The organism is Bacillus cereus group sp. Bce019 (genome assembly GCF_051781745.1).
Lineage (GTDB): Bacteria > Bacillota > Bacilli > Bacillales > Bacillaceae_G > Bacillus_A > Bacillus_A cereus.
Genome location: NZ_JBPWJX010000017.1, coordinates 1 through 57,671, shown reverse-complemented (window position 1 = coordinate 57,671; position 57,671 = coordinate 1). Strand labels below are relative to the sequence as shown.

Below are 57,671 nucleotides of genomic sequence, written 5' to 3'. Positions count from 1 at the left end.
GTACAAAAATCGTTTTTACTTTTATATTATTACGTGTCTTTAGATAAGGTAGGTGATAACGGTTAGCTGATTTTCCAAATCCAATAAAGCCCATTGTTAATGTCATGTTCTTCAACTTCCTTGCTCATAAATTTTCGTTTCTACATTTATTATATATTTTTTCTTTAAAAGTATATAGTTTTAATTTTAAAATTATATACTAAAAAGTCGAGATAGAAATCATTTTCTGATTCCCATCTCGACTTTACGTTATAGACTTATATCCTATCATCATTTTATTTATACTCAATGACTTGAGAGCTACTTGGTTACATGCTCTTATTCATACATATACGAACGTGTCATCGGAATTGTATCATTAATCCCTTTTGTAAATACAAATTGATGTAAATCAATATTACCTGTAAAGAACGAAGCTGCACATGCATTTAAATATAAACGCCACATGCGGATAAATCGCTCATCTTTCGTTTTACGAACTTCCTCTAGTACGTTTTCAAAATTTCGAGCCCAATGTTGTAATGTTTTTCCGTAATGTCTACGTAAGCTTTCTACATCCACAATAAAAAATTGTTCGTTTGTCATGTTCGTGATTAATTCGTTCACAGCAGGAACATACCCACCAGGGAATATATATTTTTCAATCCAACCATTCGTAGCACCACCATTAGCCGGAGAAGTAATGCAATGCAGCAGAGAAATCCCGCCATCATTTAATAATTTGTTAACTGTTTCAAAGTATTGCGTAATGTTGTCTTTTCCTACATGTTCGATCATACCTACACTAACAATTTTATCAAATTTATGATTCTTAATATCGCGGTAATCAAGTAAAGATACTTCAACTAAATCCGTAAGTCCCTCTTGTTTAATTCGCTCAGAAGTCTTAGCATATTGTTCCTCACTTAACGTTACTCCCATCGCTTTCACACCGTACTGTTTAGCGGCAGCTGTAATGAGTTCACCCCACCCACAACCGATGTCTAATAGCGTATCACCTTTTTGAAGGTTCAACTTTTTCAAAATATGCTTCACTTTATTATGCTGCGCTGTCGTTAAAGAATCTTGCTCATTTTGGAAATATGCACAAGAATATGTCATTGTTTCATCAAGCCATAATTTATAGAAATCGTTCCCAATATCATAATGATGAGCAATATCATCTTTATTTTTTTGTTTTGAGAAATTCCATTTACTTTTGAAATATTGCAACTTACTATCACCTAAAAAGCTATCCTGCCTTTTATAAATAGATTGAATTGCTTTTTCAAGGTTACCCTCTATTTCAAAATCCCCATTCATATATGCTTCACCGAATGCAATAGAAGGATCCTTAGCGATTTCTTTTTTTGAAAGTGGCTTATGGAATGTTATGTGAAATTGAGGTTCCCCTTCGCCATATTGGATTGTTTCTCCATTCCAAAGTGTAATTTGAACTGGATCTGAAAACAGATTTTTGAGTATTTTTTTATAAAAAAGTTCTTCAACCATAAAAACATCTCCTACTAAAAAATTGAACAAAAAACTATACTAGTTAATAAGTCTTTTTGAACATAGCTTAAAATCGTTATTGTACTGACTTCTTGCTACGAGTGTCATTATAAAACGGTTATATTATGAAGCATAGTACGTACTTTAAAGTGATGTAGGCACTTTTAAGTACCCATGACTGAAACAGGTCCTCAAAAATTTTACTTTTCATCATAACAACTTTCTAAAGTTTTAAAACGAAAAACACCACCTCGTCATTAGGTGGTGTTTTCAATATTACATATAGAGATTTCACTTAACTTCTGTGTTTTTTCTATCTATGCATCGTTCTCCCCATGCGGTTAATTGATTTAATACATTCTGTAAAGACCACCCATAATCGGTTAGGGAGTATTCTACTCGAGGGGGAATTTCTTTATAAATTTCACGTGTAATCACACCATCTTCTTCCAGCTCGCGTAGTTGCTGCGTTAACATTCTCACAGAAATTTCAGGAATCAAACGTTGCAACTCACTCGTTCGCTTCGCCCCTTTCGTTAAGTGACATAAAATAACGACTTTCCACTTTCCCCCGATAATTTCTAAAGTTGCTTCTATCGGTATATTGTATTGTTTCACACGATCTCCCTCCTTTTTTCTAAATTTCTTCTCTATTGTTGCGTAAAAACAAATAATTTTCTATACGGCACATTTTAGTTCCTACAGCACAAAAAAGTACCTATATTACAAAAAAGTAATTATGCTGCGTAAAAATCTCCCTCTATACAAAAAGAAAAAACGAACGTATTCTCGTTCGTTTTTTCTTTCTTTATTCAGCTGCTGTTATAAGCATAGATGTGTTCCCATTCTTTTCAAGATGATTTTCTCCCCAGTTACAAAGAGTATCGAGTATAGAATCTAAAGAATGACCGTAATCAGTTAAAGAGTACTCTACTTTTGGTGGCACTTGGTTATACACTTTTCTCTCGATTACACCATCTTCTTCTAATTCACGTAATTGTTGCGTTAACATCTTTTGTGTAATACCAGACATTAATTGTTTTAATTCGCACGTTCTCTTTTTGTCTTTCTTTAAATGACAAAGGATAACTACTTTCCACTTTCCACCGATAACCTCTAAAGTTGCCTCTACAGGAATATTGTATGTTTTCATATAAAAATCTCCTTTAATAATTTTATAAGACAAATCAGCTAAAATATTTAAATATTACTTTTAAGTATCTATAGCACCTTAAAGTACGTACTTTTTACCCTGTTAAACATGTTTCATAATAGCATACGTAAACAGCAGATGAGTAGTACGGCACCAAAAAGTACCTGTATTACTTTTTAGTATCTATATCACTTTAAAGTACGTACTTTTCATTATGTAAAATACATTTCATAATAGCATTTGTAAGAGTTGAGTGAGTCATGCAGTGTTAGAAATTACCTGTTAGTACCTTTACTTTAAAGTGAGTATTTTTCTCATACATTTTGTCAGACGATAAAATGACATGTTTTCATTTTCACATCCATTCACAATGAATAAATATTTTTCAAATACATTTTAGGAGGATATCTATAATGAGTAAATTACTAAAAGAAAAAATCGGGTTTGGTACAGCACCACTAGGAAATATGTACCGTAATATCCCAGAGGAAGAAGCAATCGCTACAGTGGATGCTGCTTGGGAGAATGGCGTTCGTTACTTTGATACAGCTCCACTTTATGGATCTGGCTTAGCGGAGATTCGTCTTGGTGAAGCACTATCAAAAAGAAATCGTGATGATTACTTTTTAAGTACGAAAGTAGGTCGAACTATTTCGGATGAATTAGAAGATCCATCTGCACGTGATTTAGGTGAAAAAGGCGGGCTTTTCGAATTTGGTCGCAAAAATAAAATGATCAATGACTATAGCGCAGATGCAACACTTCGTTCTATCGAGCAAAGTTTGAAACGTTTAAAAACAGATCGTCTAGACTTTGTTTTCATTCATGATTTAGCACAAGACTTTTATGGTGATGCGTGGATTTCACAATTTGAAATTGCTCGAACAGGAGCATTCCGTGCGCTAACACGTTTACGTGAAGAAGGAGTCATTAAAGGCTGGGGGCTTGGAGTAAACAAAGTAGAATCAATTGAACTTATGCTTGATTTAGAAGAAGCGAAACCAAATATATCCTTATTAGCTGGTCGCTATTCATTATTAGACCACGAACGTGCATTGCAACGAGTAATGCCTGCAGCTGTAAAGCATAATATGGATATTGTTGTTGGTGGCCCATATAGCTCAGGTATTCTTGCTGGAGGCGCTCACTTCGAATATCAAAAAGCATCGCCAGAAATTATTGCAAAGGTTGAGAAAATCAAAGCTCTTGCAGATCGTTACGAAATCAGCATCAAAGCTGCTGCATTACAATTTTCACTAGCAAATCCAGCAGTTGCTGCCGTTGTTCCTGGTGCAAGTAAACCGGAACGAATTGTAGAAGACCAAAACGCCTTAAATACAGTAATTCCAGCAGCATTCTGGGAAGAAATGCGCGAACAAAAACTAGTAGCACCTAATGCACCACTACCAATCAACGTAAAATAATAATGAAACTTTAATCAGTGAGAGCATCCCCCACTGATTATTTACCCGTAAATACCGGGATGAAAAGGAGCGTAATGAATATGGCACATACTACTACATCTATGGAAATTTTCGGTTCACCTGAACAAGTATGGCAATTAATCGGAGGTTTCAACTCCCTTCCAGACTGGTTACCTTATATACCTAGCAGTAAATTAACTGAAGGCGGTCGTGTACGTCATCTAGCTAATCCGGATGGGGATACAATTATAGAACGATTAGAAGTATTCAATGATAAAGAGCGCTACTACACGTATTCAATCATGAATGCACCATTCCCAGTCACTAATTATCTATCTACAATCCAGGTGAAAGAAGGTACTGAAAGTAACACATCGTTAGTAGAGTGGTCTGGTACATTCACTCCTGTTGAGGTTAGTGATGAAGAGGCAATTAATCTGTTTCATGGTATTTACAGCGATGGACTGAAAGCATTACAGCAAGCATTTCTAGATTAATTCATGTAATTGATTGAGACGAAAAAGTAAATTAACAGTCAAATATTCGATTTTTTTAGTTAAATTCATTATGAAAGATAAACAAATACAAATTTCATGCCTGCTTGTTATTGACAAGAAATAAAAAATACTACCTCCAAATGGAAGGTAGTATTTTTTTATTAATCAGGAAAAACAATTAATCCCTCTTCTTTTTCCTCCTGTTTTAAATCTTCTTCTGGGAAGGTTACAGTTGAATTTTTATCACCTGTTCTTTTTGTTTCTTCACCTGGAAATACGAAAGTTGAATTTTCTTTTCCTTCATTTTTTTCTACGTTATCTGGAAATACCATAGGATCATTGGTAGTCAAATCACTATGAAATCCAAGGTTAGACAAAATCGCTTTTAAATCTGGTAAAACCCCTATTTTATCAGATGATGGGTTATTAGACTTTGTGCCTGTATTAGGATTACTTAAAATTGCTCTCAATTCTTTTGGTGTATATGCCTTACCTAAATGTTCTTTAGCAATCCCTTGAATCGATACAGCAGCCCCAGCAATTATAGGCGAAGCGCTAGAAGTACCACGGAAATTAGAAGTATAACGATTAATTATGTTCTGATTTGTAACTTTTTGTCCTTTACTATTTTGATTTTGATATGTATCTAATGTATCAACATACTCTCCCCAACCATATACATCAATTCTACTACCATAGTTAGAGAAAGCTAAACGTTTATGAGGAACTCTTGCAGTAGATGCTCCAACTATAATAGCTCCTGAATCTTTAAAGTCTGGACTATTTCGATTTAAAATCTGCTTACCATTACGGTCTTTAAATTCATCTAAATCAATCCCACCATTACCAGCTGCTTCTACAATAATAATGCCTTTATCTGTACCTTTGCGAATTGCGTTAAATATACTCGGGTATACTTCTACTGGTAAAGGGTCATCTCCATATCCATCATATTTAAAGGATTCTTCTATTAATAAAACATCTCCAGCCTGTAAAGAATCTACGGCACTTAAAATAGCATCTCTTACATCGATTCTCCCATTATCTCGGATCACTGAAATTACTTTTGTCTTTGCTTTTGGTGCAATCCCAATGTTCCCAATCCCATTGTCAGCTGCCGAAACAACACCTAGAACTGAAGTACCGTGAGAAAGATCATTACTCATTTTTCCAGACATAAATTCAATATTTTGACCGACTAAATCTTCATGATTTAATAACCAGCCTTCTTCCAAATCTACAAAAGTTGCTCCCTGGCCATTTCCTCCTTTAATTCCCCAAGCATAAGGAGCATTAATTCCTAAAGGTGCCTCTTCAAGATATCCCTGTCTTGAAAATCTAGGTTCATCATAAGGATTGACTGATAATACAGGCAATCTCGAGCCAGTTGTTGTGTTTATACTCTTATTAGAACGAACTTGTATTTTACTAGAATCGTCATTAGCAGCATATACTGTATTTGTTACAAATGTCGTACCTACCCCAGCAAAAGTTGTAATTGCAAGTGATGATATTAACATACCTTTAAATTTTTTCATTTTTCCACCTCTAGTTTTCTATTAGAAATAACATATTTAATAATGTGTATGAACTGAAAAGCATTTTATCTTATTATAAAAATTAATAGATTTTATAGCTTTTTGATTTACATAAAACTCCCTTCATTCTTGTAATTCAATGTGGACATTTCAAAATAACAAACTTACTGTAACTATTATAGTTACACCATTATTAATTTTCAACTACGAAATATAAATTTTTAAAAATAAATTTATATTACTTTAAAACAGCACTAGCCTTTTACCCACATAAAGTGAAACTTTAATCAGTTTTTTTTGTTCATCCCCCACTGATTATTAGCCCTCACCAATCGGGCATTTACGGGCAGTTAATGCGGGATAAAAATGCAAAATATCTGTCCAAATTACAGCAATCAATAAGTTTATGGACTACGAAAGAAATACGAAAAAGCAAAGCGATATCGCTTTGCTTTTTTTATAAAATCCCTTTTAACTTTTCACCAATTAACTTCGCTACATACTCATAACCTTCTGGCCCAAAGTGTAATCCATCTTTTTCATCATTTTCTACAAACCTTTTATAATTCAGTTCTTGAATCATTTCAGCATACAAATTTAGAAAATAGCTTCCTGTTTCTTTTGCCACTTTCTCCACCACGTCTGCATACTGACTAAGCACTCTATTTGTTCTATTATGCTGTCTTTCTTCATCAACTGGTGCAGGACTAATCAGTAGTACTTTATCTGATGAAACTTGGTTCACAATCTTCTCTAAGTTTTCTTTATATGCTTGTAATGACACTTGAGAAAAAGAAACTGCATCATTCGTACCAAGAAAAACTGTTACGAAATCTGGTTTATATAATATTACATCTTCTTCAATCCTATTTAACGCATCGAATGTATTATCACCTGGAACACCTGCATTCACTACTATCCAATTCGGAAACATCTCTTGCAAACGTGGTGTTAATCTCGGCATTCCATCAAAAAATGTTTCATCAGCTGTAATACTATCTCCAAAACATACTAACGTTTTCATTAAGCTACTCTCCTTTTACGTATGAAACAACTTTCCTTCTATTGCTTTTATATATCTGTCAGCAGAACGTTCAACTGCCTCATTTGCATTTTCTTTTACTACTCGATGAAAAGCGTTGTATAAACGATTAAACTGTAACGGCTTCACTCGATTCACCATTTCTTCCACTTTTCTCGCTGGTAGTGGAATTAAGTTTGGATAGCTGTACATGAAGCTTACCCACCGCTCATCTGCTACAACTTGAATAATATCACCTGTTAACAAAATCCCTTTTCCATCATTACCTTCTTCCCAATGCAATACAGAACCACCACTAAAATGTCCTCCAAGACGATGTACAGCAATCCCATCCGCTAATTGTAAAGACTCACCAGACCAATAAATAATACGACTACTTGGGCGCATCACCCATTCTTTATCATCTTCGTGTATATAAATTGGTACATCAAATATCTCTGCCCATTCTACTTGCGTTGAATAATAATGAGGATGAGACAATGCAATCGCATCTAATCCACCAAGGTCTTTTATTTTCGCAATTGTCGTTTCATCTAAATATGTAATGCAGTCCCATAGCAATCGATATGACTCTGTTTTCACTACAAATGCCGTTTGACCGATCGCAAATCCTGGTTTTGTCGTAATACTATAAAGTCCATTTTCCTCTTTAATTATTTCATTTTTATATGTATCACCTGTTTGTAAGTTTTCTAGCGTCGTCCAAGACTGCCCTTTCGGATTCACATACTGCCTTTCTTCATCACAAATATGACAACTCACCGGTTCTTCTACACTCGCTGCATACTGCACGCCACACGTTGTACAAACGAAATTTTTCATCATAATTTCCCCTATCCCTATATTTTTATTAAGCTGATTTTTGTTGATAATGATCTGCTTTTTTATTTTCAATTAATAAACTTATAAAAGTAAGTAAATAGACAACTGTGACCGATAATGGAATTACAGTAAATCCTTTTTCGCTTCTGCAACATTCATCTCACTATCTCCCCAAAAATATTTGTACTATAAAGTCACCTCAACCTCCCCATCCAATAACGCCAAGCTGCTAAATAATCTTCTAAATCTTTCGGGTGGTGCCGTAAACATGTATCTATACGCAAATATAATCCTATGACTATTTCTTCATATAAATCACGGTCATTTTTATGAAATACACATTGTTTCATCGCATAACCAATCGTTTCTTTTGTTAAATCTTCCGGGGTTGAACAGAACGCATAAATTAAATCATATATAGGATCTCCTAACACTGGTAAAGGATCAATTACACCATGCAGCTCATTCTCTTTAAATATAAAATTATGAAATCCAAGATCACCATGTAATAAAAACGGCTGATTTATTCCAGCGTCCCTATTTGCTAACTTAAGAACCGTTCTATACTCTTCTTCACTTATGTAACATCTTACATTTTCATGAGCTTCTATCACATTTGTTGTTAAAAATTCATTCCAAGATTGGACCGGATTTTCTTTCCATCCCCAGCCATCAACCTCTGTAGCTACTTCATACTTATTAATAACTTTCTTTACAAGTTTACAAAGAACACTCCGTTTATGGCCTAGTTTGGAAGAAGTTGTGCCCTCAAGGAATGAGTAAACAATATAGCGATTTAAAGGTTCCTTATATAAAAGCTTTGGAAATAATTCGTCCTTTTTATAAAACTGAAGAAAATAAGCTTCTTCACGTATGACATCCGATTCATTCAACTTTATAACGTATTGTTCATCTAACAAATATATAGTACTTGTCGTTCCCCCGTTTAATGCTTTTACGCTATTTGGATAATGTGAAATAACTTTTTCCTTAACTAGTTGTGCAGTGATTATTGAAATGTCCATTCTCTCAGCCTTCAACTCCGAATATTTCCTTAATTGAAAAGACAACTTTACTATTATTTGACAAACGCAAGGAAAATCCTCCCAACAATCCTAATATAACAAACAACAATTTTATTTTATTACAACGGCTTTCTTCAATATTTCATCATATAGTTCATTCCATTTATGGTAATGTGATGTGATTTTATCACTCCAAATGCTCTTCATATACTCTAATAATTTCTATTGCAGGGTCTCTGTCTTGTAATTTATGAGCTAAACTTTCTACACCAAAAACTTCTGTAAATGTGTGGCTACCTACTATTAAGTTAATGCCTTTAAATTTCGCATGTTGCACTGTATATAATGTTTTTTCACCTGTTATGTACGTGTCACACCCTTTTTCTAATGCACGTTCAATCAAATTTGTATTGTTTCCTGCACCGGTTAAAATCGCAATCCGTTTTACTGGTTTATCGTGATTTCTCCAACTCTTCACTTTCTCTTCCATTTTTCCTTCAAGTTTTCCAACTAATTTTGAAAAAGGAATCGTTTCTTTATATTCTCCTATTCCCGGTAGTTCTTCTTCCTCATACGTGGAATATTCAAGTATTGCATCTATCCCAATTTCGTTAAATAACGACGTACAGGTGCCAAACTTTACAAAATCTAACGGCAAATGAATCCAAAAATGATTCATTTCATATTGCTTCAATTTCTCAATACAAGCCTCTTCCATACCAAATAAAAAACTCCACGGCGCATGATGTGTAACTATCATATCGACTCCATTTTTATACGCTTCTTCAATCGTCTCTAATGTCAAATTTGTTGTGTAACCGATTTTGTGAAATTCATCTTTACTTATATGAGTAAAACCATATTCATCATCACCGTATTTATGAAGATGCTCTCCAAATAGTGATGTTATATGTTCATTAAACTGCTTTATATTCATTTTATTTCTCCTTTCATTTACTTTTATATTTCAAAAATAAGGAAATACTAAATAAAAACGTTACATACATATAGGAGGACATTATGAAACCTGAATTTTTAAAAGCTGTACATGATGCCATTGGAAATGTCGAACATATCCATATAGAAGAAAGCGGTGCTGACAGCTTACTTATCCATCATGATGATGCACAGCAATTACAACAAGTCGCTAAAACGCTAGAAAATAACAATTTTCGCTCTACTTTAAGAACAACTGGAGATGCTTCGTATATTGAAGTGTTGAACAGATAAAGAAAGTCCGGATGTACTCCGGGCTTTCTTTTTTATCCCGCTATTCACCGGGCAGTAAGACCCTCACCTCAAAATTCAGCGAAAGCAAAGAAGTTAGGTGGGGGCCTTGCTGATTAAAGTTTCACTTTATATTGAAACTTCAAACTCTTTCACATACACCGCTGTTCCAGCAATATCTATTTGTAACTTTTCGTTTTCTATCCCTTTCGTTACATAAACAGTTACACGACCATCTTTATTTATTTCCTGTCCTTGTTCAACGATTAAATCCAATTCATGTTCAAAATCTTTCTCTAAATACTCCGCATAATACGCTCCCATTACACCTGAAGCTGTTCCTGTCACTGGATCTTCAATCGTCCCAGCGTAAGCTGATGAAAAATGACGGCCGTGCATTTGTGCTAGTTCATCATAAGTTTCTAGACAAATTGGGTGAATAGAAGCATTAGGTATTTCTTTTAATACTGATGGAAATGCAGCATTATTAGGTTTCATTCTCTCGCATGCATTAAGATTTTTAATCGGTACAATTACAGTCCAATTACCAGTACTTCCATATACAATCGGTAAACTTACATCTAAATCATTTACTTCTAAACCGATACTATGAGCTAATTCTTCTTTTGAACCTGTAAATTCTTTAAACTGAGGTGCTGCCTGTCTCATTTTAATAAAGGTTTCTCCACTTTCATTTACACCTATTTGTATCGGTAAAATCCCAGCCTTCGTTTCAATCGTAAGGTTACTTTTCTCTTCTAATAAACCTTTTTCGCGCAAGGCATATATCGTCCCTACTGTCCCATGACCACATAAATCCATTTCAAAACTAGGTGTAAAATAGCGCATTCTTATATCTCCTACTTCTGAGGAAAGAACAAAAGTTGTTTCGTTATATCCAACTTTTTTAGCAATAATTTGCATTTCCTCTTCCGTTAATCCATCTGCTTCTAATGCAATACCTGCTGGATTTCCCTTATTTGGTTTATTCGTAAATGCGTCGTAATGAAATACGTTTATAGTCTTCATTTTCTTTTCTCCTTATTTGTCCATTTCTTTATTTTTATAATAAATAAGAAAATCGATCTAACCAACTTTCATAATCAGCTTTTTGAAATGGACGGATAATGAGTCTATCCTTCTCTACTTCTAATAACGATAGCTTCATTTAATTTCATCCCTCGAAACATTAATTGAATTTTCTTTATTATCTTACACAAAATACAAAATCTAGTAAATCATTATGTTTTTGATACATAAAAACCCAGTCATGCTTTATACATAACTGGGTTATCCATCGTTTCATAATTTTCTATTTCACAAGAACTGCATCTCTTAATTCCCTCTTCAACACTTTTCCTAAAGCGTTTTTCGGTAACTCATCTATGAATACTACTTCTGGTATTTTATAACTTGCTAATTTCTCTTTGCAATACTGAAGAATACTTTCTTCTGTTAATGTTGTTTCGCCATCCTTCACAATGTAAGCTCTTGGAACCTCTCCCCAAAAGTCATCTGGAACTCCAACTACTGCAACTTCTAAAACACCATGTATTTCATGAATAACATCTTCTACTTGATCTGGATATACATTGTCACCACCGCGTATAATAACGTCTTTATATCTTCCCATAATATGCAGGAATCCATCGTCATCTATCATGCCAGCATCACCCATGTTAAACCAGTTATCTTTTACTACCTTCTTTGTCGCCTTTTCATTATTCCAATATCCTTTAAACATGTATGGACTTTTCACATGAATCTCTCCAACTTCATTTGTTGTTAGTTCATGTCCTGTTTCTGGATGAACAATTTTCACCTCTACATTTTTCAAGGCTTTTCCTACAGAAGACATCTTTTCTTTTCCCATCATTGGATGCCATGAAGTTACAACCCAACCTTCTGTACTACCATAGCCTTGCACCATATATATGCCTTTTTCCATATATTTTTGAATGAGTGTTTCTGGCACTTTTGTACCACCGCTTTGTGCTACTTTAAAGGTTGAAATGTTACGTTCTTTTTTATTTAATTCATCAAGCATGTAGCTATAAACGGCTGGGAAAGCAAGCATTGTAGTAATTTTCTCTTCTTCAATCTTATCCCAAATAAGAGTAGGATTCGAATCAGCTAAGAAAATCATCGTAACGCCATGATAAATACAATTTAAAATAGAAAGCACGCCACTCATATGAAACAATGGATGCACAGATAAAAAGCGTTCACCTGCTGGGATTTCTCTTTGTCCCGCAATTTCAGCAAAATAGTGATGTAAGTTTTTATGTCCAATTACACATGCTTTCGCCTGTCCAGTCGTTCCTGAAGTAAATAAGTAAATGGCGTCGTCTTCTTCATGAACTTCTACGTTCGGTTCTGTCGTTGGCTGTTTTTGCAACTCTAACTCAAATGAACCAAAACCTTCTTTTGTCGTTTGAATTACATAAGGAATTTCTTTAACAGCATCAACATTTAATAACACTTCACTAAATTCTTCATCAATAACTAACACTTTTAATTTCGCTTCTTTTACAATCGTTTCTAATTCATATACAGTAAGCTGATGATTTAGCGGAATAAATACCGCTCCAATTTTTAAACTTGCCATCATAACGCTTGGAAATGGGTGATTATTTTTGCATAGTATTCCTATACGATCTCCTCTTTGCACACCATTATGTAACAAATAATGTGCAAGCTGATTTACTCGTTCATTATATTGCTGAAACGAATATCTTTTCTTCCCCCCTACAAGCGCTTCCAAATTTGGTGATTGCATTGCTCTTTTTTGTAATAATTTTTGCATCGTTCTCAAGTAAAACTCCCCTTTATATATGTTAGGTTTTTTATTTTACCAGATTAACTATTAATTTACTAAAGATTACACTTAGTGAATATAAGAAGAATATAAAATAACCATTTACTTCACAAGTAAATGGCTATTTTTCATTATATATTAGAATACTTCTTGTTCATTACATATTGCACATACTCAGGTGCACTTTTATTAATCTCTTCATCACTTAATTTATATTCGGCACCATATAAATAAAATGACGGTATAAATTCCATACCTGTATATAGGCATGTAGCTTGAAATGGTTTCGTCAACTCATCCATCGTAATTCCACTATTGTTATAATCTTTTTCTAATCCACCTATAGAAATAGCTACACCAAATTCTTTCCCTTTCACTTTATCTCCTTTTGATCCGTACGCGAATCCATATGTTAATACATCGTCAAACCATTTTTTCAATAATGGTGGTGAACTGTACCAGTAAAGCGGAAATTGGAATATATATCTGTCATGTTCTACTAATAACTTTTGCTCTTCTTCAATATTAAACTCCCAATTCGGTGCCACCTTATATAATTCATGCACCATAATTTCATCCCCATGTTTCTCAAGTTCTTCTATCCATCTTTTATTAATTTTTGATTTTTCAATATGAGGGTGTGCTACAATTACAAGTGTTCTCATCATTTTCCATCCCCTTTATAAATGAATCAATCCTTTACGTATTAGTATGAATGCATTACATATAATTGAAAAGTACGTACTTTCAGGTGCTATAGGAACCTTGAGGTACCTTTGGAGGTGTTATATGAATCAAAATGATAACTGCCCAATTGCAACGACACTCGATGTAATCGGCGGAAAATGGAAAGTTTATATTTTATGTGTTTTAATGGATGGAAAAATGCGAACAAATGAAATTAAACGAGAAATTCCAAACCTTACACAAAAAGTACTTACACAACAACTTCGGCAACTTGAAGCAGATGGGATTATCCATCGTACTGTATATCAAGAAGTACCACCAAAGGTTGAGTACACACTAAGTGAGCACGGAAAATCTTTAATGGAAATTATGAATGAACTATTTGAATGGGGAAAAGGTCATCAGCTCAAAAGATTAAATGACTAACAGAACATTGCCGTCTTTTTTAAATTTTCTACATTCATATTAGTAGTTTAATATTTCTACTGAAATTTTATAATAGAGATACTCCAATAGCTCGTAATTTAGAATCCCAAATCTTTCAGAAGTAAAAATTAATAACTTTCATCTATAAATACTCTTTATAACAAAAGTATCCTGTACTGTTCACCTAATTTTTAATTCAGACACTTTTTTATTGATTGAACCGCACTCAAGTTTTTAGACAGATAATTAACAATTTGAGGTGCGGTTTTATTATACCTAGGAAAATACAGGCTATCTCATAGTCATAGTAAAACCCCCTCCCTATATTTTACACTACACATTGATCACCGCTAATCTTTTAAAATATCCTCCCTATGAATGTAGGGAATAAGTGGTTTGATATGTGCTCTATTTTAAGGACTCACTTCATATAAAGGAACTTCTTTAATAATAATTATTTTAGTTCCACTCTTTTTCTTAACTGTCACCCTAGTAACTGGTCGATAGAGTTTCTTTTTGGGGAGCTTACTGCCTAGTTTTATAAATCGGATAACAGCTTTCATCGCTTTTTAAAAATCACGACAGTAGACAAAATACTTTGCAAAAAGTGCCTGTACAAGGCGATTTTTTACATAGACTTACCAAATAGCATTTTTATTAAAAAACTTCTCACATTTAAATTGGACAAGCATATTTTATTCTATGGGGACTCCCTACCCATAGAAAACTACCTTTCTAATCTAAGAGCACGCATATATGTGTGCTCTTAGATTGTTTAAAATGAAATAAAGAGTTTATTAATTCACTATTGGAAAAGCACCCATAATAATATCTTTATATTTATCTAATTTTTTTAATTTTTATAAAACTATATTATTTTGGAGTTGGTTAATACGTTACAAAAAACTGACCGTGTAATCATTATGGTCCCTCCATTTTCACAAGTGTTTGTTACATTTTACTCATCATCAGGGGAACTTCTTTCATCAAAAGTCTTATCTAATACCTCTTCATACCCTGTATCAATGTATGCACTTAATGAAATTGAAAGCGAATTATTTGAAGTCAAGTTAAAACCACTACTACTTTAGTAAAACTACGAATAGTGGAAAGGCCTTTACAACTCCCACAAGAAACTACAGCAGTAGTATTTTTAGCACCAATAGTACAAGTCTTTAATGCAAATGCTATTACATATCAATTATGAAAGCTATCCAATAGCTACTGCTGCATACACGCTATATCGCATTAACTACACCCTTACTATGAAAACTCTTCTCAGGAACTTCACTTTAGTTTCCAAGGAAACTAAAGTGAAGTATAATTATATACGTACAATAGATATCATTTATAAATCTATTTACATTTTGTCGCATTAGCTCTTAATCACTTAAATAAATGGAGGGCATAGCATGGAAAACTATTATGATGTAGCAGTAATTGGTGGAGGTCCAGTTGGCCTTATGACAGCATGTGAACTAGCTATTCAAGGTATAAACGTTGTCGTTTTGGAGAGAAGAGTGGATCGCATACGAAATTCTAGAGCACTAACGCTACACCCCCGCTCACTAGAATTGATGGCTATGAGAGGCATTGAAGATCGATTTTTATCTAGAGGAAAGAAATTAGATACAAGTCATTTTGCTGCCTTAGATACAAGATTAAACTTTAGAAATTTAGATACCGACTTTCCATATACACTTTTTATTCCCCAATCTATTACAGAAGAAATATTAGAAGAACGTGCATTAGAATTAGGTGTAGACATTAAACGTGGGCATACTCTGAAAGACTTAAAACAGTATGAAACATTCATACAACTAGAAATAGAACAAAGAGAAACAATATATAAAATAGAAGTTTCATATGTAGTAGGAGCTGATGGCGCAAGAAGCATGGTTCGTGAATTATCAAATATACCGTTTAATGGAACAAACACAACAACTACTGCTATATTAGGTGATGTTATATTAGAAGATATACCAGATACTCCATTTTTATCTACTTCTAATATAAATGGGACATTAATGATGGTGCCTATTGAACCTAATTTATTTCGTTTTGCCATTGTTGATCCTAAGAATCAGGCAATACCCGTTCATGTTGCTGTTACAGAAAAGGAATTCATAGATAGTATTTATAGTATTACAGGTGAACATATTCAAATTAAGAGCACAATATGGCTTTCTCGCTTTGGGAACGCAACCAAACTAGCAAATACTTATCAACATAAGCGTGTATTCTTAGCAGGGGATGCAGCACATATTCATTTCCCTGCTGGAGGACAAGGTTTGAATGTAGGTTTACAAGATGCTTTTAATATAGGTTGGAAATTAGGGCTCGCAATAAAACAGACAAAATATGAAAGCCTATTGGAAAGTTATCATATTGAACGACATGCTGTGGGAAAACAATTTTTCAAAGAAGTACAAGCGCAAGAACAATTAATGATAAACTTTTCAAAAGCAGGAATGGAATTAAGAGAGTTATTTTCGTACTTACTTACATACCCCGAGATAAATAAAGATTTAGCTGAAAGAGTAAGTGGTTTAGGGGTTATGTATTCGTCAATAAACAACCCAGAAAGTCATCCATTAATAGGAAAAAGATGTACAAATCTCACTATTTTCTCTCAAAACAAGAAAAGTTGTAAACTCTTTGAATTAATGACAGATGGTAAATTTATTTTATTAATACACCCTTCTTATATAGATAAGATAAATAAAATGAATATTGATTCACACATAAAGGTAGTTGTAGGAGAAATACAAGATTCCAAGTTAAAAAATATAGATACCGTTTTGATTCGACCAGATGGTCACATAGCCGCCATTGAATATACCAAGATAGATAAATGCGAATAGTCCGGAAAAATAATTATTAATTGTATTAGTGATACAAGATAAATTCATTTTTATAAAACGAGAAGAATCCTATTTATTTAGGATTCTTTTTGTTTTGCACATCTCACTATTTATAAAAACATGTCTACAAAGGAAGAAACACTAAATTTACAATTAACTATAAAATTCTGTTCCGAAGGACTACCAAAAAAACACCTATATACTCTCATGTTCAAAAATATTTGTCTCTATTTCATATAAAGTAATATAAGCATCCATAAAGATAAAGCACCAAGGATAGCAAGCATTATACGAGTAGATAGTACCCTTACTTCAAAATTGGTTTTCTTGGATGGTTCAGGATATGCAATTACATAAATCCCTTTTAATAGTGCGAGCCATGCAATAAGTGTAATGAGTCCCTGCCAATTAAGTGTCCAAACATTATATAGGATAACAGTACCTAACCCTAGGAAAATTGATAGAAAGCCATACATAATTCCAAATCCCCTGTCTTCTACCACTAATTTTTCTTCTCTAATTTTAATTTATTAACAATGTAAGATACCAATGTATTCAATGGAGTAATAATAGTCTTAGATGTTTTATACTCAACTTGCTTAGATGCATCAACCATAGATAATTGAGCAACAGAGATAAATTTCTTTTCATCTTTAATAATTTGATTTAAGAACTTTGTAACTTCTTGGTTGTATTCTTTTTTTAGTCCTTTCATTATCAATTCAAAAACACTATTTATGACAATGACCTCTAAATCTAAAGATTTTTGAAGGCTATTAGCATGATGTTTAAGACGTTCTACTGTGCCTTCAACAGTTGCAGGATTTGTAAAAACAATTGTCTGAGGTTGCTGTATATTGCATATGTAATCAAAGAAAGGTACATCAATTTTAATAATTGGCACTGATATTGAGTCTTGGTCTTCATGTAAAATCGCAATATAATTTGTACAAGTAATAAGGATAGCATCAACATTACATTGAGCAATCCATTCTATTTGCTCTTTAGCTTTAAATTGAGCATCTGATTCTTGAAATTTTTCATTGGATGTAATCTGATACATTAATGCCGGGTCAACAAAATGGATTAATTCAATGTTAAATGAGGTAAGTGCCTTTTCTATATATTCTATATTTGAATAATGGGCATGTAAGCATCCTAACCTTTTTCTCAAATTCATTCCACCTTTATTATATTTTCGCTTATTCTATCAGTATGCGAATCCACGTATCTACTGAAATTGAGACCTTTCCTTACATTCTATAAAATGCACCTTTAACTGAACAATTTATTTTCACTAAATAGTTCCTTAATTGATTTTTTAATAAATAAGGTAACAAGTAATTTTGCAAAATCTAGGATGCAGAGGATTTAAGTTATATTTTTTTGCATATTGAGCATGTTAATCTTTCCACTTAGGAATTAAGCCTGTGTGGACTTACTTTGACTCCAGACCTATTGCTAGTTTGTCAAACGTTTAAGGTAATCAAAATTTATAAAGATAGTGTATAAATTGAAACCAAAACATTCTTCCTTTCATTACAGATATTAAAAAAATATGGTATAAAAATTCCGTTTTATACCATATATTCTAACAACTATTTTATTTATTAAGGAACTTTACTTCAGATCTTCACTTGTGTAAAAACCTTAAAAATTCTCTCCATAGAATTGCTTTCCTATCCTCTTCTTAATTTTGACGTCTAGAAGTCATCATTTAAACTAAACATGCTAATATTGATTTTGTGCGATTGTCAGTTACTTCATAATAAATTTCTAATCCTTTTCGAGTACCTGTAACCATTTTAGCAGCTTTTAGTTTAGATAAATGTTGACTAATTGTACTTTGAGGCATTTCCAAATCACCATACATTGTTGTTACATTAGTAGGACCTTTTGCAAGCATTATTTTTACTAATGATAAACGAACAGGATGGGCCAATACCTTTAACACCTCAGCGATTTCATGAAACATTTCTTTTTGTTCTTTCATCTTATTTCTCCCCTTTTATATACATATTTATGTTATCCATATATATAATTCGAAGGTATATGCGTTTTTGTGTCCGTCATTTTAAAAAAATAAAAAAAACTTTAATCCGAAACTAAAAGATTAGCTTAACATAATGTCTCACTATTAATGATGAATAGGAATCTCGTTATAGAAGCAGCAGTTTTTATGCTACAACTCTACATTCAACTAACTAAAATCAATGAAAAAAAGAGCAGATAGTCTGCTCTTTTATGATGCCTCCTTATGTTCCGTGGAATGTTTAACACTCCCCAGTCTCTTTAGTTTATTCCACCCTACCGCTACTCCTCGAAGCGATGAGAATATAGATTTAATGACAACATAAGTCATAAATTGACGGTAAATAAAACGTTGTAAAATTAACCATGCCAATGGTTTTGGGTTCTCTTCCTCTAATTTAAATGCGAACAGAGAAGCGAGAAGATCCATTAAAAAGAATACAAAATAAAATCCTAAAACTTTTAGTGGATCACTACTAAATAACCCCATAATCATTAATATATCTGCAAAAGGAGCAATGAATTGCAGAACATATTGGAATAACCACATGTTAGGCAGTGCAATAAACCCTAATGTTTTATGTTTTGAATTACACAACGCTTTTCGATGTTTCCAAAGACATTGAAGTGTACCATATGACCAACGATATCGCTGTTTAATGAGACTTTTCACATCTTCAGGTGACTCCGTAAAAGCATATGCTTTTTCTTCATATACAATTCTATGTCCTTGACGTAAAAATGTAATAGTAAGATCTGTATCTTCTGCTAATGTATCTTCGCTTAAATATCCAGATTCAACTACATTCTTCTTGCGCCACGCCCCAATAGCTCCTGGAACTACTGTAATACAATTTAACTCATCAAAAGCTCTACGTTCTAAATTAAACCCTGTAATATACTCAACATGTTGCCAAATAGTTAACAAATTCCGTCTATTCCCCACTTTGACATTACCTGAAACTGCAGCTACATTTTGATCTTCAAAGTGTCTAACCATCAGAGAAATGGCGTCTTGCGCAATAATAGTATCCGCATCTAAAGTGACAATGATTTCTCCTCGCGATTGTTGAAACCCTAGGTTCATTGCCGATGATTTCCCACCGTTTTCTTTCTGAATGAAACGAACTTTAGGGTGTTTATAAAATGTTTCTTGCATTACTTTTGACGTACCATCTGTCGATCCGTCATCCACAACAATGACTTCAAATTCTCTATAATTACTATCCAAAATTGAGTGAATCGTCTTAGCTATCACCTTTTCTTCATTATATGCTGCTATGACAACACTAACAAAAGGTTGATAGGACGAATTAATATAGCGAGATAACGTTTTTCTTTTCTGCTTCCATGCAAAATAAATTAAGAATAAAAATCGAAAAATCCCTAATCCAATAGCAATATAAAAAATAGTAGTTAATATATGCTTAAAATATCCAGTTCCTGAAAAGACAGCTTTATTGTAAAGTAAATATTGCTTCCCCTCAGAAGAAACAGGAGGCATAATTTCATCTCGTTCTTTATTCATTAAATCTGAAATTGTTACAAAACTATATCCATGTTTTTTTAAATCTTTAATAATGATCGGAAGCGCCTCTACTGTATGGGTACGATTCCCTCCCGCATCATGGAGAAGAATAATATTTCCCTCTCCCTTATAAATCGGATTAAGAGCACGTCTTACTAATTCATTTGTTGATGGTGTTGCCCAGTCTTCGGGGTCAACTTTTTCTGCTACCATTGTATAGTTCATATTTTGTGCACGTAAAATAGGCAATATTTCATTTGATGAATCCGGGTTAGCATCCGCTTCATATGGCGGTCTAAATAAAACCGTAGAATGTCCAGTTACTTCCTGAATTAAACGTTGCGTCGTATTAAGTTCTACTTTCGTTCGTAGTAAAGACGTATCAGCTATGTTAGGATGCTTGAAAGTATGATTGCCAATTTCATGCCCTTCATCATATATTCTTTTTACAATACTAGTATTTAGTTGTGCGTTTTCACCAAGTACAAAAAAAGCAGCTTTTATTTGATTCTCTTTTAATATATCTAAAATTTTTGGCGTATATTTCGGGTCTGGTCCATCATCAAATGTTAATACTACTTGTTTCCCATTTGGTTTTCCATATCGTTGCACTTCATATGCAGATGGTAAGGATTGATATACTTCATCTGTAATATAACCATCTTTGCCTACTTTAAAATCTCTCAATCCATTTTTTCTTTCATTCTCAATCTGTAAAATTTCACCTTGTCCAGAATAATTTACTTCATCTAAACTATTGATTTTATGTAATACATTAGGATTTTTTTGTACCTCAATAGGATTTTTTAAAACTTTCCATATTGTAGGGTCTTCTGCTCCTAGTCTCCATAATGCAAATCCCTTTGCATTATTGTCCATTGCGATTTTCACTTGATTATAGAGAGTAACGCCATCTAAGAACCAAGCAGTATGTTCTTTCTCTCCTGTTTTATATCTAAAATAAGGATTTCCACTACTCTTATCCCATTGAATTTTCATATTTGAACCTTGAGCCATTGCCATAACTTCTGAAAAAGTTAATGATTTCGCTGGTTCTTTACTATTCACTTCCCAATCATATCCATAGTTACCGAAAGCAACTATAAGCTTATTAGACGGAATATTCAGTTCTTTTAATGTATGTTGGAACCACTTATTTGAAGCAATTGGTCCTGGTTCCCCGGCTCCATAGTGCTCATCGTACATCATTACAATTATTCGATCTATTATTTTTGCTAACGCACTATAATCAAAAGCCTTATCATTAGCTGGAACATCTTGTGTAACGAGCAAATCATGTTGATGAAATTCCGTAGTAAGTTCTTTCATAAAATTTGTTAAGTTTTCTCTATCACTTTCAGGTACGGCCTCAAAGTCAATATTAATTCCTGAAAAATGATTCTTTTTAACTTGGCTTACTAAATCATTAATAAACTTTGTCTTTACATCATTTGAGGAATTCAGTAACTTATGAATTAGCCCACTATCAGGACCAGAAGCTTCCTCAGTATAGTTAGTAAGCAAAGGCATAATCTTCACTTGATTTTTTTCTGCCAACTTTACTATCTCAGGTTTGATCTCACTTCTAATCGTTAAATCTGCTTTTAAATGATACCACTCTGGTACTAACGTAGTTAAGGAATCGATATTTTCTTTTAAAGAAGCGGTACTATTTTCATCCCAGTTTACATAAAAACCATACACTTCTTTAGGTTGTTTACTATCCTTCGGCGGATTCACCAAATTTTTATTATCCTTCGTTTCGGTATTTGGGTTAAATTCTTCCTTCTTTAACTGCTGATCACTAAGTTTTTGATTAATTGGTACAAGTTTAGTATCTTGTTGTACAGCGGTATTCATATTTGGAATTTCTGGCGTTGAAAAAATACTTTGAAAGAAAAAATAAAATACAACACCTACACTAACTATTGAGATACATAGAAACGAAATAAAGGCTATGTTTCTCCTTCCTTTCGGATCATAAAAAACAGGTTTTTCTTTATCTTTCTCTTGTTGAATGTTTTTCTCCATTATATTTTTCACATACTCCTTCTTAATAGAACTATAAAATAATAAAGTGCAACTTTAATCTGCCCTCACCAATTGGGCATTTACAAGCAGCCCGACTCCCACCTAACTTCTTTGCTCCAGCCAAATTTTGAGATGGGAGTTTTACTGCCCACAATAGCGAGAGAAATCCTTTTAGCTTTGAAATGAATCTCTCACTTCCATATTCTATTGATTCTTCTTTTCATTCCCTTGCTGGTGGCCTCTATTTTCTTGTTGAGACCCCCTACCGTTGTTCCCTTGCTCGTTTCCGTCATTTTCTTTCTGGGATCCTCTTCCATTGTTCCCTTGCTGATTCCCATTATTTCCTTGTTGAGGATTTCTTCCATTGTTCCCTTGCCCATTTCCATTATTTCCTTGTTGAGATCCTCTTCCATTGTTCTCTTGCTCGTTTCCGTTATTTCCCTGTTGTGATCCTCTTCCGTTGTTCCCTTGCTGATTCCCATTATTTCCTTGTTGAGATCCTCTTCCGTTGTTCCCTTGCCCATTTCCATTATTCCCTTGTTGTGATCCTCTTCCGTTGTTCCCTTGCCCATTTCCATTATTCCCTTGTTGAGATTCTCTTCCATTATTCCCTTGCTGATTCCCATTATTTCCTTGTTGAGATTTTCTACTGTTATTCTCCTGTTGATTCCCTCTATTTTCTTGCTGAGATCCTCTTCCATTGTTTTCTTTTATTTGCTTCGATGGCTGTTCCTCTGTTTTCTTTTGTTCTTTCTGCTCTTGCTTTTCATATTTTTTTTCTTTTACAGGAGACAAATCCAGTGGTGCATCAGGAGATAACTCCGGTTGTGATTGCACCTCTTCTTCGTTTTCTACCGGATTAGACGGGGTGGCAGGAGGCGTAAGTGATTTGTTCTTCTCATTCTCTTGCTTTATATAGACACCTGTGCCAATTCCAGCTTTTCTAGCATTCTCTCGTACTTGCATTGTGCTACTTTGATATTCAACTGTAATATGTTTTAGCTCATATTCTTTCTTTAATTCTTTCATTGCCTTTTCCAAAAGTGGTTCTAGTGCCTTGTCCTTTGCAACTGCTGTTAGCATAACTTGCTTATCTTTCGTTAAATACTTATCCTCTTGACTTTGCTTTATAATAGTACGTATTACTTCTTGCAATTGTTTATTTTCCCATTGCTTCAATTCTTTTAAAATACGCCTTCCATCATCATTACAAGCCTGCAAATCTATAACACGAAAATCCTTTGTTACGCTCACCTCTAAACTTGGATTTATATCAACTGAGACGTAAGCAAATACTTTTTCTTCTGGTTGGTTGTAGAAAAACAACACTGCAAATAGAAAACAAGCAACAAGTATTGATGCAGGCTTTAAAAAGGAAGGGATCGAAAAATACGATGCTTTTTGTTCTTGCTCATCAAATGAGATTTCCTCCCCAATTATGCAAGAATCCCCCTTTCTTTTACACGTAATAAACTCTCCATTTGGTGTTAAAACAACTACGCTATGCTTTTTTATATCCATCACAATTCCTTTATTCATCATGCTTCCCTCCCCTTATATAATCAAGAATATATGTATAGTTGTTTGCAAAGATAATACACATTGCAATGATATATTTTCTATGACGCTCCAATGTTTTGCGACTTACCCTAACACGCGGTTCAATATGTTTAAGCGGTAACTTTTTCTTTCGGAACAGCTCTTCCATCATTTCCTCTTCTTTTATAATAATTTTCACAATTTCAATTAAGTGCTCACGCGTATCACGATGCTTAGGAGATTCTTTAGCAAGCTCTGAGAATGTGATTTTAAACTCAGCTAGCACACTTTGAAAATGAAGAATTTCCTCCTTACGGTTACTATTTTCCATCTCTTTCATATACTCCGTAAGCGACACTTGCATTTCTAACATTTCCTCTTGCTCATCTTCTTTTAAAAAGACAAAGTTATGTTTAGACTCCTTACGTATATAGTCAATTACATCTCTTTTTATAAGAAGATCAGCAAACGCTAAAAAGGATTTTCCTTTTGTATATGAATACTGTTCAATTGCTTCGTTAAACGCAAACAATCCAATGCTATATTCATCATCCTGTTCTGTAATATATCGGCGGCAGACAGATGAAATTGATTTTCTAATAAAAGGCTGATACTGTACGATAAATGCTTCTTTATCTTCTTCGTTGTTTTGTATGTTACATACGATATCTTCTATTTTCGGTTTTCTTAAGATCTTCATTACTAAACTCAACACTTGTAATCTCCCAGCCTCCTTCAAATAGCAAAATGGCCACTACACAAGTGACCATTTAACCAGATTTTCTTGGTACTTTTCTTCGGTCTTGTTTTCTTGCTGTCAGTTATATTTTTCGATTCTAACTTTTTCCAACATTTTCTTAATAATTTTCCTTTTCTCTCGGCACTGAAGTTAAGTTTTTATTTTTATCTACTTTCTTATTTTCTACCGTTCGTTTTGTTTATTCTTTTTCTATTTTATCTGCAATCCTTGAATAACTCTCCTCTATACCATTGGTAATTTCATCCTTTTATTTTGGATGCCCACTTAATCTAGTAATTTTATTAATATTTTTATATTCTTTCATAGCCATTTTTCTTCTATTTATTTTCTTCACTATACATATTCGGAGGAGTACAAAGTTTTATGGGGGTCAAAAAATATTTTTATAAAAAAATACATATTTATTTCAAAAATAAAAACCATCAAATTGATGGTTTTCTTATAATATCTATTAAATTAAGTTGGATTCTCATTATATCTAAAAAAGTACTAGCTATCCTCTGCCGCTTTTCTCCATTTTTATCTTTCTTGGTTATCATAATATGTCTTATCTGCGTATTTTCTATCATTTCCTTTTAGATAAGCTAATATTACTTTTGGATTTTTAAGTAAAGTCCAGTCTCCATATGTATCAAATCTTCTGCATGAAGTTATCATTCCATTTTTAATAGTACCGAATTTCTTATTTTTTTTCTTTCCCCATTCTTTTAACCGTTTAGCGAAATCTGCATCTTCTGCCATAAGCATGTTTTCATTAAATCCGTTGATTGCCATAAAGTCTTTTCTATAGCACCAAAAAATCCCTACAGATATAGCTCCGTACTTAAAAAGTAAGGGGATTATTATTAGCATTGCGGAGAGAAATATTCCTAAAGATATTCTTTCAAACTTCCCATTTACTCCACCACCAATGTATTTACCTGAAGTTAAATATTTATCTACATTAGACAACATAGACTCTGTCATTATCGTATCAGCGTCTATAGTGACGATTATTTCTCCACTAGCTATTTTTGCCCCTGCATTCCGGATTTTAGATAAGTTTTTATCATTATTTTTCAATGTAACACAATTATAAGATTTTGCTATTTCCTCTGTTTTATCTGTGCAACGATTTAAAACAACTATAACTTCCGTTTGCTCTTTATATGCCTCTGATGCCTTTGCAATTGAATCTAAACATTTTCTAATGTACTTTTCTTCATTGTGTGCAGGAATTATAATAGAAAACTTCATATCTTTTTTCAAATTGACTCCTGAAGATTCATTTGTCTCAGTCATAATATTCCCCCCTTATTTTATAAGGTTAATATCTACTATACATAAATTATATTAATATTTATTAGGTTATATTATAGAAACTGAAGGTAAAGAGGCTTTTACTGTCGACGTTCAAAAGCAAGACGTACAGCAAGCCCCGTTAAAACACTTGCCATCATAAGAAATAAAACAAAGAAAGGCAGCGAGGTATAGGTCCATTTTTATCTTCATGACTGGAATTATACTCCTTACCAAACTTCTAAATGAAATGTATAGCTGAGTAGTTACCTTATTTTTTCAAAAAACATTCCGATTATTTCTTTTTCACTTCTTCTACAAATTCCCATGTCTCTCCGTTATCTTTTGATTGATAAAGTGCACTACTATCGCCATTGTAGTCTCCATCTGCCCCTTGTCCAACTAACATATTAAAAACCCCATCTTTCTCATATGGCATACTAGGAGAATCAAACGGACTTATTGTGGACTGTGTATGTTCTAATTTTACTTCATGCGGCGGATATTCTACCTTTTTGAAAGATACTCCCCCATCATCTGTGCGATATAACTCTCCTTCATTACCAGAAGGTCTAATTGCTCCTAAAAACCCAAGTTTATCATTTATAAAAGTGATTCCTGATACACTACCAATCCCCCCATTAAATGGGTCTGGATTGATAACCTCCCATGTTTCCCCTTCATCACTAGTCTTGCTTAATGAATAAAAGGCGCTCCCCAATGCTTTATCTGTCATATTTAGTTTATAACCAACTTCTTTCGATAGGAAAAACTGTTCTTTTGCATTCTTTAAATCTTGTTGTTTCTTCTCTTTAAGCCTATCTTCTTTTGGAGGCGTCTTTGATTTACTCCAACTTGCGTCACTTATTAAATTATATCTAGCAGGGACTAGCTCTTGCTCTTTTCCAGGGACAAATATAGATACTGTATATCCAATGATATCAGAAGCTGCTTCTTTAAGACTCTGCCCCTTACCATCCTCGGTAATATTAATAATTCCCTCTGTATTGGATCCCCAATTTCTTTTCCCATAATAAATCAACCCATACTTACTTTCATTCCATTTTTTTACTGTTTTCTTAACTGGAATCGCCTTAACCGTTTTAATTAAAGGTTCTACTAATTTATCATCATTATAATCAGGCTTTGCGTATCCGTCTCGTATTATAGTAATATCTTCTGATTTCTTCTTATTATAAGAGATTAAATAAGTTTCTTCTTTCCCATCAATATTTTTCCCATAAACAAATGTATCAAACGCTGTGATTGTTCCATCTGAATGAAATGTAAGATCAAAATCAGTTGCCATATACAATTTCTTTGGCAAAGGATATTTTTTATTTATATCTTCAAAAATACCTTCTACTCCAGATTTATATATATTATTATGTTTAAGTTTAACTGACCTTTCATGTTTTAACTTTTCTATAAACCATGCCAATTTACCATTGTAATTTATTGCACTTTTATAAATCTGCATCCCATAAAATGATGTAATTGCAACAATAATGATAATAGAAATAAATCTCCATGCTATTGAATTAGTTAATTTTTTAGATTTATATTCTCTATTTTTTATCAACCGCATTGTAGTAAATGTAGTTATGGATATAAAAAGTACTATACATAATAACATAATGTAAATATTATAATTCATTCTTCCGTACTTACAGTATAAGGCCAACTCATAACAAAAAATCCCGTATACAATTATTAGTATTGGATTTGTTACTAATGACAGAAATATCCTTTTTGTATTTTCTCTAAATATAGAAACCACTCCTAATTACATGAATTACTGATATTAAGTATACTTTATTGTAAAGTAACAAAAAAGCTATTTAATCTTGCCGCAAAAAATACAATAGACATCTTTCTATTAAAGCCGTTTACAAATCTAGTTGTTTCATAGACAATGAATTTTTGAATGAATACTAAAGCTGCTTCATTTATATGAATTACAAATCCAAGCATGATGCTTAATAAAAAAATAAATCCTGCCATACGCCCCTACGTAATGGAACGAGAAATAAAATAAATCAAAATAGGACCAGGTGAACAAACCATACTAAGTGAAACAAGCGCAAAAGCTAGCAAAGTACTCAAGCTGACCATATACCTTCCTTCTTTATCTTACATAAAATTTCCTATTGTACATTTTATCCTGATTGGGGAGAGAAAAAATTAATATAAACCGATGCAGCTAAGTAATATTATCGGATCGAATGTAGTGTAATCACATATTTCTCATTCTCTTAAGTAAGGACTAAAAATAACCTATCCATAGAGCTACTAAAGCCACTACGAATAAAGCAAAGCAACATGTAATATTTCGAATCCACTTTTGTATATCATCAAAATACTTTTCTATAAATGCAGTGTAAATAGAAAGCATAAGAAGTAGCGCAATGAAAGTAAAAGATCCCAATTTATCGTTAAATTTTTCATTAGTAAATGTACTTACATGAAGGAATAGAAAAACAAACGTTACTATGAATAGCTCAAATAGCCTTTTTTTATTCACCCCACCACCACCTTACAGTAATTCCCTTTTATTTCATTTTATCAGAACATACTGTGGAGCAGCATATGAATATTATATTCATGTTAAAAAGGCCAACAATCCAAGATTGTTAGCCTCTACTTCTCATATTCGTACCTTTTATCACTTTACTTCCTAACAACTGGAATCCATATTTCACCAAACACTAAGCCGTTTCTTTTCCCCATCTCAACCGTCGTATTTGGTCCACCAACATAAGCAAACTCATTTGCATCTGGTAAAGCTTGACCGAAGGCGATGCCAGTCAACTTATTACTTAGCTCTTCAGCCGTTTTGTCCTCCCCTTTCACTACTAAGTATTCTCCCCTCGGAAACTGGATTACTCTAGATTCTTCTTCTATTTGTGCTTCTGTCATGACACCCGCATAATACATCATTTTGTTATTCACAGCTTCGCTCACAGAAAAAATGTATTCATTTGTCGCTAAAGCTTTTAAAGTGTCCAGCCTTCCATCTTCTTTAACAGCCGACCAAAAGTCTTCCTTTTCTTTATTTATTCCAGCAAAGTCTGTGTATTCACTCTTAATTTCAGTTCCAATACCTAACACAATAAAGCTATCTTTTTCTTCTATAGTATAATTTTTCATATGCAAAACCTGCCTCTTTTTTTATTAATCAAACGATTTATCTTTTCATCTGATACGTTTATAATATCTTTAAACCATGTCAAAAAGTGATACTGTTTAGGAGACCAAAATGAAAAAAGTTGAACGGATTAATACAATTATGCGATATATCAACAACCGCTCCCACTTTACAATTTCTGAAATCATACAAGAATTTAACATATCACGATCGACAGCTATTAGAGACATTAGAGAAATTGAAGCTATGGGAATGCCACTTGTCGCTGAAGTTGGGAGGACCGGGGGATATTTTGTTATGCACAACTCTATCCTGCCCGTTGTTCGCTTTACTGATAATGAAGTGAAAGCTCTTTTTATTGCCTTTATGGCTACGAGGAATCAACAACTTCCCTACCTAAAGAGTCGTCAATCTTTAGCTGAAAAACTACTAGGACTCATCTCAGAAACCCAGCAAGATGACCTCGTTCTTTTAAATCAACTCTTGCTGTTTGAAGGGACCAACCCTCATAATCCTGATTTACTTGAGCTTTCTGATCTCCCTCACCCTATGTTAGAAAAACTCATTCAAATACTTCTTTTGGATAGACATTTATTGATTTCCATTAAAGAAGAGAAAGAAATCAAGTCTTATTCCATTTATCTATTACACCTGTATCAAGAAAAAAGTCAATGGATCATTGAAGGGTTTGACTTAAAAGAAGAAAAGAAGAGGATGTTTCCTGTCGATCATCTCATCCATATCGAACCATACACGACGAAAAAAAAGCTAAATAAGAAAAAGATTTTAGAAAAACTAAGTAAGAAGGATGAAGTGATTAACCTTGTACTTGAACTTGGTCCAAAAGCAATTGCTCAGTTCAAAAAATACCACCCTTTCAAAATTTCAATATCTTATACAAACCCTTACCAATCTACAGCCATTTTAAAAACATTTATCGATGTTCACAATTTTGATGAAGTGACAGAGATGACAAATTGGCTACTTTTCTTAGGGGATGATATTACAATTAGAGAAATGCCTGAAGAATTATTAGCAGGTTTACAAGAACGATTATGTTTATACTCCCCATAAGCATTGATTGGTTACACCTTAAAATATTGAGTTTAATTCGTTACGAGTTGTCCATATTTTCTATCATGAGTGCGTAACAAATAATAAAAGCACGGAAAATCTTCCCGTGCTTTTTCAAATATATTATTTCGAAAGATTTAATTCACTTATCCTAACTGACGTTTAAATGCTTTACTGGCGAAGAAGTAAGAGATGACCATTATACCTACGCACCAAGCGAGCGCAATCCAAATATCGTTTCCAACAGTTCCTTCATATAAAAGAGCACGAATCGCATTCACGATTGAAGTTACAGGCTGATTCTCTGCAAACACACGAACAATTTTTGGCATCGTTTCGGTAGGTACGAAAGCTGAACTAATAAATGGAAGAAAAACTAGTGGGTACGAGTAAGCAGTCGCCCCTTCCATAGACTTCGCTTTCAACCCTGGAATGATAGCTAGCCATGTTAGCGCCAACGTAAACATTCCTAGTATCCCAGCTACTGCAAGCCAATCTAGAATATTCGCACTAGAACGGAAGCCCATTAAGAGCGCAACAAGAATAACAACTAAGATTGTAAGTACATTCGCAACAAGAGAGGTTAAAACGTGAGCCCACAATATCGATGAGCGCTTAATAGGCATCGTAATGAAACGTGCCATCAGCCCACTCTTTACATCCGTAAAGAGTCGCACAGAAGTGTAAGCTACACCGGATGCGATAGCCATTAGCAAAATTCCCGGCAATAGATAATTAACGTAGTTTTCCGTTCCTGTTTGTATTGCACCGCCAAACACGTAGACAAATAATAGCATCATCATAATCGGCGTAATCGCTACTGTAATAATTGTATCCGGGCTGCGCATAATGTTACGCATTAAACGACCTAATAATACACCTGTTTTACTTTTCATTTACATCTCCTCCTTTTTGCCAATGATCGCAAGGAATATTTCTTCCAATGTCGGTTGCTTCTCGATATACTCCACTTTTGCCGGTGGGAACATCTCTTTTAGTTCAGTAAGAGTACCTGTCGTAATAATTTTTCCGGCATGCAAAATAGCGATACGGTCTGCTAGTTGTTCGGCTTCTTCCAAGTACTGGGTCGTAAGCAAGATCGTTGTGCCGCTACCGGCAAGTTCCTTGACTGTATCCCATACTTCGATTCGCGCTTCAGGATCAAGTCCAGTCGTTGGTTCGTCAAGAAAAATAACTGCTGGCGCCCCGATCAAACTCATCGCGATATCAAGTCGGCGCTTCATCCCACCCGAATACTGATCTGCCCTCTGATTAGCCGCATCAGTCAGGCTAAATCTTTCAAGCAAATTGTCAGCGACTTGAACGGGATTGGAAACACCACGTAACTTAGCGATCATTATCAAGTTTTCTTTCCCCGTCAACATGCCGTCTAAAGCTGCAAACTGTCCTGTCAAACTGATACTTTGACGAACTTGATCTGGTTGGCGCTGTACATCAAATCCGCAAATGCTTACCTCACCGCCATCTTGCTTCATTAGCGTCGAAAGGATGTTGACCGTTGTTGTCTTTCCCGCTCCATTTGAGCCTAGCAGTGCGAAAATTTCGCCACGCTGTACATCAAAATCCACTCCCTTTAACACTTCTTTGTCTTTAAAAAATTTTTTTAATCCTTTTACAGAAATCGATGCATTGCTCATGCTTTTTCCCCCTTACAAAAATAAATTACCTATACCCTCTATTTAGTAGCACCGATATTCTGTACCACTTAGTACCGAGTTAAAAATATAACTGAATAGCGATGGCGGTAGTTCACATTTATGACCAGCTAATCAGTTAGTATTACGTATTGCATTTATTTTTTTCTCAATTTCTTCATAATACTTTCATTCAAATCTTCACGATATTTGGAGACATACGTTTTAGCGTTTGCCACTAGTTCGTCAGCAAAAGATGCCACATCTTCCCCAGTAATATCTAGCACTTGTCTACCTTCCGCTGCACCGGCTTCAAACAAATCGATTAATTCGTACTGAATGTGCAGCATATCCATCCCGTTTCCGGTCGAAAAATTCCACATATAGTTTTGAATTTTCTTAAACACAAACTGATAGTCCTCTGGCAGTGCTGCAACACGTGCCATCATCATTCTGTACTCTTTTTTATCACCAATTAATTTTTTGAATATTTCCAACATGTTATTTTCCTCCTTTTTTATAAAGCAGAACAAGAAACTCTCCAAATATGAGCCGAAACATTTTATATTATGAGGCTAGTTTGACTTCAAGACGTTAATTTTTGACGATACAAAATCCCATTTTCTCCAAAATAATTCAAGCTCCTGACGGCCAGCTTCATTTAATGAATAAAACTTACGAGGTGGCCCCATATCTGATGGTTTCTTTTCAATATTCACAAGCTTTTTCTTCTCTAATCGTACGAGGATGGTATAGACCGTTCCTTCCACGACTTCGGTAAACCCAAGATCATTCAGGTGGCGAGTAATCTCATAACCATACGTTTCACGGCGGCTAATGATTTCCAGCACACACCCTTCCAGTGAACCTTTCAACATTTCAGTTAAATTTTCCATGTTCTGATCCTCCTTTACCCCCTATTCTGTCTGACTTATATTCAGTATTACAGAGTACTAAGGCGAATTTTTCACTGAACAGTTTTTGTGAACCCGAACTATTCAGTATCACTTATTACATCTACATTGTATGACTAAGTAGTCGTGGATGTCAACTTTATTTTCAAAAAAATTAAAAGTCCGCTTTCCCCTAACCGGATACAGTCTACTTTTTTGTTGTAAGGACCATCACACTAGCAAAACAGAGCTAATTCAAAGTGTAATTTAAATCAGCTCTGTTTTATTGTTTTTATACCGATATATCTTGTTTTTTCACAATACAAATTGTTTCTCACTACCATTCCCATTGCATATAAAGCATAAAGGCAAGTGCGATCAGAGAAAATTTCCAGAGATTATCCGTACATGATACGAGCCTCTAAAATACAATTCTGCTAGAAATTTTTTCTCTATACTCTTTTTTATTTTATTTCTGATAGTTGATTAACAACACTATCTAAAAATTTTTCTACCTTTTCTTTTGATGTATCCGGCGCATGATAACCAATCGTAAATGTAAGTCTTCCATTATAAGAGCTTGCTCCCATTGAAAAGAATGGTGCATACATAATAGGTGATGCCATATACCCGTCCTCAGCTTGAATTTGACCAAACTGAATAGGTTCCTCAGCGATCACTCCCAAATTTGTCAGTAATGGCAACGCCATCCCCATCTGTACAGCCTGTTCATATTGCTGATTATACATTTCCTTCACTGTAGATAGCTTCATTTCTGCCAGTAGCTCCATTCCTGCTGCTGAAGAAAGACCTGGATTTTGAGACTTTATTTTATCCATTGATTGTTTAACTCGAATAAGAGTCTGCTTAAATGTTTCATCGTCTTCCATTTTAATCACTGGCATTTCCATACCGGATAAGTTGCAAATAGCACCAGTTGTATTATTAGGCAGATATCGACGTAAATCAATTGTCAAGCCAATCATTTTTTCTGCAGTGCGAGGTTCTGCACACACAGTGAAATGTGATAAAGCTCGGAAGTATGCAGTCATGATTACATCATTCAAGGTAGCCTGTTGTGCTTTTGTCCATTGGGTTAAACGTAGAGTTTGCTCATAGCTCAATCGCCGCACGGACATTTGGGGAAATCTATTTTTGTTAGGTTGAGATGGAAAAGACCATAACGATGCCTGTTGTTCCTGGTTAGGACGATACGCACTTTTTATGTCCGATATTCCAGCGTATTTGAATACATGTGATTGATCTCGACAACTCTCATTTCCCTCATCAAATTCCTTTATAATTTGCTTCTTAGACCGTCCCAATGAAAGGTGCGTATATATTGTTCCAAGCAATTTAATATATTCCTTGACTCCTATACCATCTGAACATAGATGAGATAATTTCACAACTAAAATATCTGTTGTAGTGCCCCGTAATAATTTCGTTTGAACCATTGGCCCCTGTATACGATCACCAGGTTCCTTAATAAAATCTATTACCATTATTTCAAGTTCTTGATTATTTCCTTCTGCAAAAAAGCAAATAGATGAGTTAGTGTCAGATGAATGTTCCTCCCAGTAAGGAATATCATTTTCTACAAACCGGCTGTTCAAAACTGGTTGCAATTGCAACGTTATCCTTACTGATTCTTCAAGTATTTCCTTGGATATACCTACAGGAAAATAAAGAACTGCATTAATTTGTTGATCTGCAGAATAAAGACCTAATACATAATTCATTCGATCTTGTGGTGTTACTGAATACTTTCTTTTCTCCATAATTCCGTCCCCCTTTAGGACTTTTTGTATAACCCTATTTTCCATATGCTTATAATTTTTCTAGTCATTTTTCTTCAAGAGCTAATAACACTTATTTTTCGAATTTTTAACAAAATCATCTTCTCCGTATTGGTTTCATTCTTTTTGCAGGTGATATATCCATTATTTCATTGTTATTAGCATTGCCTAACCTCCCAATATAACTAAACAAAAATAAATTAAGTTTACATATACATAAACATTTTATTTTAATGTCTACAAATTATCAATAAGACAAATAAATCATTTTTATGTCTGTCAATAAAAAACAATATATTCAAGGACCACTTCATAATAAAAGATTGATAGGCATGTATATGTACCCATATCACTATCAAAATAAGAATGAGAATTTTTCCAAAAAAAATAAGCTGAAAATATTGATTTTACAGTAAAAAAAGCCCCTCCATTTTGAAAATGAGTAGGGCTATTTCCAATTTGAATTTTATAAAAGAATGATTATCATAAATAATATTTTACTTTTTAGTCTACCTTATTATTTTTAATCCATTTCCCTAATAAATGAATGGATTTTATTCATATAATTTGAGGTGGTATCGTTGGTTTTTAAAAATAGAAAGCTTATTTTCAAATCAAATGAAAAAGAGGTGAAATTATAGATATTCATGTAGAAATTTCGTTTTGGGGATACTTAAAATCTTAAGGTGATGGGCATGTGGTGTTACACTTTAAAAGCTTTATAAAATTATAAAATTTATAGATATAGCAGATTTTCTTTATTAATAATCATTTGTATGTACGTTTACTCACACACATACAAATGATTTATAAAGCCACAATTAAGTGAAAACATCTTTTCCGTTACGATAACATCATAGCCATGTCTTCTGCTGCATTTGTAATTAGTTTTAAACCAAATGTTTCTTGTAATACATCAAGCACGCCAGGTGAAATAAATTCAGGAGCCTTTGGACCGATGCGAATATCTTGAATCCCAAGACTAAATAGCCCGAGTAAAATGGCAACCGCTTTTTGTTCAAACCATGATAGCACAATACTTACTGGCAATTCATTCACTTCACATTGGAAAGCATCAGCTAATGCAGCCGCTATTTTCACTGTAGAAATGGAATTATTACACTGTCCTAAATCAATGTAACGCGGAATTTCCGTACCAGGTACAACACCGTAATCCACATCATTAAAGCGGAATTTGCCGCAAGAAGTCGTTAAAATAACCGTTTCTGGCGGAAGTGACGTTGCTAATTCACGATAATATTCTCCGCCTTTTCCTGGAGCATCACAACCTGCGATAACAAAGAAACGCTTAATCTTTCCTTCTTTTACTGCATCAATAATTTCTGGAGCTAATGATAATACTGTATTATGATGAAACCCTGTCACTAACTGTTCTTCCGACTCCATATGTACTTCTGGAAGTTCTAGTGCTTTTTGAATCAATGGTGTAAAATCGTCATTTTCAATTTTTTGTACACCTTCTAAACCTGCAATGTCATATGAAAAGAATCGATCAGAGTACGATCCTTTAATTGGCATAACACAGTTCGTTGTAGCTAATATGGCACCAGTAAATTTTTCAAAAAGGCGTCTTTGATCATACCATGCCTTGCCGATGTTTCCTTTTAAATGTTTATATTTTTTCAGCTGCGGATATCCGTGTGCTGGTAGCATTTCAGAATGTGTATAAATATTAATGTCTTTTCCTTCTGTTTGCTTTAATAGTTCTTCTAGTGCAAATAAATTATGACCCGTAACTACAATTGCTTTACCTTCTACACGATTTTGTGTAATTTGTACAGGCTCTGGCACACCAAAATGATTCGTATGTGCCTCATCTAATAATTCCATCACCCGTAAAGCAGATTTCCCCACTTTCATAGCCATATCAATATGCTCTTGTTCGTTAAAGTTAGAATTTGTTAATGTCATATATAAAGCTTCTTGTGTTGTTGCATCTACAAATGCATCCGTATACCCTAGCTGAGCAGCATGTGTGCGATAAGCTGCAATTCCTTTTAGCCCAAACACAATCGTATCTTGTAAACTCGCAATCGTTTCATTCTTACCACAAACACCCATTACTTTACATCCGCCTATTGGCGTTTGTTCACATTGATAACAAAACATATCATCCCACCCTCTCCCAATCATTCATTACACCTTAAGCATAATACCCATTGAAAAAAAGTGATGTGATATCAATCACAATAATATATAAAGATTTGTGACAGTTCATATTGTCGACATAATATTTTTATTGACACTAAAAAATATGCATTAGTGTGCACACATCTTTCGATACTTTTAAATAGCTAATTAATTGGGAGAAATATATACAACGAAAAAAATTTTTGAATCCCATGTACAAATAGTTGCAATTCATCACATATGAAAATAGACATACAAATACGCTCTACTTTCTATCATTCAATAGAAAGTAGAGCGTATTTGTCATTTTAAGAAACTATCATTTTTTATTAAAGCCTTCATTGTAAACCTCTTTATTTACAATACATTTACACTATCTTAACATTACTTACATTATTTATATGATATATTTATATAGAAGCTACTTAAGAAATTTCATATACATTTTATCTTTATGATCTCTAATCTAATCAATAAAAAGATCATGTTATATTTTTATAACAGGGGTGAATTACGATGACTGAAACTTTAAAAACACTTATAATGCTTGATGCTACTTACGTTGTTATTGCAATTATGACAGTACTAGTATTTGTATACTTGGAATTAAAATCTCAGTAATATATGCTGACGTAATCGACAGATTCAGCATTTAAATATAGTTAGAAGAAAGAAAGGAGAAAATTATTTCTCCTTTCTTTTGTATTTCTACAATTTCTTATTTTAATAAATCCAATGTATGTAAAAGTAATCCCTTGTCTCCTACTTCTCCATGACCAGGTACTACCGAATTTATATTTCCATATCGCTTCAGCACATTCTCAATCGATGTAGACCATTCATTTACATACGCATCCGCAACATTTCCTAAATCTTTAGCTTCCGCAGATTTTACTAAACAGCCTCCAGCTAAAATTTGATATTGTGGCAACCAAACAACAATATTATCTTCTGTATGTCCTTTCCCTGGATAGAACGTTTCTACTTTTGTATTGCCAAACTTCAAACTCGTAATTATTTGTAAATCTCCAAGCGGCTCTTCATATCCACTGTTCTTTGCTAGTTCTGCGGTTAATGCTGTACTATGCGCTTTAATTCCTCTTTCTTTCAACGTTTTTATTCCGCCAATTCGATCAGCGTGCGCATGTGTAATAATGACATCCGTTATGCGCTTCTGAAATTTCTTTTCTACCATTTCTATTAGTTCCTTCGTTAATTTGTTATCCCAAGAAGAATCAACAAGCACTAGTCCTTTAGCAGTATTAAGAACTAGACCGTTCGAAGGAACTGCTTCTCCATTAAAATAACCTAACTCCGTATGAACCCATACATTCTTGTTTAACTGAGATATTGAAATGGTTCCCGTCTCATTTTTTATTACTGTTTTCTCTACCTTTTGTGATGCTTGTACAGAAGAAATTGTGCTAACAAATTGAATTGTTCCTAGTAAACCTACACATAATCCTACTTTTAACAACGTATTCTTTTTCATGTTATCAACCCTTTCTTTCAAGCTAAATAGTTATTACCTATATTAGACAATTTATCTCAAATGTTTGTTCCATCTTCATTTGCATACTTTTATGTAATTAACAAAAAAGCGTACAAAATTTTGTACGCTTTAAAACTTAATCTTTCATTCCATAATTCTCAAACTCTTCCTCATTCCCATAAAATACATTCAAATCAATATACTTTTCTTTTCCATTATAACCGCTTAATCTCCCGCGGTTCGTGTATTGCCAAAACGTCCATTTTCTCTCATCAGATAAACTCGGTTTTGTAAGAACACTACGAATCCATATATTACATTTTGGATACGCATCCTTTATATATAAATCATACGCCTCTTGCGTTGCATACAATATTACTTTCTTATCGTAATGTTTTTCTAGCATTTCAATCATGACCGCCAACTCTTTCGTAACATCTTCACGCTTAGGCGGATTATCTTTTTTGTTAGCGTAAAACTCAACATCAATCACGGGTGGCAGTGCTTGTTTATATTTTGGAACAGTTCGTATAAATTGCTCTGCTTGTGTTTCACCCTTACTATCGAAACTAAAAAAATGATACGCTCCGATGCGCATATCTGTCTTATTCGCATTCCTCCAATTTTTCGAAAAGTACTCATCCACAAACGAACTTCCTTCAGTCGCCTTTATAAACGCAAACTTCATATTTTGCTTTTCCAACTCTCTCCAATCTATATCCCCTTGATACGATGCGACATCTACACCTTTTATTTCATACTTATCAGCACTTATTTGATTCGGAATGAATATGCCTTGAAAAACTAAGTAAACGACAACACTTATTACACTAATTAAAGTAAAGATTCCTCCTATAAAAAGCTTCTTTTTCATTCATATCACCCATCTTTACAAATTAAAATTCTACTTACCATTCACGCTTTTTATTAATTTTCATTTTTTCTTTAAACGCCTTCTCTAAATCAATATTTAATTTATTTGCTAAATCACATACATTCCAAATTACATCAAACATTTCTAAACCGATTTCTCTTTTCGCATCTTGTATTGTATCACGCTTTAATATGACTTCCGCTAATTCACCTAATTCCGCCATCGTATATATCGTACGCTCTTCAATTGTTGTATCTTGAAATCCTTTTTCTTTACTGAAATTTGATACATACCTATGAAACTCCACAATATTCATACTTAATCTCCCCTCATTACCAATACTCCATTTTTCTATTACACTTAAAACCAAATTTATATTTTGTTAAATTATAACATTCGGACTATAATTTATTTATAGCCCATTAACGGAGGTGTTTGCAATGACTCTCTTCGCTTCACCAACATTATTTATAGTAGCAATCATTTCATTTGCACTAGCTTATTTCATCGGAGTAAAGCAGTACACTTGGCTCTTATCAGGATTCAACGAACGCCGCGTGCCTGATAAAGTGAAACTATCAAAAATAGTAGGTCTTTATAATTTAATTGCTGGTGTCATTGCGACAATCGGTAGTGTCTTCACTACGCCTAATGTCACAATCGTTATTCCTATCATTATAATTGGACACTTTATTATCGCCGCTTATGTAAATACACGCATGGTGCAGTGAAAAAAGATCACCCAAATGGATGATCTTTTTTATAATTTATTAACATATTGCTTCGCTTCTAGTAAGGAAAAACCAAAAGCTTCTCTTACTCTCTTAACTGCTGTAACTTTTTTGCCTTCTTCTACAAGCTGGCGTAGTTCTTTATTAATTTCAGGTTCTCTTTCTACAATTCCCATTTCTTTCGTAATTAATTGTAATCTATCTTCAATTCTCTTTAAATGCGCATCATTTTTCTTTTCAATTGTAGTTAATTTTTCAGCGATATAAATGAAACCAAAGGCTACTATCAGTATAACCATCCAGAATTCCATGAATGTCCCCCCCTTACTAACTTTCATTTGCTTTAATTCCACTAACTTATGTAAATTTTACCACAATACACATTTAATGTATAATATCACTATATCAAACTGTTAATAAAACCTATTATTTTAGGGGGACACTTTATGAAAAGATTTTTAAATACGTTACTTCAATTTGTAGTTCTTTCAATCGTGCTACATTTGTTATTTGATATAGTTGGTTGGCTTGTTTTCAATGCACCAATTAAAAACAAACAAATCATCATTTCTTTAATAACAATCTCATGGGTTATGTACATGTACCGAGACAAATTTTTTCAAAAGTTCACTTCAAACTAACTAAAAAAGAAAAATACTATTCTGTCTTTAAAGAAAGGAGTCACCATGAACTTAAAAAGTAGCAATATATACGAGAAAATGAACCAATATTCCGTTGCAGGTTTAAGCCTCGCTGTTATATGTAATGGCAAACTAGATGAAGCGACTGCCTTTGGAACACTTGAAGCTGGAACAACTAGAGCTGTTACTACAAATTCTCTCTTTAATTCTTGTTCTATCAGCAAATTCATCACTACAATGCTCGTACTAATGTTATCAGATCAAGAAATCTTGCATTTAGACGAAGACGTAAATGATAAACTCACATCTTGGAACATTCCTACTAATCTATTTACTTCACAAAAAAGCATCACTTTGAGAAACTTATTAAGCCATCAATCTGGACTCATTGATCCACCTAATAGTTTTGAACATTATACACCTGCAAAAGGCTTACCTAATATGTCTGAGCTCCTTTCCGGTAAAACACTATATTGCCCCGTACCTATAGAGGTAACTTATAAACCAGAAAGTGAATTTCACTACTCAGACGCAAACTTTTGTATAATCGAACTACTACTAGAAGATATTACAGGAAGATCATTTAGTCAGTTATTAGAAGAACACATCTTCCAGCCATTACAAATGAAAAATAGTACACTTTTTTCTCCAAAAGACATAGATAAAACCGATGTTTTCGCTTACGGACATAATAAAGATAGAACTGTAACAAATGAGAAGTATCCATTTTATCCATTCGCAGCTGCTTCAGGTATTTGGACAACACCAACTGACTTATCAGCTTTAGTTATTGAAATCATTCATTCCTTACAAGGAAAGGGCAAACTAAAACTTTCTCAAAAATTAGTAATAGACATGATTTCTCCTCAAGGTTGCTCAAAATGGACTGGATTAGGTGTTTTTCTAGATGATTCTAATGAAGAATTACAGATTTATTCACTCGGATGGGGCGTTGGATTTCAATGTATGATGGTTTGTTATCCATACTGCGGGAATGGTGCTGTTATTATGACCAATTCCGATTTAGGTGTTCATCAAATGGAAGGGATCATTGGTGAGGTTGTAAAAACGTTATCCTTATAATGAAAATAAAGAAGCTGTTCCTTCCAGCTTCTTTATCTATATAACATTTTTCGCAACAATTTTTATATGTTCTGGTGCGATAATCTCCGTTATACTTTCTTGGAAATCTTCCCGCAACATTTCTTCCAAATGTTCTAACTGCACTTCAACATGAGTGCATTCTAAATTATGTATATTTAACAGTGCATAATGATCTTTTTTCTTAATTACTAAATATTGATTTTCCTCTGTCACAAGTACAGAACCTAATCGGACTCCTAGTAAGCGTTGATCATCAAACTTCATAATTACTTCTCCTTCCCTCATATAAACAAAATTACAATGAAAATAATTACATTTATGGAAAAACACACTTATTTAGACTATATCATAATTTACTAAAATAGAAATATCTTTTTCTGTTTTAATAAAAATCCCTATTTTTTCATATATTTCGATACAAAAAACTTTCTCAACATGAAATTTGAATTTTCAGTTTTTAATTCTATGAAAGTCTATTATAATAAAGTTAATAAATGTTTGACCTCTCCTAATTCATGTACATATGGATGATCAGTAGTTATTGCTACTGATCTATTTTTTTGATTTCAGAAAGTACATACGCTGCATCCTTTCCTACACCACAAATAAGTGCGGAACCCCTTTGAGATTGCCATGGTAAACCGATATAATACAATCCTTTTACTGGACTGATTCCCTTTATATGATTAGGAAATCCTTTCTCATTCACTGCCTGTTCAATTTCAATCCAATTATAATTTTGAACAAAACCAGTTGACCATATAATGCTTTCTGCACTATAAGTATCACCATTCTGAAACATAATGTTATTTCCTGATGCACTTACTACTTTTTCTTGCAGTTTGATTGCTCCATTACGAATAAGTTTCTTACCTTCAAAACCGAAAATAGGGTCCTTTCTCTTCTGAAACCATCTTCCCCTTTTTGTATTTATTTCAGCGTACAATAAACCCACTTTTTCTAGCAGATTAAAAATACTTTTTCCCAAAAGTTGTAACGGTAAAAACGTTAAAGGATGACTAATAGACACCGTAACTTCATGAGTCTTTGCCAGTTCTACTGCAATTTGCATTCCTGAATTCCCACCACCTACTACTAGTACTTTTCCCTTAGGAATTTGTGATGGTGATTTATATTGTGATGAATGTATTTGAAAAATATGTGATGATAGATTTGCTGAAACTGAGGGAATAAACGGTTGCTGAAAAGCACCTGATGCGATAATAACTTTTTTCGTTTGTAAAATTTCTGTAGGAGTATGTAATTCAAATATTTCTTTTTCTTTCTTTATTTTTAGAACTTCCGTTTGTAATTGTACCGGTAATTGAAAATGTCTTGCATATTCTTCTAAATAAGTTGCAATTTCATCTTTATATGGAAATTCATTTTTTTCACCTATTAACGCCATACCCGGCAAGCTACTGTAAGACCTTGGGGTAAAAAGCTGCAAAGAATCATATCGATTTCTCCATGAATCACCAACTCGTTTTCCTGCCTCAAGTAATAAAAAATTATACCCTTCTTGCTTCAAGTAATATCCCATTGTTAATCCAGCTTGACCCGCCCCAATAATAATTAGATCTTTCATTCTAATCCCTCCTCTTCTTAAACGTATGAATACTTGTTCATATATTCATACGTTTCCATAATCATAACATTTTCTTTTTATATGATTCAATATCTACTCAAAATAAAAAAGAGCAGTTCACTGCTCTATGAACTACTCTTCATTCCATTTCTACAATTTTTCCTCGTATAGTGTAATTCTATTTGAAAACGGATCAATTACAGTTAATTCAATTGTACCCCAAGGTGTTTTTTCTATATTCGGCTTCGAATAAGCATATTCTTTACTTAATACTACAGAATGATAATCCTTTACATCATCTATTTTGATCCGAATCGCACCACCTGGTGAGGCATCACCATGATGTTCTGATAAATGTATCACAGCATCCTGTAACGAAATTTGCAAATATAATGGCATATTTTCCTCATACCGATGTTCCCAATCCAGTTTAAATCCTAAAAAACCTAAGTAAAATAGTTTTGCTTTTTCAATATCAAAAATTCTAAATATAGGTGTTATCATTTATACTCTCCTCCTATTTATAAACATCTGCTGCCAATTCTCTCAAAACATCCACGTTTACTACTTCATAGCATCCATCGTTCTTCTTTATTATCTCTTTATCACAAAAAATATTTAATGTTCGTAACAAATGCCGATAGCTCGTTCCTAACAATTCCGCTATTTCCGTTAAATTCCCACTAAATACAATTCTATTTTCATGCTGAACTGCTCGTTCCCCTGCTGCTAACATGTAACTCGCAAGTCTATTTTCAAGCGGATACAATAAATTAATTGTACTGTTTTTGGAAAGTCGGTTTAATTTATTTGCTAATGATCCGCAAATACATCTTAAAAATTTCGCATCATGAAATAGCTTATTTCTCACTTTTCCTAAAGGTAAACCCACACAATACGAATCTGCCATCACTTGTACATTTGAAGTAATCCTTTGGGAATGAATTAACTCCACATCTCCAAGTAACTGCAAACTATCATAAAAACACAGTAATACGGATTTCCCGTTACTTAATGTGTTAAACGCTTTCGCTTTTCCTTCAACAAAGAAATATAAATAATCTATCTCTTCATTTTCTCTACAAATAAACTCATTCTTTTTAAAAAATATAAGTTCCATATATGGCTTCATATCACGACTAAAAAATGAATCAATATTATTTTGCTTCATATACTCTGCTAATTTAATAGAATTACATACTTTCTTCATAGTCCCCCACCTTTACAACTCATCCCCATTGTAATCAAAATTTTCTTCTTCCACTATGACATATGTCATAACAATACACAATTTCAGCATGATACAGTCATTACAAATATGAAATATAAAGGGGATATTACATTGTATAACTTTCTTTCTGTCTTTATTGGTGTGCTCATCGCCGTTATGCTTCCATTGAATGGAATTTTATCCGAGTTAATTGGGAAGTATACAGCAAGCGTCGTCATTCACCTTGTCGGTTTAATTGCAGTTATTTTCGTTTTAATCTTAAACAAACATAAAATTCATTTCGATAAAGGTATTCCGCTTTTTTTATATAGCGCTGGAGCGATTGGAGTATTTACTGTTCTTTTTAATAATATAAGTTTCTCCGTCCTTGGTGCCTCTATTACGATCGCATTAAGTTTACTCGGCCAATCCATTGCTTCCATCATTATTGATCATTTCGGCTTATTAGGAATGAAAATTGCAAAGTTTGAAAAGAAAAAACTAGTTGGATTAGCATTCATCTCTTCTGGGATTATTATCATGACAATTTATTAATGGGGGTAAAAATATGTTATATATTACGATCGCTATTTTAGCTGGTGTTTCTATCGTCGTTGCTAGAATTATTAACGCGAATTTAGCAAAGGAAATTGGAAACTGGGAAGGCACGTTTTTTAATTATATTACTGGATTATTTTTCTCTATGTTATTTTTAATTTTCAGTTCAGATTCATTGTATATCCCTATTCATAAGTTGCAACCTATTCCTATCGCCGTGTACTTAGGCGGATTAGTAGGCGTTATCGTTATTTCATTATCCAACTATATTACTCCTAAAATATCAGCCTTTTATTTAACATTACTCATCTTTATCGGACAATTATTTGCGGGGACTATTATTGATTTCTTCCTGACAAATGAACTCTCAATCGGGAAAGTTATCGGTGGCATTTTCGTATTAATTGGGCTCACTTACAATTTACTCATAGATCGCCCGATAAAAACTGTGAAGCATAACCAAGTTCAACTATAATACTTTACGCTTACCTATCATATATTAATAGAAAAGCTCTTCACACGAAGTAATAGAGAGGAGAAAATCCTATTAAAAAAATTATTTTATTGCTAGGTAGCGTATTAATTATTTCTGGAATTGTATGGTTTGTAAACTCGGGAAAATCTATTCAAGATCTCTATACTGCAAACAAACCGAAAAAGAAAGCTACTATTATTTCAAGCTCGCGAGATCCAAATCAGCCTCCTGTTTTTTTAGGTAAACAGGAAATAAAAGATATACATGTCGAATCAATTAAAACAAAAAAGGATATCTTTCTCACAAGAACAGATGAATTAAAAACATTTATTAACAGTATGAATACCGCAAAAAAAGGAAAATTAACATTGGATGAAGAAGGATCAGATTTAATAGATTGTGATATGTGGATTACTTTCGAGGATGGGACTTATAAAAAATATTTCATATGGGTAGTTGATCATCACAGCAGCGAAGTGATGATTGCTCAGCAAGATACTCCTGATGATGTAAACCTTACGTACTATCAGTTAAACGAAGATAGTTCAAAAAAAGTTTATAATTTATTTAAAAAAATTATTTAAACGAAAAAGTCATGAGCACGCGAACTCATGACTTTTTGCACTATATATACTCCGGGAACACTCTACAACCCTTTTCCTGCTCTATATCATGACCAAAGAAAACAATTGTTTTCTCTTTCGCCACAACTTCTTTTAAACGTTTAATTGAAGATAAAGCTAATTCTGGATCAAATCCTGCGAACGGCACTTCATCTTCAAAATTCTCTTTCGTATACGATGCATCAATCGTTAATAAAACTGAACCGGATTGCTCCGTCTCAATGAATAGCGACTGATGGCCTGGAGAATGACCTGGCGTATACAATAATTGAACACCTGGTACCACTTCATAATCCCCTTCAATAATTTTGTAGTTCAAATGCGGTAATATACATTCTTTCATATATTCTTCTCTATGAAGTGCTGCCTCATATTCCGTTCGCTGCACAATAATCGGTGTATTTGTAAAAGCACCGTTTCCTCCTGCATGATCAAAATGTAAGTGAGAACTAATAATATATAAAAGGTCGTCCGGCTCATACCCTACACGCTTTAATATATTCACGATTCTATCTTCTTCAGTCATTTTCGGTAAGATCTGTCCTTCAACAAATGTACCGTTAAAAAGCCCTTCATTATTAACTGCACTTTCTGGCATACCTGTGTCTACTAAAATAGGACCTTCTTCCGTCTCCAAAAGATAACACCACACCGGCAAGTTTAATAGTTTTCCCGGTGTTAACGTACTGTTAACAGACGAATGGTCCAACATGCAACGACCTGCTGGGATGAAATAAAGTTTCTTTACTGTCATTATGTATCCACCTTTACATTTAGTTTTGGATAAAGTAATACAGTAAAAAATTCTTCTTTTTAGAAATAAACTCCTTCTAGACTATCAGTACAGCTTGCATAAAAAAGAGGGTATTTTTTTACATAGCAGTATTTCACCATCTATAATTTAGAAGTAAATATAAGAAAAGGCTGTTCCAGATGAACAGCCTTTTCTTTATTTACTTGAAATCTCTTTATTATTTTGAACGTCTAACGGAGTTCGCTTCCCTATTCTAAAGGCATAGAAACTAATTGTAACGATAGCTAAGAAAATAATACCTACAACTAGTGAAATACGAGTATCATTGTTAAACCACATACCGATTAATACCATAATTAAAAAGGCAATCGTTAAATAGTTTGTAACAGGAGCAAATGGCATTTTGAACGGATGATCTTTCATCTCTGCTCCCTTTTCTTTTCTAAAATTAATTTGACTAATTAAAATGACAAACCATGGTACCATACCAGGAAGTACACTCGCGCTGTATACATATACGAATAAGTTTTTCGGTGCGATGTAACTTAAAACAACACCAACCGCCAGACCGATAATTACGCCAACTGTACCGAATAAAGGCACACCATTTCCAGAAAGTTTCGTGAAGTATTTCGGTGCTTGTCCATTTACCCCTAACGTATAAAGCATACGTCCAGCACTATAAATACCACTATTACAACCAGACATTGCCGCTGTAATGACAACGAAGTTAATAAGTCCAGCTGCTGCCGTAATACCAACTTTCGCAAAAGTCGCTACGAACGGACTACCAATTGTACTTAATTGATCCCACGGATACACAGTTACAATAACGAAAATAGCACCAATGTAGAAAATTAAAATACGCCAAATTGTACTTTGAATCGCTTTTGTAAGTGTCTTCTTCGGATCCTTCGCTTCACCAGCAGTAATACCGATTAATTCCACACCTTGGTATGCACCAACTACAAGTGATAAAGCAAAGAAGAATCCTGAGAAACCACCTGTAAAGAAACCGCCATTTGACCAAAGATTAGATACGCCAATCGCTTCTCCGCCGTTACCAATCCCGAAGAAAATAAGTCCAAATCCCGCAATAATCATTAATAGAATCGTAACGATTTTAATCATCGCAAACCAAAATTCAAATTCACCAAATGACTTAACAGAAATTAAGTTAGCTGCACCAAGAATAACCATTGCAATTATACCTGGTATCCAAGCTGGTAAATCTGGGAACCAATATTGCATATACGCTCCAACTGCGATAATTTCTGACATCCCAACGATAACCCACTGGAACCAGTTACTCCACGCTGTCATATAACCAGCTAGTGGATGAATATACTTATGACCGAATGTCGCAAATGAGCCTGTACTTGGCTCCATATACAACATTTCTCCCATGGCACGCATGATGAAGAAGATGAAAATACCTGCAATTGCATAAGCAAGCATTACTGACGGACCTGTCCATTTAATCGTGCTGGCTGAACCCATAAACAAACCAACACCAATTGTTCCGCCTAAAGCAATCATTTGAATATGACGTGCCTCTAAACCTCTTTTCAATTCTTTGTTTGCCACTTCACTTCCCCCTCTTAGATGATTCATAGCCGCATTTTAACACAAGATGCTTTCCCCTAATTCCTTTCGGCCCTGAAAATGATGAAGCAAACGTCATTTTACACTAGCTTTAAAGCTATCCTAAAATCGTTTTGTGCTCCTAATAAAATTCTCAAAACCTTTCATCTTCCAATATTCTATAAATCTTAAAATTACTTACCTTATATTAATTCATTAATCTGAAAAATTCAATTATTTTTTCAATAAATTATTATATATAAGTCTAATTAATTTTTAACTAAATTAACAATAAAATACATCTATTCAATATGATTCCGGCATGTATATTATTACAATATAAATAACAGAGGAGAGCATTTCTTCCTCGGTTTCATATGTCAAATACTTCAACCTTTATAGTTGATAACGTAATTTCCCACACATTCGATTTATATACCAATGAGAAATTTAATATATTAATAAACTACTAACTTCTTTACCCCAGCCAAAATATAAAAGAGTCTCATTAAAAAATGAGACTCTTTTACAATTTCATATTTAAATCGATTTCGAAGTTTGCTTACCAAAGATAAATACCCTAGTAAACACTGCCATTATAACTACAATAACTAGAAAATAAAGTGGCATCACCAGTAACGAGCCCGTATGCAATTGACTCATTCCCCAAATTGTCATCGTTACAATTACATAGTATCCTAAGCTAAACAACGCTCCAGCTGTACCAATGACATCTTGAAAATCTACTAACGCTAAACTTAAACAATTAGGTAATGCTACTCCAATTCCTAATAGCAATATAAACATCGCTATTAAAAATACAACCATATATATTACATTCGGATTTGATCCCACAAACGTAATAACAGATAAAAGGATAGCTCCTCCTGTCATTACGAGACAACCGATATATATAATTTTCTCTGGTTTATAAGTAGCAAGTAAACGTTTCGAAACTTTCGCTCCAACAATAGAAGCAGATGCTACAACAATTCCTAGAAATCCATACATACTAGGCAATAATTGAAAGTATTCAATAAAGATAAACGGCGCTTCTGCATAATAGCTAAATAAAACACCATTCGCTCCTCCAATTAATAGACCGTATGTTACTACTTTCGGATTTGTAATCAACCGTTTTAAAACAGAAAACACATTTATTTGATTCGTCACTGCATCCGTTTTTGTTTCTGGAAGAGAAACAAATGTATACAGCAAAATTCCGACACTCATAACTACTAAACTTAAAAATACTATTTTAAAACCAAACATTTGATCAAGAAAGCCCCCAATTAACGGTCCTATCGCTGGTGTAAAAGCAATGACTGCCGAGATTTGAGCAAACATAACATGCCGCTTATGCCCTTCTACACTTTCCCGAAGAATCGTTTGTGTAACCACGGATCCTGCACTTGCTCCAAACGCTTGAATAAAACGACTTATCAATAAAACTTCAATGGAACTTGCAATATAGCATAAGAAACTCCCAGCGCCATATATGACAATTCCAAGTAACATCGCTCGGCGACGACCAATTATATCTGATAACCACCCAATAAAAAATACACCTAACGCAAATCCAGCAAAATACACACTAAGTGTTAATTGCACCTCATTATTACTTACATGTAACGCCTTTGAAATGTCCGGTAAAGACGGTGTGTAAATCGTTTCACTAATTTGCGGAAATGCGACAAGAATAATCATTAACAAAAGTGATGGTACTGAGACTTTTTTCATTTTTCATACCCTCCTATAACTTTGAAAATCTCAGAAATAAAAAGACTTTCCTTAGCTACGGAACAGGAGGGGCCATTATAGAAATCCGGTCATAAAACAACAAAGAAAACACCTCAATTACGTATGTTAATACTTATAGGAGGGTAATATTAACATTGATTTTTAAATATACTTTTTCAATTATATTACATATTGCGTTTCTTTTACTAGTGCTCGGCCTTGGAGGATTGTTAAAAAGATAACTTGATGCAGCCACCTTTTTATGGAATAATTAGAAATAGTTTGAATTCGCAAGTTTAATTATTAAACGATAGACTAGCATATTTTAATGTCACAAGCTTACAAACAGGAGGACTTTCGTAATGATTGAAATTTTAAGGACAGTAGTAAACTTTCTAATTTCTCTATTCTCAGGAGAATTACCAATTGTATATTATGTATGGATTATTAGCCTATTCCTAATTCAAATAACCCAATCTACTCTAAACTATAAACTCTTTAACAAGAAAGACAATTTGAGCACTTATATATTGGAAGGATTACTTGCTTTTATTATTTTATTATTTGGAGGAATATTAGTATCTAAGTTACTTGCTTACATAATAGACGACCCTACTATTAGTATGACGAATTTAACACATTATTTTGTTTCTCTTATCATATTAACTATATTTGTCATAATAACCTGTGTTAAAGACCTTATAGAGACATCTATAAAGAATAAAAATATATCTCTTTTGAGCTTTTTAGTAATTTCCTTAATAACAAGTATACTTTCATTCAAGTTTTTATTACCTTTAATTGAAGGTTCTTTTTCTCTTTCTAAATCTTTTATAACTACTCTAATCATTCTAGTAACTGTATCCATTCCTCTATTAATTTCTTTAGAGGAAAAATATGCAGATGAAAAGGGAACGGAAAATTTATAGCTTCTCATTTACATAAAAGAAAGAGGGAGCTCCCCTCTTTCTTTTAAATCGTTCTATTTCACAAGACTAAATCATTCCTTTTAATATCAATCCTAAAACTGACATTATTATTGCACTAATAATAATTCGCAAAATCCAAGTTGTGTTTGTACTTATTTTTTCTAATTGCTTATTGATTGTTGCTATGTCTTTCTCATTAATAGTGGTACGCGTTTCTAAATTTCGAATATCTCTCATAATTTCTTTTTGCTCCGCCTTGAGACTGTCAATTTTAGCGTAAACATCTTCCATATATTCACACCCTCTGTTCATCTTAATAGAAAAATCTATATATATTATGAGACAACCTTCTTACCTGTGAATACCTTCCGTATATCCGTGTACCAAATTATTTGTGCAATCTAATTGAATTACTCACATGTTTCCATTCTCCTATTTATAAATTAGCGTTAAGATAGATTAAAATTTTAAAAGGAATCCCTTGTTTATTTAACAACAAACAAGGTGCAATCCAACATACGGGAGCACCTACGATAATTTCTATTGTTTTCATATTGACACCTCAATATAATCAATATGATTTTCTGAAGAATCCACTTTTTTAGCTGCTTAATGTATACTAATATGAATACGAAATAGCTGTATTGATAAACTCTCTAGAACAATAAATATACTGGCTGAAACGGATCTATATCCGATATTTTTTCCAGTAACATGAATGGTTATTTCTGATAAATGCGTTTGTATATCATTGTTTTCAAAAATTTCATCCTCAACTTTTACAATATCTGCTTCACAATCTACTTCTTTAAAAGTTTTCAATAATTTTGTTTCCAATAAACTACAATCAAAGCTCTCATCTTTTATTACGGCAAATTTAACCTTCATATCGATTTCCCCATTTTTAACAATCTAAAATCACTAAATCAATATAAATATATATTATTCTATTAAATAATTCAAAATATATGTTTCTTATTAACCATTACTAAATTCCAGTTCTAAGGCTTTATATAAAAAAGAAAACAAATAAAGTGAAACTTTAATCAGCCCTCACCAATCGGGCTTTTACAAGATTTTAAAAAAACTCTTTCAATTGCTAAATTAATTAATATATAATCCACCGGTGCTCAGTAGTTCGAAAATTTTTTTATTTTTAATTCATAGATTCTGAGAACTTTTTGCTTTAATATTAATAAGCCACTTCTTAAATTCTGTAATATTGGAAATAACTATATAGTGAAACAAATTAACTATTAGGAGTGCTATTGATGTTTGATATACTTCGTCTCTTAATTATTTTTCTCATTGCTATCTTTTTATTTTTCTCCATACTAATGGAGTTTAAAAAACCTCAAAAAAGTGTATTTTGGTTTTCAATTGAAGTCTTATCTCTTCTAGGGATTATAATGCTTTTTAAAGATTTTTTATCAAAAATATAACTTAGTCCACGAATAATGACGTGTTTCAATACAATATCTTTATCTTTTGAACGATCTTATTTCTTCTGAAAAAGTCTTGTCTTTATCCTATTTCTTAACAAGGGCTCTACCTTAAGTTGTCTTTTCTTTATAAAAAATAGCCCGCCTATTTCTGTAGGCGGACTATATCTTTATTACACCATACAAAAGTATACTCTCTTCTCCACTCTAACTTTATGTAATGATACAGATTCTAAATAAATTATTATCTTTTCTATATTCTTATTATTGATTTTTTGTTCATAAATTCGTAACACATATACATGAGTTATCATGCTAAAATTAGTTTATTCAAAAGAAATTATTCTTAATGAACCGATAATTTTTAATACCCTGTTTTAAAGCCTCGCCCCCCTGCGAGGCTTTTTCCTGTTTAACTAGAGTAATGGTTATCAACAGTTACTCTGCTAAGGATCCTACTTTTAGCTATTCAGCATCAGCACACGTAAAATTCTTTCCCCCGTCATTTGATTTACAAACTGTATTTATCGATTTTTCGGTTATTTTTTCACTGTCATTAGAAACTTGATCTAAATCCATTCGATATACTTGTTCCGGATTCTCCTTTGAATTCCCTTCAATATGAATTTTCCGATCGAACATCTCAGCCGTGAAGCTGCTAGATGTATTTATCATTTTCACTCCATTATTTTCACCTACATAGCGTTCAACTACTTTTTCGGCTTCTTTAAGTTGTTGAGATGTAGGATACGGTATAGATTCCGCTAAAATAACTACACCTACTAAATATGTAATATACAAACCACCTACAATCAAGATAACTTTCTTTACTGTTTTATTAATCATGCTCTAACTCCCTTTTCTCATTTTGCTATTAAAATATATAATTTTCCTAATTTCTATCAATTCCTTTTTAGTACGTAACATTCGTTTTACATTTTATAAAAAGCACCTCTCTTACTAATTTTCAATTTGATAATATCATGATATTTATCGTTTTTCAATAAATAATTATTATTTAACATTTTATTTTTGCTGTTTTCAGTTCTGATTCAATCTAAAAACAACCGACTTATTTAATTCCATTACATCATCAGCAAGTTTGAAAATTTGTTAATTAATAAAATAAAAAAGCAACTATATGTAGTCTCTCTCGTTCTATCTATATAGATTGGTAGTTTAACTTCAGCACTCACTCTATTCGAGAATACTTTACTGAATATTCAATCCAATGATAAAATTGACCTAATTAATATTTTCTTCCTTCACTGTATAAAAAATTACAATAAAAAAATAGCACTCTCACGATTAAGTAAACGCGAGCTTTTTCTTCTATCTACTTACTATTTAAGGTTAATAATTTAGTAACAAGATTTAAAAATTCGACTTAAATTCATTGATGAATGGAGAGGTTTATATGAAATTAAAAGACAAAGTAGCAATCATAACTGGTGGTGCAAGTGGAATTGGCGAATCTACTGTTCGTCTTTTTATCGAAGAAGGTGCAAAAGTAGTTATTGCTGACTTTTCTGAACGTGGAAAAGAACTATCAGATGAATTGAATGCACATGGATATAATACGTTATTTATTAAAACCGATGTAACAAAAGAGGCAGATATTAAACAGCTAATTCATGAGACAGTAAGTACATATGGTAAATTAGATATTATGTATGCCAATGCCGGCGTTGCTGATGATGCTCCGGCAAACGAATTATCCTATGAAAAGTGGAAAAGAACTATTGATATTAATTTGTCTGGGGTATTCCTTTCTGATAAATATTCGATTGAACAATTTCTTAAACAAGGTACAGGTGGTGTCATCGTTAACGCTGGTTCGATTCATAGTTTTGTTTCATTACCTACACCAACAGCATACTCCTCTGCAAAAGGTGGTGTGAAACTATTAACTCAAAATTTATGTACTGCCTACGCTAAATATGGAATACGTATTAACGCGGTGTGCCCTGGTTATATTGACACCCCTTTACTAGGTAGTGTTAATCCTCAACAGAAAGAATATTTAGCTTCACTTCATCCACAAGGCAGACTTGGAACACCAGAAGAAGTCGCTAAAGCTGTCTTATTTTTAGCAAGTGATGATGCTAGTTTTGTTAACGGTACAACACTTCTTGTTGATGGAGGCTATACTGCACGTTAATTTTAAAATTTTGAAGCACCCTAAAAAATATATAGTCTTCAACAAGAAAAAGCGCCATCACAAGTGACGGCGCTTTTTCTATGTAAGAGCAACTAGAAGATATCCTTCTAGCCTACTCCCATTTATAAGTCCAAAACTGTTCAAGTTGCAGCCATTTTAATGTTGCTGCATCTTTGTTTTTTATTTTTGCATGCGTATCTTCCAGCATTGCTTCTGTTTGTGAACGGTGCGCACCTAGTGCAGTTAATTTATGATCAAATACTTCACTAATGTTATTTACAACATCCGGTTCTCCTAATACTGCCTCACGATTTTTCGTAATCGCAACAGCATGAATAACTGGGCGCTCTTCTTTTGGCATACGTGATACAGCGCGAACGACAGCGCGGCCAAATGCATTATGATCTGGATGTACACCGTGCTCTGGATAAAATGTAATAATTCGAGATGGATTTACTTCTTGAATGATTGCTTCAATTTTGTCAGCAACGAAATCAACATCTTCAAATTCTAACGTTTTATCATGGAAGCCAAGCATTCTTAAATCTTTAATACCCATCGCTTCACAAGCATCTTTCAATTCTTTCTTACGGATATGTGGAATCGTTTCACGGTTAGCGAATACGTTCTTACCCATGTTACGTCCCATTTGTCCTAGAGTACCACATGCATATGTTACAGGTACTCCTTGATCTGTTAATAAGCGAATTGTTCCTCCCGCAGCATATGCTTCATCATCTGGATGCGGAAATACAACAAGTACATGTCTCTCCATAAGTTTCCCTCCTTCTTACTTAAATGGTGTTAAGCTTAACTCAAGTGCAACTGCTAGACGACCTAAATTATCATGTCCAGCTAATAATAAACGCTCTTGATCGTCTACTTCCCAGTGCGTAATACCTTCAGCATATACCCAACCGTGATCCATTTTCAGACCAACTCGGTATGGATTTGTTCCAGTTATCTTCCCGCGTTCAAAACGGATAATCGCATTTCGAATGAAAGCACCAACTGTCATCATCTTTTCATTTATGTGTGATGCATACGCTCCGTTTGTCGTTTCTAAATGAATATATACATCTTTATTTACAAAACGTTCAATTTCATTTTGAATAAGAGAACTATCTTTTACTATTTCCATCGGAATTCACCTCTTTAAACCATTTTACGCAAAAATAATGCAAATTGCTATCTCTATATTAGAGGACAACGCTCACTTTTCCTAATAATTTGCACTGTGTTTTTTATATTTTTTATATGATATGTAAAAAATACATTTTTTCCTTCACTTTGTTAAATAGTTTTCTTTCTTTTTTGAATTTGCTACAATATATTTTATCCCGTATTACTGCAGCGAGATACATTTCGAAAATTGATTACATAATTTAAAGAAGGTGACATGATTGGAACAGTCAGCACATGAAGTAGCAAATTGGCAATATTATTTTGCAATTGCCGTATTTTTAATCACGTACGGATTTATTATTTCTGAGAAATTGAATCGTGCTGTAATCGCACTATTCGGTGCTGCTATTATGATTATTTTTGGAGTTGTAGATTTACATACTGCTTTCACATCACATATTCAATGGGAAACGATTACCCTTTTAATTGGGATGATGATTCTCGTACATATTACGAGTCAATCAGGCGTCTTTGAATTTGTGGCCATTAAAGCGGCAAAAGCAGCTGGCGGAAAACCGATTCGCATTTTATTATTACTATCCCTATTAACTGCTGTCGGATCAGCATTTTTGGACAATGTAACGACTGTTTTATTAATCGTTCCTGTTACATTATCCATTACACGTATTTTAAAAGTAAATCCTGTGCCTTATTTGATTTCAGAAGTGCTGTTTTCAAATATAGGCGGAACAGCAACATTAATCGGTGATCCACCTAATATTATGATTGGATCAGCAAACAAGCATTTAGACTTTAACGCCTTTTTACTTAACTTAGCTCCAATCGTAATTATTATTTCTATTGTGACACTTGGCATTATTTACTTCATGTACCGTAACAAACTAAAAACAACACCTGAACAAATCGAAAAACTAATGGCATTAAATGAAAAAGATTATATTAAGGATCAAAGCCTCCTTTTAAAATCTATTTCGATTTTAGGACTAACTATTTTAGGCTTCGTACTTCATTCGATTATTCATGTAGACGCTGCCGTTATAGCGATGACAGGCGCTACACTTCTTATGTTAATCGGCGTGAAAGAACATGATATTGAAGATGTATTTGCCCACGTTGAATGGGTAACCATTTTCTTCTTCGCCGGACTATTCGTTCTCGTTGGCGGGTTAATTGATATCGGACTTATCTCTTCACTTGCAAGAGAAGTAATCGATGTAACAAACGGTGACATCGGATTCGCAGCTATACTTATTTTATGGGTATCTGGCATCGCATCTGCGACAATCGACAACATCCCATTTGTCGCAACGATGATCCCTCTTATTCAAGACTTAGCTATAGGACTCGGACTATCTGTCGATTCTCCGCAAATCGAAGTACTATGGTGGGCGTTATCTCTTGGAGCTTGCTTAGGAGGAAACGGAACACTAATCGGAGCATCTGCAAACGTAGTCGTTGCTGGTATTGCAAAACGCGAAGGACATGGCTTCTCTTATATGGACTTCTTAAAAATCGGTTTACCATTAACTATTGTTGCACTTTTGTTATCACATGCTTATATATATTTACGTTATTTAATGTAAAAGTTGTATTGCATGAAATTATATCGTCAAATACAAAAGGTTTGCAGCATCCGTGCTGTGGTATTATCCCCTATAGGTAGACAGTAAAAAAAGAGTCCATCTGATATGATGGACTCAATACTGTTTTATCTGGAG

At 33.5% G+C, this 57,671-nt stretch carries 58 protein-coding genes and 4 pseudogenes (1 of these 62 running past the window's edge); 15 read left to right on the top strand and 47 right to left on the bottom strand.

The features are described from left to right. The 4 genes from ACS2QP_RS20440 to ACS2QP_RS20425 form a co-directional block, all read right to left on the bottom strand. Nucleotides 1-106: the 5' portion of an oxidoreductase gene (locus ACS2QP_RS20440; RefSeq protein WP_098584712.1), read on the bottom strand. Its footprint begins 956 nt before the window's first position; the window shows 106 of its 1,062 coding nt (coding positions 1-106); its start codon is at nucleotides 104-106; its stop codon lies beyond the left edge, outside the window. Nucleotides 107-318: 212 nt separating this feature from the next. Continuing rightward, a complete protein-coding gene (locus tag ACS2QP_RS20435; RefSeq protein ID WP_438882771.1) occupies nucleotides 319-1,491 on the bottom strand; it encodes a cyclopropane-fatty-acyl-phospholipid synthase in 1,173 nt (390 codons plus the stop codon). Between the two features lie 291 nt (nucleotides 1,492-1,782). Next, nucleotides 1,783-2,109, bottom strand: coding sequence for a winged helix-turn-helix transcriptional regulator (locus ACS2QP_RS20430; protein WP_438882770.1), 327 nt, complete (start codon nucleotides 2,107-2,109; stop codon nucleotides 1,783-1,785). Nucleotides 2,110-2,299: 190 nt separating this feature from the next. After that, entirely contained in the window at nucleotides 2,300-2,644 is a 345-nt protein-coding gene (locus tag ACS2QP_RS20425) for a winged helix-turn-helix transcriptional regulator (RefSeq protein ID WP_000860820.1), read from the bottom strand. A gap of 413 nt (nucleotides 2,645-3,057) precedes the next feature. On the opposite strand from ACS2QP_RS20425, the gene ACS2QP_RS20420 reads away from it, so the two are divergent. Then, nucleotides 3,058-4,068, top strand: coding sequence for an aldo/keto reductase (locus ACS2QP_RS20420; protein ID WP_000040526.1), 1,011 nt, complete (start codon nucleotides 3,058-3,060; stop codon nucleotides 4,066-4,068). Between the two features lie 80 nt (nucleotides 4,069-4,148). Beyond that, the gene (locus ACS2QP_RS20415) at nucleotides 4,149-4,565 is read left to right on the top strand and encodes an SRPBCC family protein (RefSeq protein ID WP_000951521.1); all 417 of its coding nucleotides are present in this window, start codon (nucleotides 4,149-4,151) and stop codon (nucleotides 4,563-4,565) included. Between the two features lie 161 nt (nucleotides 4,566-4,726). On the opposite strand, the gene ACS2QP_RS20410 is transcribed toward ACS2QP_RS20415, so the two are convergent. From ACS2QP_RS20410 to ACS2QP_RS20385, 6 genes and pseudogenes are all read right to left on the bottom strand, one after another. Continuing rightward, nucleotides 4,727-6,103, bottom strand: a complete 1,377-nt coding sequence (locus tag ACS2QP_RS20410; RefSeq protein ID WP_438882769.1) for a S8 family peptidase — start codon at nucleotides 6,101-6,103, stop codon at nucleotides 4,727-4,729. A gap of 457 nt (nucleotides 6,104-6,560) precedes the next feature. Beyond that, nucleotides 6,561-7,127: an SGNH/GDSL hydrolase family protein gene (locus ACS2QP_RS20405; protein ID WP_000855205.1), complete on the bottom strand. Its 567-nt coding sequence runs from the start codon at nucleotides 7,125-7,127 to the stop codon at nucleotides 6,561-6,563. A 15-nt stretch (nucleotides 7,128-7,142) separates the two neighbouring features. Next, a complete protein-coding gene (locus ACS2QP_RS20400; RefSeq protein WP_332284482.1) occupies nucleotides 7,143-7,970 on the bottom strand; it encodes a hypothetical protein in 828 nt (275 codons plus the stop codon). Nucleotides 7,971-7,995: 25 nt separating this feature from the next. Beyond that, nucleotides 7,996-8,112, bottom strand: a pseudogene (locus ACS2QP_RS20395) (DUF7010 family protein); the annotation flags it as partial. A 49-nt stretch (nucleotides 8,113-8,161) separates the two neighbouring features. Further along, a complete protein-coding gene (locus ACS2QP_RS20390) occupies nucleotides 8,162-8,992 on the bottom strand; it encodes an aminoglycoside phosphotransferase family protein (RefSeq protein ID WP_326263658.1) in 831 nt (276 codons plus the stop codon). Nucleotides 8,993-9,179: 187 nt separating this feature from the next. Further along, a complete protein-coding gene (locus tag ACS2QP_RS20385; protein WP_153582727.1) occupies nucleotides 9,180-9,929 on the bottom strand; it encodes a Nif3-like dinuclear metal center hexameric protein in 750 nt (249 codons plus the stop codon). Nucleotides 9,930-10,012: 83 nt separating this feature from the next. On the opposite strand from ACS2QP_RS20385, the gene ACS2QP_RS20380 reads away from it, so the two are divergent. Beyond that, nucleotides 10,013-10,222: a hypothetical protein gene (locus tag ACS2QP_RS20380; RefSeq protein WP_061658406.1), complete on the top strand. Its 210-nt coding sequence runs from the start codon at nucleotides 10,013-10,015 to the stop codon at nucleotides 10,220-10,222. Between the two features lie 126 nt (nucleotides 10,223-10,348). On the opposite strand, the gene ACS2QP_RS20375 is transcribed toward ACS2QP_RS20380, so the two are convergent. From ACS2QP_RS20375 to ACS2QP_RS20360, 4 genes and pseudogenes are all read right to left on the bottom strand, one after another. Beyond that, complete coding sequence (locus ACS2QP_RS20375) at nucleotides 10,349-11,248, bottom strand: PhzF family phenazine biosynthesis isomerase (RefSeq protein ID WP_326263660.1); 900 nt, start codon at nucleotides 11,246-11,248, stop codon at nucleotides 10,349-10,351. A 46-nt stretch (nucleotides 11,249-11,294) separates the two neighbouring features. Beyond that, nucleotides 11,295-11,387: pseudogene (locus ACS2QP_RS20370) on the bottom strand (GNAT family N-acetyltransferase); the annotation flags it as partial. A gap of 144 nt (nucleotides 11,388-11,531) precedes the next feature. Further along, nucleotides 11,532-13,025: a class I adenylate-forming enzyme family protein gene (locus ACS2QP_RS20365; protein WP_194808018.1), complete on the bottom strand. Its 1,494-nt coding sequence runs from the start codon at nucleotides 13,023-13,025 to the stop codon at nucleotides 11,532-11,534. 143 nt (nucleotides 13,026-13,168) lie between these two features. Further along, nucleotides 13,169-13,702, bottom strand: coding sequence for an NAD(P)H-dependent oxidoreductase (locus ACS2QP_RS20360; protein WP_002178585.1), 534 nt, complete (start codon nucleotides 13,700-13,702; stop codon nucleotides 13,169-13,171). A 124-nt stretch (nucleotides 13,703-13,826) separates the two neighbouring features. Here ACS2QP_RS20360 and ACS2QP_RS20355 point away from each other — a divergent pair, with 124 nt between their 5' ends. Beyond that, nucleotides 13,827-14,150: a winged helix-turn-helix transcriptional regulator gene (locus ACS2QP_RS20355; protein WP_001072988.1), complete on the top strand. Its 324-nt coding sequence runs from the start codon at nucleotides 13,827-13,829 to the stop codon at nucleotides 14,148-14,150. A 1,412-nt stretch (nucleotides 14,151-15,562) separates the two neighbouring features. Beyond that, nucleotides 15,563-17,014 (top strand): FAD-dependent oxidoreductase, encoded by a 1,452-nt coding sequence (locus tag ACS2QP_RS20350; protein WP_153582724.1) that lies wholly within the window; start codon nucleotides 15,563-15,565, stop codon nucleotides 17,012-17,014. Nucleotides 17,015-17,241: 227 nt separating this feature from the next. Here ACS2QP_RS20350 and ACS2QP_RS20345 read toward each other — a convergent pair. The 11 genes and pseudogenes from ACS2QP_RS20345 to ACS2QP_RS20295 all read right to left on the bottom strand — a co-directional run. Next, nucleotides 17,242-17,526 (bottom strand): annotated as a pseudogene (locus ACS2QP_RS20345) (hypothetical protein); the annotation flags it as partial. Continuing rightward, nucleotides 17,517-18,194: a hypothetical protein gene (locus ACS2QP_RS20340; RefSeq protein WP_326263661.1), complete on the bottom strand. Its 678-nt coding sequence runs from the start codon at nucleotides 18,192-18,194 to the stop codon at nucleotides 17,517-17,519. The gene ACS2QP_RS20340 and the pseudogene ACS2QP_RS20345, both read right to left, overlap by 10 nt. Before the next feature lie 537 nt (nucleotides 18,195-18,731). Continuing rightward, nucleotides 18,732-19,007, bottom strand: a complete 276-nt coding sequence (locus ACS2QP_RS20335) for an ArsR/SmtB family transcription factor (RefSeq protein WP_000662959.1) — start codon at nucleotides 19,005-19,007, stop codon at nucleotides 18,732-18,734. Nucleotides 19,008-19,256: 249 nt separating this feature from the next. After that, complete coding sequence (locus tag ACS2QP_RS20330; protein WP_153582374.1) at nucleotides 19,257-22,604, bottom strand: glycosyltransferase; 3,348 nt, start codon at nucleotides 22,602-22,604, stop codon at nucleotides 19,257-19,259. Nucleotides 22,605-22,808: 204 nt separating this feature from the next. Continuing rightward, nucleotides 22,809-24,146 (bottom strand): anti-sigma factor domain-containing protein, encoded by a 1,338-nt coding sequence (locus ACS2QP_RS20325; protein ID WP_153582375.1) that lies wholly within the window; start codon nucleotides 24,144-24,146, stop codon nucleotides 22,809-22,811. Then, nucleotides 24,136-24,858 carry an RNA polymerase sigma factor SigI gene (gene sigI / locus ACS2QP_RS20320; protein WP_061457510.1) on the bottom strand — a complete coding sequence of 241 codons (723 nt, stop codon included), beginning with the start codon at nucleotides 24,856-24,858 and terminating at the stop codon, nucleotides 24,136-24,138. The genes ACS2QP_RS20325 and sigI overlap by 11 nt, the downstream gene beginning before the upstream one ends. Before the next feature lie 564 nt (nucleotides 24,859-25,422). Beyond that, nucleotides 25,423-26,184: a glycosyltransferase gene (locus tag ACS2QP_RS20315; RefSeq protein ID WP_063536970.1), complete on the bottom strand. Its 762-nt coding sequence runs from the start codon at nucleotides 26,182-26,184 to the stop codon at nucleotides 25,423-25,425. 292 nt (nucleotides 26,185-26,476) lie between these two features. After that, nucleotides 26,477-27,961 carry a WD40/YVTN/BNR-like repeat-containing protein gene (locus tag ACS2QP_RS20310; RefSeq protein WP_332284478.1) on the bottom strand — a complete coding sequence of 495 codons (1,485 nt, stop codon included), beginning with the start codon at nucleotides 27,959-27,961 and terminating at the stop codon, nucleotides 26,477-26,479. A gap of 170 nt (nucleotides 27,962-28,131) precedes the next feature. Beyond that, nucleotides 28,132-28,296, bottom strand: a pseudogene (locus ACS2QP_RS20305) (LysE family translocator); the annotation flags it as partial. 151 nt (nucleotides 28,297-28,447) lie between these two features. Then, nucleotides 28,448-28,705, bottom strand: coding sequence for a DUF3963 domain-containing protein (locus ACS2QP_RS20300; RefSeq protein ID WP_332284477.1), 258 nt, complete (start codon nucleotides 28,703-28,705; stop codon nucleotides 28,448-28,450). Nucleotides 28,706-28,851: 146 nt separating this feature from the next. Further along, nucleotides 28,852-29,331: a GyrI-like domain-containing protein gene (locus ACS2QP_RS20295; RefSeq protein WP_000801037.1), complete on the bottom strand. Its 480-nt coding sequence runs from the start codon at nucleotides 29,329-29,331 to the stop codon at nucleotides 28,852-28,854. A gap of 109 nt (nucleotides 29,332-29,440) precedes the next feature. Here ACS2QP_RS20295 and ACS2QP_RS20290 point away from each other — a divergent pair, with 109 nt between their 5' ends. Beyond that, nucleotides 29,441-30,403 carry a helix-turn-helix transcriptional regulator gene (locus ACS2QP_RS20290; RefSeq protein ID WP_088351155.1) on the top strand — a complete coding sequence of 321 codons (963 nt, stop codon included), beginning with the start codon at nucleotides 29,441-29,443 and terminating at the stop codon, nucleotides 30,401-30,403. Between the two features lie 146 nt (nucleotides 30,404-30,549). On the opposite strand, the gene ACS2QP_RS20285 is transcribed toward ACS2QP_RS20290, so the two are convergent. From ACS2QP_RS20285 to ACS2QP_RS20245, 9 genes are all read right to left on the bottom strand, one after another. Beyond that, nucleotides 30,550-31,299: an ABC transporter permease gene (locus ACS2QP_RS20285; RefSeq protein WP_063536973.1), complete on the bottom strand. Its 750-nt coding sequence runs from the start codon at nucleotides 31,297-31,299 to the stop codon at nucleotides 30,550-30,552. Then, nucleotides 31,300-32,061 (bottom strand): ATP-binding cassette domain-containing protein, encoded by a 762-nt coding sequence (locus ACS2QP_RS20280; RefSeq protein ID WP_153582376.1) that lies wholly within the window; start codon nucleotides 32,059-32,061, stop codon nucleotides 31,300-31,302. Between the two features lie 155 nt (nucleotides 32,062-32,216). Then, the gene (locus ACS2QP_RS20275) at nucleotides 32,217-32,558 is read right to left on the bottom strand and encodes a DUF1048 domain-containing protein (protein WP_000889650.1); all 342 of its coding nucleotides are present in this window, start codon (nucleotides 32,556-32,558) and stop codon (nucleotides 32,217-32,219) included. 75 nt (nucleotides 32,559-32,633) lie between these two features. Next, complete coding sequence (locus ACS2QP_RS20270) at nucleotides 32,634-32,954, bottom strand: PadR family transcriptional regulator (RefSeq protein ID WP_000429484.1); 321 nt, start codon at nucleotides 32,952-32,954, stop codon at nucleotides 32,634-32,636. Between the two features lie 461 nt (nucleotides 32,955-33,415). Then, nucleotides 33,416-34,732 (bottom strand): condensation domain-containing protein, encoded by a 1,317-nt coding sequence (locus ACS2QP_RS20265; protein WP_438882768.1) that lies wholly within the window; start codon nucleotides 34,730-34,732, stop codon nucleotides 33,416-33,418. 861 nt (nucleotides 34,733-35,593) lie between these two features. Continuing rightward, nucleotides 35,594-36,880: a hydroxylamine reductase gene (gene hcp, locus ACS2QP_RS20260; protein ID WP_088351170.1), complete on the bottom strand. Its 1,287-nt coding sequence runs from the start codon at nucleotides 36,878-36,880 to the stop codon at nucleotides 35,594-35,596. Between the two features lie 739 nt (nucleotides 36,881-37,619). Continuing rightward, the gene (bla2, locus tag ACS2QP_RS20255; RefSeq protein ID WP_000742476.1) at nucleotides 37,620-38,393 is read right to left on the bottom strand and encodes a BcII family subclass B1 metallo-beta-lactamase; all 774 of its coding nucleotides are present in this window, start codon (nucleotides 38,391-38,393) and stop codon (nucleotides 37,620-37,622) included. 136 nt (nucleotides 38,394-38,529) lie between these two features. Beyond that, the gene (locus tag ACS2QP_RS20250; RefSeq protein ID WP_000727665.1) at nucleotides 38,530-39,267 is read right to left on the bottom strand and encodes a glycoside hydrolase family 25 protein; all 738 of its coding nucleotides are present in this window, start codon (nucleotides 39,265-39,267) and stop codon (nucleotides 38,530-38,532) included. A gap of 34 nt (nucleotides 39,268-39,301) precedes the next feature. After that, nucleotides 39,302-39,583, bottom strand: coding sequence for a MazG nucleotide pyrophosphohydrolase domain-containing protein (locus ACS2QP_RS20245; protein WP_001028115.1), 282 nt, complete (start codon nucleotides 39,581-39,583; stop codon nucleotides 39,302-39,304). Nucleotides 39,584-39,707: 124 nt separating this feature from the next. On the opposite strand from ACS2QP_RS20245, the gene ACS2QP_RS20240 reads away from it, so the two are divergent. Next, nucleotides 39,708-39,998, top strand: coding sequence for a DUF3784 domain-containing protein (locus ACS2QP_RS20240; protein WP_000171772.1), 291 nt, complete (start codon nucleotides 39,708-39,710; stop codon nucleotides 39,996-39,998). 29 nt (nucleotides 39,999-40,027) lie between these two features. Here ACS2QP_RS20240 and ACS2QP_RS20235 read toward each other — a convergent pair whose 3' ends face one another. Continuing rightward, the gene (locus ACS2QP_RS20235) at nucleotides 40,028-40,309 is read right to left on the bottom strand and encodes a hypothetical protein (protein WP_000397720.1); all 282 of its coding nucleotides are present in this window, start codon (nucleotides 40,307-40,309) and stop codon (nucleotides 40,028-40,030) included. Between the two features lie 135 nt (nucleotides 40,310-40,444). Here ACS2QP_RS20235 and ACS2QP_RS20230 point away from each other — a divergent pair, with 135 nt between their 5' ends. Both ACS2QP_RS20230 and ACS2QP_RS20225 read left to right on the top strand, forming a co-directional pair. Continuing rightward, complete coding sequence (locus ACS2QP_RS20230; protein WP_000819660.1) at nucleotides 40,445-40,639, top strand: hypothetical protein; 195 nt, start codon at nucleotides 40,445-40,447, stop codon at nucleotides 40,637-40,639. Nucleotides 40,640-40,684: 45 nt separating this feature from the next. Next, nucleotides 40,685-41,722 (top strand): serine hydrolase domain-containing protein, encoded by a 1,038-nt coding sequence (locus tag ACS2QP_RS20225; protein WP_332284473.1) that lies wholly within the window; start codon nucleotides 40,685-40,687, stop codon nucleotides 41,720-41,722. Between the two features lie 36 nt (nucleotides 41,723-41,758). Here ACS2QP_RS20225 and ACS2QP_RS20220 read toward each other — a convergent pair whose 3' ends face one another. The 4 genes from ACS2QP_RS20220 to yeiL form a co-directional block, all read right to left on the bottom strand. After that, on the bottom strand, nucleotides 41,759-42,007 hold the full coding sequence (locus ACS2QP_RS20220; RefSeq protein ID WP_000666948.1) for a hypothetical protein: 249 nt from the start codon (nucleotides 42,005-42,007) through the stop codon (nucleotides 41,759-41,761). 280 nt (nucleotides 42,008-42,287) lie between these two features. Further along, complete coding sequence (locus ACS2QP_RS20215) at nucleotides 42,288-43,331, bottom strand: flavin-containing monooxygenase (RefSeq protein WP_048655702.1); 1,044 nt, start codon at nucleotides 43,329-43,331, stop codon at nucleotides 42,288-42,290. Nucleotides 43,332-43,481: 150 nt separating this feature from the next. Further along, nucleotides 43,482-43,835, bottom strand: coding sequence for a glyoxalase superfamily protein (locus tag ACS2QP_RS20210; protein ID WP_000632406.1), 354 nt, complete (start codon nucleotides 43,833-43,835; stop codon nucleotides 43,482-43,484). Between the two features lie 13 nt (nucleotides 43,836-43,848). Next, on the bottom strand, nucleotides 43,849-44,541 hold the full coding sequence (gene yeiL, locus ACS2QP_RS20205) for a transcriptional regulator YeiL (RefSeq protein WP_332284472.1): 693 nt from the start codon (nucleotides 44,539-44,541) through the stop codon (nucleotides 43,849-43,851). Nucleotides 44,542-44,649: 108 nt separating this feature from the next. Here yeiL and ACS2QP_RS20200 point away from each other — a divergent pair, with 108 nt between their 5' ends. The 3 genes from ACS2QP_RS20200 to ACS2QP_RS20190 all read left to right on the top strand — a co-directional run bounded on the left by ACS2QP_RS20200 (nucleotide 44,650) and on the right by ACS2QP_RS20190 (nucleotide 46,158). Next, nucleotides 44,650-45,096: a DMT family transporter gene (locus tag ACS2QP_RS20200; protein WP_063536983.1), complete on the top strand. Its 447-nt coding sequence runs from the start codon at nucleotides 44,650-44,652 to the stop codon at nucleotides 45,094-45,096. Between the two features lie 13 nt (nucleotides 45,097-45,109). Further along, nucleotides 45,110-45,574, top strand: a complete 465-nt coding sequence (locus ACS2QP_RS20195; RefSeq protein ID WP_153582381.1) for a DMT family transporter — start codon at nucleotides 45,110-45,112, stop codon at nucleotides 45,572-45,574. A gap of 89 nt (nucleotides 45,575-45,663) precedes the next feature. Further along, complete coding sequence (locus ACS2QP_RS20190; RefSeq protein WP_326264419.1) at nucleotides 45,664-46,158, top strand: hypothetical protein; 495 nt, start codon at nucleotides 45,664-45,666, stop codon at nucleotides 46,156-46,158. Nucleotides 46,159-46,198: 40 nt separating this feature from the next. Here ACS2QP_RS20190 and aiiA read toward each other — a convergent pair whose 3' ends face one another. The 3 genes from aiiA to ACS2QP_RS20175 all read right to left on the bottom strand — a co-directional run bounded on the left by aiiA (nucleotide 46,199) and on the right by ACS2QP_RS20175 (nucleotide 50,275). After that, a complete protein-coding gene (aiiA, locus tag ACS2QP_RS20185; protein ID WP_332284470.1) occupies nucleotides 46,199-46,951 on the bottom strand; it encodes a quorum-quenching N-acyl homoserine lactonase AiiA in 753 nt (250 codons plus the stop codon). A gap of 195 nt (nucleotides 46,952-47,146) precedes the next feature. Then, nucleotides 47,147-48,538, bottom strand: a complete 1,392-nt coding sequence (locus ACS2QP_RS20180; protein WP_332284468.1) for an amino acid permease — start codon at nucleotides 48,536-48,538, stop codon at nucleotides 47,147-47,149. Nucleotides 48,539-49,075: 537 nt separating this feature from the next. Next, nucleotides 49,076-50,275 carry a multidrug effflux MFS transporter gene (locus ACS2QP_RS20175; RefSeq protein WP_438882767.1) on the bottom strand — a complete coding sequence of 400 codons (1,200 nt, stop codon included), beginning with the start codon at nucleotides 50,273-50,275 and terminating at the stop codon, nucleotides 49,076-49,078. Between the two features lie 362 nt (nucleotides 50,276-50,637). On the opposite strand from ACS2QP_RS20175, the gene ACS2QP_RS20170 reads away from it, so the two are divergent. Continuing rightward, entirely contained in the window at nucleotides 50,638-51,204 is a 567-nt protein-coding gene (locus ACS2QP_RS20170) for a DUF5823 family protein (RefSeq protein WP_438882766.1), read from the top strand. Nucleotides 51,205-51,270: 66 nt separating this feature from the next. Here the strand turns inward: ACS2QP_RS20170 and ACS2QP_RS20165 are convergent, their stop codons facing one another. The 3 genes from ACS2QP_RS20165 to ACS2QP_RS20155 all read right to left on the bottom strand — a co-directional run bounded on the left by ACS2QP_RS20165 (nucleotide 51,271) and on the right by ACS2QP_RS20155 (nucleotide 53,492). Further along, the gene (locus tag ACS2QP_RS20165; protein WP_000390462.1) at nucleotides 51,271-51,495 is read right to left on the bottom strand and encodes a hemolysin XhlA family protein; all 225 of its coding nucleotides are present in this window, start codon (nucleotides 51,493-51,495) and stop codon (nucleotides 51,271-51,273) included. 318 nt (nucleotides 51,496-51,813) lie between these two features. Further along, complete coding sequence (locus ACS2QP_RS20160) at nucleotides 51,814-52,092, bottom strand: hypothetical protein (RefSeq protein ID WP_063536990.1); 279 nt, start codon at nucleotides 52,090-52,092, stop codon at nucleotides 51,814-51,816. 1,019 nt (nucleotides 52,093-53,111) lie between these two features. Continuing rightward, complete coding sequence (locus ACS2QP_RS20155) at nucleotides 53,112-53,492, bottom strand: hypothetical protein (RefSeq protein WP_088351483.1); 381 nt, start codon at nucleotides 53,490-53,492, stop codon at nucleotides 53,112-53,114. A gap of 571 nt (nucleotides 53,493-54,063) precedes the next feature. Between ACS2QP_RS20155 and ACS2QP_RS20150 the strand changes: the two genes are divergently transcribed. Beyond that, on the top strand, nucleotides 54,064-54,807 hold the full coding sequence (locus tag ACS2QP_RS20150; RefSeq protein WP_000768018.1) for an SDR family NAD(P)-dependent oxidoreductase: 744 nt from the start codon (nucleotides 54,064-54,066) through the stop codon (nucleotides 54,805-54,807). Nucleotides 54,808-54,919: 112 nt separating this feature from the next. Here the strand turns inward: ACS2QP_RS20150 and bshB2 are convergent, their stop codons facing one another. Next, a complete protein-coding gene (gene bshB2 / locus ACS2QP_RS20145; RefSeq protein WP_000439483.1) occupies nucleotides 54,920-55,582 on the bottom strand; it encodes a bacillithiol biosynthesis deacetylase BshB2 in 663 nt (220 codons plus the stop codon). A 15-nt stretch (nucleotides 55,583-55,597) separates the two neighbouring features. Continuing rightward, nucleotides 55,598-55,948, bottom strand: a complete 351-nt coding sequence (locus ACS2QP_RS20140) for a YojF family protein (protein WP_000407045.1) — start codon at nucleotides 55,946-55,948, stop codon at nucleotides 55,598-55,600. A 262-nt stretch (nucleotides 55,949-56,210) separates the two neighbouring features. Here ACS2QP_RS20140 and ACS2QP_RS20135 point away from each other — a divergent pair, with 262 nt between their 5' ends. Further along, nucleotides 56,211-57,536, top strand: a complete 1,326-nt coding sequence (locus ACS2QP_RS20135) for an ArsB/NhaD family transporter (protein ID WP_063536992.1) — start codon at nucleotides 56,211-56,213, stop codon at nucleotides 57,534-57,536. Nucleotides 57,537-57,671: the final 135 nt, after the last annotated feature.

Bases quoted from the DNA above. Each gene is read 5' to 3' on its own strand.
- ACS2QP_RS20375 (WP_326263660.1), bottom strand. From the start codon at position 11,248: ATGAAGACTATAAACGTATTTCATTACGACGCATTTACGAATAAACCA.
- bshB2 (WP_000439483.1), bottom strand. From the start codon at position 55,582: ATGGAGAGACATGTACTTGTTGTATTTCCGCATCCAGATGATGAAGCA.
- ACS2QP_RS20425 (WP_000860820.1), bottom strand. From the start codon at position 2,644: ATGAAAACATACAATATTCCTGTAGAGGCAACTTTAGAGGTTATCGGT.
- ACS2QP_RS20410 (WP_438882769.1), bottom strand. From the start codon at position 6,103: ATGAAAAAATTTAAAGGTATGTTAATATCATCACTTGCAATTACAACT.
- ACS2QP_RS20330 (WP_153582374.1), bottom strand. From the start codon at position 22,604: ATGGAGAAAAACATTCAACAAGAGAAAGATAAAGAAAAACCTGTTTTT.
- ACS2QP_RS20355 (WP_001072988.1), top strand. From the start codon at position 13,827: ATGAATCAAAATGATAACTGCCCAATTGCAACGACACTCGATGTAATC.
- ACS2QP_RS20380 (WP_061658406.1), top strand. From the start codon at position 10,013: ATGAAACCTGAATTTTTAAAAGCTGTACATGATGCCATTGGAAATGTC.
- ACS2QP_RS20165 (WP_000390462.1), bottom strand. From the start codon at position 51,495: ATGGAAGATGTTTACGCTAAAATTGACAGTCTCAAGGCGGAGCAAAAA.
- ACS2QP_RS20285 (WP_063536973.1), bottom strand. From the start codon at position 31,299: ATGAAAAGTAAAACAGGTGTATTATTAGGTCGTTTAATGCGTAACATT.
- ACS2QP_RS20420 (WP_000040526.1), top strand. From the start codon at position 3,058: ATGAGTAAATTACTAAAAGAAAAAATCGGGTTTGGTACAGCACCACTA.
- ACS2QP_RS20140 (WP_000407045.1), bottom strand. From the start codon at position 55,948: ATGGAAATAGTAAAAGATAGTTCTCTTATTCAAAATGAAATTGAACGT.
- yeiL (WP_332284472.1), bottom strand. From the start codon at position 44,541: ATGAAGAAAGTATGTAATTCTATTAAATTAGCAGAGTATATGAAGCAA.
- ACS2QP_RS20360 (WP_002178585.1), bottom strand. From the start codon at position 13,702: ATGAGAACACTTGTAATTGTAGCACACCCTCATATTGAAAAATCAAAA.
- ACS2QP_RS20200 (WP_063536983.1), top strand. From the start codon at position 44,650: ATGAAATATAAAGGGGATATTACATTGTATAACTTTCTTTCTGTCTTT.
- ACS2QP_RS20400 (WP_332284482.1), bottom strand. From the start codon at position 7,970: ATGATGAAAAATTTCGTTTGTACAACGTGTGGCGTGCAGTATGCAGCG.
- ACS2QP_RS20390 (WP_326263658.1), bottom strand. From the start codon at position 8,992: ATGGACATTTCAATAATCACTGCACAACTAGTTAAGGAAAAAGTTATT.
- ACS2QP_RS20250 (WP_000727665.1), bottom strand. From the start codon at position 39,267: ATGAAAAAGAAGCTTTTTATAGGAGGAATCTTTACTTTAATTAGTGTA.
- ACS2QP_RS20245 (WP_001028115.1), bottom strand. From the start codon at position 39,583: ATGAATATTGTGGAGTTTCATAGGTATGTATCAAATTTCAGTAAAGAA.
- bla2 (WP_000742476.1), bottom strand. From the start codon at position 38,393: ATGAAAAAGAATACGTTGTTAAAAGTAGGATTATGTGTAGGTTTACTA.
- ACS2QP_RS20235 (WP_000397720.1), bottom strand. From the start codon at position 40,309: ATGGAATTCTGGATGGTTATACTGATAGTAGCCTTTGGTTTCATTTAT.
- ACS2QP_RS20230 (WP_000819660.1), top strand. From the start codon at position 40,445: ATGAAAAGATTTTTAAATACGTTACTTCAATTTGTAGTTCTTTCAATC.
- ACS2QP_RS20325 (WP_153582375.1), bottom strand. From the start codon at position 24,146: ATGATGAATAAAGGAATTGTGATGGATATAAAAAAGCATAGCGTAGTT.
- ACS2QP_RS20170 (WP_438882766.1), top strand. From the start codon at position 50,638: ATGATTGAAATTTTAAGGACAGTAGTAAACTTTCTAATTTCTCTATTC.
- ACS2QP_RS20215 (WP_048655702.1), bottom strand. From the start codon at position 43,331: ATGAAAGATCTAATTATTATTGGGGCGGGTCAAGCTGGATTAACAATG.
- ACS2QP_RS20335 (WP_000662959.1), bottom strand. From the start codon at position 19,007: ATGAAAGAACAAAAAGAAATGTTTCATGAAATCGCTGAGGTGTTAAAG.
- ACS2QP_RS20225 (WP_332284473.1), top strand. From the start codon at position 40,685: ATGAACTTAAAAAGTAGCAATATATACGAGAAAATGAACCAATATTCC.
- ACS2QP_RS20160 (WP_063536990.1), bottom strand. From the start codon at position 52,092: ATGAAGGTTAAATTTGCCGTAATAAAAGATGAGAGCTTTGATTGTAGT.
- aiiA (WP_332284470.1), bottom strand. From the start codon at position 46,951: ATGACAGTAAAGAAACTTTATTTCATCCCAGCAGGTCGTTGCATGTTG.
- ACS2QP_RS20350 (WP_153582724.1), top strand. From the start codon at position 15,563: ATGGAAAACTATTATGATGTAGCAGTAATTGGTGGAGGTCCAGTTGGC.
- ACS2QP_RS20365 (WP_194808018.1), bottom strand. From the start codon at position 13,025: ATGCAAAAATTATTACAAAAAAGAGCAATGCAATCACCAAATTTGGAA.
- ACS2QP_RS20295 (WP_000801037.1), bottom strand. From the start codon at position 29,331: ATGAAAAATTATACTATAGAAGAAAAAGATAGCTTTATTGTGTTAGGT.
- ACS2QP_RS20415 (WP_000951521.1), top strand. From the start codon at position 4,149: ATGGCACATACTACTACATCTATGGAAATTTTCGGTTCACCTGAACAA.
- ACS2QP_RS20150 (WP_000768018.1), top strand. From the start codon at position 54,064: ATGAAATTAAAAGACAAAGTAGCAATCATAACTGGTGGTGCAAGTGGA.
- ACS2QP_RS20275 (WP_000889650.1), bottom strand. From the start codon at position 32,558: ATGTTGGAAATATTCAAAAAATTAATTGGTGATAAAAAAGAGTACAGA.
- ACS2QP_RS20405 (WP_000855205.1), bottom strand. From the start codon at position 7,127: ATGAAAACGTTAGTATGTTTTGGAGATAGTATTACAGCTGATGAAACA.
- ACS2QP_RS20385 (WP_153582727.1), bottom strand. From the start codon at position 9,929: ATGAATATAAAGCAGTTTAATGAACATATAACATCACTATTTGGAGAG.
- ACS2QP_RS20435 (WP_438882771.1), bottom strand. From the start codon at position 1,491: ATGGTTGAAGAACTTTTTTATAAAAAAATACTCAAAAATCTGTTTTCA.
- ACS2QP_RS20155 (WP_088351483.1), bottom strand. From the start codon at position 53,492: ATGATTAATAAAACAGTAAAGAAAGTTATCTTGATTGTAGGTGGTTTG.
- ACS2QP_RS20195 (WP_153582381.1), top strand. From the start codon at position 45,110: ATGTTATATATTACGATCGCTATTTTAGCTGGTGTTTCTATCGTCGTT.
- ACS2QP_RS20280 (WP_153582376.1), bottom strand. From the start codon at position 32,061: ATGAGCAATGCATCGATTTCTGTAAAAGGATTAAAAAAATTTTTTAAA.
- ACS2QP_RS20340 (WP_326263661.1), bottom strand. From the start codon at position 18,194: ATGAATTTGAGAAAAAGGTTAGGATGCTTACATGCCCATTATTCAAAT.
- ACS2QP_RS20270 (WP_000429484.1), bottom strand. From the start codon at position 32,954: ATGGAAAATTTAACTGAAATGTTGAAAGGTTCACTGGAAGGGTGTGTG.
- ACS2QP_RS20265 (WP_438882768.1), bottom strand. From the start codon at position 34,732: ATGGAGAAAAGAAAGTATTCAGTAACACCACAAGATCGAATGAATTAT.
- ACS2QP_RS20290 (WP_088351155.1), top strand. From the start codon at position 29,441: ATGAAAAAAGTTGAACGGATTAATACAATTATGCGATATATCAACAAC.
- ACS2QP_RS20315 (WP_063536970.1), bottom strand. From the start codon at position 26,184: ATGACTGAGACAAATGAATCTTCAGGAGTCAATTTGAAAAAAGATATG.
- ACS2QP_RS20175 (WP_438882767.1), bottom strand. From the start codon at position 50,275: ATGAAAAAAGTCTCAGTACCATCACTTTTGTTAATGATTATTCTTGTC.
- hcp (WP_088351170.1), bottom strand. From the start codon at position 36,880: ATGTTTTGTTATCAATGTGAACAAACGCCAATAGGCGGATGTAAAGTA.
- ACS2QP_RS20240 (WP_000171772.1), top strand. From the start codon at position 39,708: ATGACTCTCTTCGCTTCACCAACATTATTTATAGTAGCAATCATTTCA.
- ACS2QP_RS20220 (WP_000666948.1), bottom strand. From the start codon at position 42,007: ATGAAGTTTGATGATCAACGCTTACTAGGAGTCCGATTAGGTTCTGTA.
- ACS2QP_RS20210 (WP_000632406.1), bottom strand. From the start codon at position 43,835: ATGATAACACCTATATTTAGAATTTTTGATATTGAAAAAGCAAAACTA.